The 57,671-nt window shown below is 40.8% G+C and carries 56 protein-coding genes (1 of these 56 only partly in view); 41 read left to right on the plus strand and 15 right to left on the minus strand.

Features of this window, described 5'->3' with window-relative positions:
- Positions 1-290, minus strand: the 5' portion of a protein-coding gene (gene mnmC / locus TY87_RS10910) for a bifunctional tRNA (5-methylaminomethyl-2-thiouridine)(34)-methyltransferase MnmC2/FAD-dependent 5-carboxymethylaminomethyl-2-thiouridine(34) oxidoreductase MnmC1 (RefSeq protein ID WP_100187101.1). It extends 1,735 nt beyond the left edge of the window; the window shows 290 of its 2,025 coding nt (coding positions 1-290); the start codon lies at positions 288-290; the stop codon falls past the left edge of the window.
- The gene (locus TY87_RS10915; RefSeq protein ID WP_100187102.1) at positions 280-831 is read right to left on the minus strand and encodes a peptidylprolyl isomerase; all 552 of its coding nucleotides are present in this window, start codon (positions 829-831) and stop codon (positions 280-282) included. The genes mnmC and TY87_RS10915 overlap by 11 nt, the downstream gene beginning before the upstream one ends.
- 91 nt (positions 832-922) lie before the next feature.
- On the opposite strand from TY87_RS10915, the gene TY87_RS10920 reads away from it, so the two are divergent.
- Positions 923-1,204: an Rdx family protein gene (locus TY87_RS10920; protein ID WP_072841292.1), complete on the plus strand. Its 282-nt coding sequence runs from the start codon at positions 923-925 to the stop codon at positions 1,202-1,204.
- 70 nt (positions 1,205-1,274) lie between these two features.
- Here TY87_RS10920 and TY87_RS10925 read toward each other — a convergent pair whose 3' ends face one another.
- Together TY87_RS10925 and TY87_RS10930 are read right to left on the minus strand one after the other, a co-directional pair.
- Positions 1,275-1,577: a YciI family protein gene (locus TY87_RS10925; RefSeq protein WP_100187103.1), complete on the minus strand. Its 303-nt coding sequence runs from the start codon at positions 1,575-1,577 to the stop codon at positions 1,275-1,277.
- 2 nt (positions 1,578-1,579) lie between these two features.
- Positions 1,580-2,116, minus strand: a complete 537-nt coding sequence (locus TY87_RS10930; protein WP_100187104.1) for a septation protein A — start codon at positions 2,114-2,116, stop codon at positions 1,580-1,582.
- 83 nt (positions 2,117-2,199) lie between these two features.
- Here TY87_RS10930 and TY87_RS10935 point away from each other — a divergent pair, with 83 nt between their 5' ends.
- The 6 genes from TY87_RS10935 to TY87_RS10960 all read left to right on the plus strand — a co-directional run bounded on the left by TY87_RS10935 (position 2,200) and on the right by TY87_RS10960 (position 7,551).
- Positions 2,200-3,051, plus strand: coding sequence for a PHP domain-containing protein (locus TY87_RS10935; protein ID WP_072841295.1), 852 nt, complete (start codon positions 2,200-2,202; stop codon positions 3,049-3,051).
- A 71-nt stretch (positions 3,052-3,122) separates the two neighbouring features.
- A complete protein-coding gene (locus tag TY87_RS10940) occupies positions 3,123-3,743 on the plus strand; it encodes an L-threonylcarbamoyladenylate synthase (RefSeq protein ID WP_072841296.1) in 621 nt (206 codons plus the stop codon).
- A gap of 115 nt (positions 3,744-3,858) precedes the next feature.
- Positions 3,859-4,761, plus strand: coding sequence for a 23S rRNA pseudouridine(2605) synthase RluB (gene rluB, locus TY87_RS10945; RefSeq protein WP_072841297.1), 903 nt, complete (start codon positions 3,859-3,861; stop codon positions 4,759-4,761).
- A gap of 29 nt (positions 4,762-4,790) precedes the next feature.
- The gene (locus TY87_RS10950; protein WP_100187105.1) at positions 4,791-5,246 is read left to right on the plus strand and encodes a DUF1499 domain-containing protein; all 456 of its coding nucleotides are present in this window, start codon (positions 4,791-4,793) and stop codon (positions 5,244-5,246) included.
- A 64-nt stretch (positions 5,247-5,310) separates the two neighbouring features.
- Positions 5,311-6,030 (plus strand): response regulator, encoded by a 720-nt coding sequence (locus tag TY87_RS10955; RefSeq protein WP_012071062.1) that lies wholly within the window; start codon positions 5,311-5,313, stop codon positions 6,028-6,030.
- A gap of 6 nt (positions 6,031-6,036) precedes the next feature.
- Positions 6,037-7,551 carry an ATP-binding protein gene (locus TY87_RS10960; RefSeq protein ID WP_072841298.1) on the plus strand — a complete coding sequence of 505 codons (1,515 nt, stop codon included), beginning with the start codon at positions 6,037-6,039 and terminating at the stop codon, positions 7,549-7,551.
- A gap of 227 nt (positions 7,552-7,778) precedes the next feature.
- Here the strand turns inward: TY87_RS10960 and TY87_RS10965 are convergent, their stop codons facing one another.
- Positions 7,779-8,705, minus strand: a complete 927-nt coding sequence (locus tag TY87_RS10965) for a LysR family transcriptional regulator (protein ID WP_249422120.1) — start codon at positions 8,703-8,705, stop codon at positions 7,779-7,781.
- An 88-nt stretch (positions 8,706-8,793) separates the two neighbouring features.
- Positions 8,794-9,699, minus strand: coding sequence for an ornithine carbamoyltransferase (gene argF / locus TY87_RS10970; RefSeq protein WP_100187106.1), 906 nt, complete (start codon positions 9,697-9,699; stop codon positions 8,794-8,796).
- Between the two features lie 242 nt (positions 9,700-9,941).
- Between argF and grxD the strand changes: the two genes are divergently transcribed.
- Together grxD and TY87_RS10980 are read left to right on the plus strand one after the other, a co-directional pair.
- Positions 9,942-10,274 carry a Grx4 family monothiol glutaredoxin gene (gene grxD / locus TY87_RS10975; protein ID WP_072841300.1) on the plus strand — a complete coding sequence of 111 codons (333 nt, stop codon included), beginning with the start codon at positions 9,942-9,944 and terminating at the stop codon, positions 10,272-10,274.
- 85 nt (positions 10,275-10,359) lie between these two features.
- Positions 10,360-10,983, plus strand: a complete 624-nt coding sequence (locus TY87_RS10980; RefSeq protein ID WP_072841301.1) for a peroxiredoxin — start codon at positions 10,360-10,362, stop codon at positions 10,981-10,983.
- Between the two features lie 142 nt (positions 10,984-11,125).
- Here the strand turns inward: TY87_RS10980 and gloA2 are convergent, their stop codons facing one another.
- From gloA2 to TY87_RS10995, 3 genes are all read right to left on the minus strand, one after another.
- Positions 11,126-11,515, minus strand: a complete 390-nt coding sequence (gloA2, locus tag TY87_RS10985) for an SMU1112c/YaeR family gloxylase I-like metalloprotein (protein ID WP_100187107.1) — start codon at positions 11,513-11,515, stop codon at positions 11,126-11,128.
- A 26-nt stretch (positions 11,516-11,541) separates the two neighbouring features.
- Positions 11,542-12,492 (minus strand): LysR family transcriptional regulator, encoded by a 951-nt coding sequence (locus TY87_RS10990; RefSeq protein ID WP_012071055.1) that lies wholly within the window; start codon positions 12,490-12,492, stop codon positions 11,542-11,544.
- Positions 12,493-12,606: 114 nt separating this feature from the next.
- On the minus strand, positions 12,607-13,494 hold the full coding sequence (locus TY87_RS10995; protein WP_100187108.1) for a LysR substrate-binding domain-containing protein: 888 nt from the start codon (positions 13,492-13,494) through the stop codon (positions 12,607-12,609).
- Between the two features lie 265 nt (positions 13,495-13,759).
- Here TY87_RS10995 and TY87_RS11000 point away from each other — a divergent pair, with 265 nt between their 5' ends.
- The 12 genes from TY87_RS11000 (at position 13,760) to TY87_RS11055 (ending at position 29,529) form a co-directional block, all read left to right on the plus strand.
- Positions 13,760-14,362, plus strand: coding sequence for a DUF6198 family protein (locus tag TY87_RS11000; RefSeq protein ID WP_100187109.1), 603 nt, complete (start codon positions 13,760-13,762; stop codon positions 14,360-14,362).
- A 359-nt stretch (positions 14,363-14,721) separates the two neighbouring features.
- On the plus strand, positions 14,722-16,506 hold the full coding sequence (locus TY87_RS11005) for a two-component system response regulator (RefSeq protein WP_100187110.1): 1,785 nt from the start codon (positions 14,722-14,724) through the stop codon (positions 16,504-16,506).
- A 79-nt stretch (positions 16,507-16,585) separates the two neighbouring features.
- Positions 16,586-19,294, plus strand: coding sequence for a hybrid sensor histidine kinase/response regulator (locus TY87_RS11010; RefSeq protein WP_100187111.1), 2,709 nt, complete (start codon positions 16,586-16,588; stop codon positions 19,292-19,294).
- A gap of 173 nt (positions 19,295-19,467) precedes the next feature.
- On the plus strand, positions 19,468-21,252 hold the full coding sequence (locus TY87_RS11015) for an ATP-binding protein (RefSeq protein WP_100187112.1): 1,785 nt from the start codon (positions 19,468-19,470) through the stop codon (positions 21,250-21,252).
- Positions 21,253-21,272: 20 nt separating this feature from the next.
- Positions 21,273-22,646 (plus strand): cobyrinic acid a,c-diamide synthase CobB, encoded by a 1,374-nt coding sequence (locus TY87_RS11020; RefSeq protein WP_100187113.1) that lies wholly within the window; start codon positions 21,273-21,275, stop codon positions 22,644-22,646.
- A 4-nt stretch (positions 22,647-22,650) separates the two neighbouring features.
- Complete coding sequence (locus TY87_RS11025) at positions 22,651-23,787, plus strand: cobalt-precorrin-5B (C(1))-methyltransferase (protein ID WP_100187114.1); 1,137 nt, start codon at positions 22,651-22,653, stop codon at positions 23,785-23,787.
- Positions 23,784-24,572: a precorrin-6A/cobalt-precorrin-6A reductase gene (locus TY87_RS11030; protein ID WP_100187115.1), complete on the plus strand. Its 789-nt coding sequence runs from the start codon at positions 23,784-23,786 to the stop codon at positions 24,570-24,572. Before TY87_RS11025 ends, TY87_RS11030 begins: the two co-directional genes overlap by 4 nt.
- Positions 24,569-25,222, plus strand: a complete 654-nt coding sequence (locus TY87_RS11035) for a precorrin-8X methylmutase (protein WP_100187116.1) — start codon at positions 24,569-24,571, stop codon at positions 25,220-25,222. Before TY87_RS11030 ends, TY87_RS11035 begins: the two co-directional genes overlap by 4 nt.
- Before the next feature lie 84 nt (positions 25,223-25,306).
- On the plus strand, positions 25,307-26,677 hold the full coding sequence (gene cbiE, locus TY87_RS11040) for a precorrin-6y C5,15-methyltransferase (decarboxylating) subunit CbiE (RefSeq protein WP_232617112.1): 1,371 nt from the start codon (positions 25,307-25,309) through the stop codon (positions 26,675-26,677).
- Positions 26,674-27,414 carry a precorrin-2 C(20)-methyltransferase gene (gene cobI, locus TY87_RS11045; protein WP_100187118.1) on the plus strand — a complete coding sequence of 247 codons (741 nt, stop codon included), beginning with the start codon at positions 26,674-26,676 and terminating at the stop codon, positions 27,412-27,414. Before cbiE ends, cobI begins: the two co-directional genes overlap by 4 nt.
- Positions 27,411-28,181: a cobalt-precorrin 5A hydrolase gene (locus tag TY87_RS11050; protein WP_100187119.1), complete on the plus strand. Its 771-nt coding sequence runs from the start codon at positions 27,411-27,413 to the stop codon at positions 28,179-28,181. Before cobI ends, TY87_RS11050 begins: the two co-directional genes overlap by 4 nt.
- A 265-nt stretch (positions 28,182-28,446) precedes the next feature.
- Positions 28,447-29,529, plus strand: a complete 1,083-nt coding sequence (locus TY87_RS11055) for a glycosyltransferase family 9 protein (protein WP_100187120.1) — start codon at positions 28,447-28,449, stop codon at positions 29,527-29,529.
- Positions 29,530-29,570: 41 nt separating this feature from the next.
- Here the strand turns inward: TY87_RS11055 and TY87_RS11060 are convergent, their stop codons facing one another.
- Positions 29,571-30,755, minus strand: coding sequence for a murein transglycosylase domain-containing protein (locus TY87_RS11060; RefSeq protein WP_100187121.1), 1,185 nt, complete (start codon positions 30,753-30,755; stop codon positions 29,571-29,573).
- Between the two features lie 411 nt (positions 30,756-31,166).
- On the opposite strand from TY87_RS11060, the gene TY87_RS22915 reads away from it, so the two are divergent.
- Positions 31,167-31,298, plus strand: a complete 132-nt coding sequence (locus TY87_RS22915; RefSeq protein WP_269777509.1) for a hypothetical protein — start codon at positions 31,167-31,169, stop codon at positions 31,296-31,298.
- 116 nt (positions 31,299-31,414) lie between these two features.
- Here TY87_RS22915 and TY87_RS11065 read toward each other — a convergent pair whose 3' ends face one another.
- Both TY87_RS11065 and TY87_RS11070 read right to left on the minus strand, forming a co-directional pair.
- Positions 31,415-32,998: an ankyrin repeat domain-containing protein gene (locus tag TY87_RS11065; protein WP_100187122.1), complete on the minus strand. Its 1,584-nt coding sequence runs from the start codon at positions 32,996-32,998 to the stop codon at positions 31,415-31,417.
- Between the two features lie 117 nt (positions 32,999-33,115).
- Entirely contained in the window at positions 33,116-35,302 is a 2,187-nt protein-coding gene (locus tag TY87_RS11070; RefSeq protein ID WP_100187123.1) for an OsmC domain/YcaO domain-containing protein, read from the minus strand.
- Between the two features lie 261 nt (positions 35,303-35,563).
- Here TY87_RS11070 and TY87_RS11075 point away from each other — a divergent pair, with 261 nt between their 5' ends.
- From TY87_RS11075 to TY87_RS11115, 9 genes are all read left to right on the plus strand, one after another.
- Positions 35,564-37,234: a sensor histidine kinase gene (locus TY87_RS11075; protein ID WP_100187124.1), complete on the plus strand. Its 1,671-nt coding sequence runs from the start codon at positions 35,564-35,566 to the stop codon at positions 37,232-37,234.
- A 39-nt stretch (positions 37,235-37,273) separates the two neighbouring features.
- On the plus strand, positions 37,274-38,008 hold the full coding sequence (gene btsR, locus TY87_RS11080) for a two-component system response regulator BtsR (RefSeq protein WP_012071015.1): 735 nt from the start codon (positions 37,274-37,276) through the stop codon (positions 38,006-38,008).
- A 168-nt stretch (positions 38,009-38,176) separates the two neighbouring features.
- Positions 38,177-39,676 (plus strand): carbon starvation CstA family protein, encoded by a 1,500-nt coding sequence (locus TY87_RS11085; RefSeq protein ID WP_100187187.1) that lies wholly within the window; start codon positions 38,177-38,179, stop codon positions 39,674-39,676.
- Positions 39,677-40,269: 593 nt separating this feature from the next.
- Positions 40,270-40,740 (plus strand): hypothetical protein, encoded by a 471-nt coding sequence (locus TY87_RS11090; protein ID WP_012071013.1) that lies wholly within the window; start codon positions 40,270-40,272, stop codon positions 40,738-40,740.
- Positions 40,741-40,785: 45 nt separating this feature from the next.
- The gene (locus TY87_RS11095) at positions 40,786-41,268 is read left to right on the plus strand and encodes a hypothetical protein (protein WP_012071012.1); all 483 of its coding nucleotides are present in this window, start codon (positions 40,786-40,788) and stop codon (positions 41,266-41,268) included.
- A 55-nt stretch (positions 41,269-41,323) separates the two neighbouring features.
- Positions 41,324-42,022, plus strand: a complete 699-nt coding sequence (locus TY87_RS11100) for a fimbrial biogenesis chaperone (protein ID WP_100187125.1) — start codon at positions 41,324-41,326, stop codon at positions 42,020-42,022.
- A gap of 77 nt (positions 42,023-42,099) precedes the next feature.
- Entirely contained in the window at positions 42,100-42,750 is a 651-nt protein-coding gene (locus TY87_RS11105; protein WP_100187188.1) for a fimbrial biogenesis chaperone, read from the plus strand.
- A gap of 106 nt (positions 42,751-42,856) precedes the next feature.
- Complete coding sequence (locus tag TY87_RS11110) at positions 42,857-45,166, plus strand: fimbria/pilus outer membrane usher protein (RefSeq protein WP_232617113.1); 2,310 nt, start codon at positions 42,857-42,859, stop codon at positions 45,164-45,166.
- Positions 45,156-46,007, plus strand: coding sequence for a hypothetical protein (locus TY87_RS11115; protein WP_100187127.1), 852 nt, complete (start codon positions 45,156-45,158; stop codon positions 46,005-46,007). The genes TY87_RS11110 and TY87_RS11115 overlap by 11 nt, the downstream gene beginning before the upstream one ends.
- On the opposite strand, the gene TY87_RS11120 is transcribed toward TY87_RS11115, so the two are convergent.
- Positions 45,997-46,587, minus strand: coding sequence for a LuxR C-terminal-related transcriptional regulator (locus TY87_RS11120; protein WP_100187128.1), 591 nt, complete (start codon positions 46,585-46,587; stop codon positions 45,997-45,999). The two genes, TY87_RS11115 and TY87_RS11120, sit on opposite strands and share 11 nt — an antisense overlap.
- A gap of 449 nt (positions 46,588-47,036) precedes the next feature.
- Here TY87_RS11120 and TY87_RS11125 point away from each other — a divergent pair, with 449 nt between their 5' ends.
- The 7 genes from TY87_RS11125 (at position 47,037) to TY87_RS11155 (ending at position 53,672) form a co-directional block, all read left to right on the plus strand.
- The gene (locus tag TY87_RS11125; protein ID WP_100187129.1) at positions 47,037-48,011 is read left to right on the plus strand and encodes a DnaJ C-terminal domain-containing protein; all 975 of its coding nucleotides are present in this window, start codon (positions 47,037-47,039) and stop codon (positions 48,009-48,011) included.
- A gap of 3 nt (positions 48,012-48,014) precedes the next feature.
- A complete protein-coding gene (locus tag TY87_RS11130; RefSeq protein ID WP_100187130.1) occupies positions 48,015-48,380 on the plus strand; it encodes a chaperone modulator CbpM in 366 nt (121 codons plus the stop codon).
- A gap of 146 nt (positions 48,381-48,526) precedes the next feature.
- On the plus strand, positions 48,527-50,197 hold the full coding sequence (locus tag TY87_RS11135) for a GGDEF domain-containing protein (protein WP_100187131.1): 1,671 nt from the start codon (positions 48,527-48,529) through the stop codon (positions 50,195-50,197).
- A 197-nt stretch (positions 50,198-50,394) separates the two neighbouring features.
- Positions 50,395-50,961 carry a hypothetical protein gene (locus TY87_RS11140; RefSeq protein ID WP_100187132.1) on the plus strand — a complete coding sequence of 189 codons (567 nt, stop codon included), beginning with the start codon at positions 50,395-50,397 and terminating at the stop codon, positions 50,959-50,961.
- 185 nt (positions 50,962-51,146) lie between these two features.
- The gene (locus TY87_RS11145) at positions 51,147-52,097 is read left to right on the plus strand and encodes a GGDEF domain-containing protein (RefSeq protein WP_157789892.1); all 951 of its coding nucleotides are present in this window, start codon (positions 51,147-51,149) and stop codon (positions 52,095-52,097) included.
- A 306-nt stretch (positions 52,098-52,403) separates the two neighbouring features.
- A complete protein-coding gene (locus TY87_RS11150) occupies positions 52,404-53,192 on the plus strand; it encodes a nucleoside-specific channel-forming Tsx family protein (RefSeq protein WP_100187134.1) in 789 nt (262 codons plus the stop codon).
- A 72-nt stretch (positions 53,193-53,264) separates the two neighbouring features.
- A complete protein-coding gene (locus tag TY87_RS11155; protein ID WP_157789893.1) occupies positions 53,265-53,672 on the plus strand; it encodes a LysR substrate-binding domain-containing protein in 408 nt (135 codons plus the stop codon).
- On the opposite strand, the gene zntR is transcribed toward TY87_RS11155, so the two are convergent.
- Positions 53,669-54,103, minus strand: coding sequence for a Zn(2+)-responsive transcriptional regulator (gene zntR / locus TY87_RS11160; protein ID WP_100187136.1), 435 nt, complete (start codon positions 54,101-54,103; stop codon positions 53,669-53,671). The two genes, TY87_RS11155 and zntR, sit on opposite strands and share 4 nt — an antisense overlap.
- 171 nt (positions 54,104-54,274) lie before the next feature.
- On the opposite strand from zntR, the gene TY87_RS11165 reads away from it, so the two are divergent.
- The 3 genes from TY87_RS11165 to trhA all read left to right on the plus strand — a co-directional run bounded on the left by TY87_RS11165 (position 54,275) and on the right by trhA (position 57,069).
- Entirely contained in the window at positions 54,275-55,039 is a 765-nt protein-coding gene (locus TY87_RS11165) for an undecaprenyl-diphosphate phosphatase (protein ID WP_072841042.1), read from the plus strand.
- A gap of 167 nt (positions 55,040-55,206) precedes the next feature.
- The gene (locus TY87_RS11170) at positions 55,207-56,301 is read left to right on the plus strand and encodes an amidohydrolase family protein (protein ID WP_100187137.1); all 1,095 of its coding nucleotides are present in this window, start codon (positions 55,207-55,209) and stop codon (positions 56,299-56,301) included.
- A 108-nt stretch (positions 56,302-56,409) separates the two neighbouring features.
- A complete protein-coding gene (gene trhA, locus TY87_RS11175; RefSeq protein ID WP_100187138.1) occupies positions 56,410-57,069 on the plus strand; it encodes a PAQR family membrane homeostasis protein TrhA in 660 nt (219 codons plus the stop codon).
- A 43-nt stretch (positions 57,070-57,112) separates the two neighbouring features.
- Here the strand turns inward: trhA and TY87_RS11180 are convergent, their stop codons facing one another.
- On the minus strand, positions 57,113-57,511 hold the full coding sequence (locus tag TY87_RS11180) for a helix-turn-helix domain-containing protein (protein ID WP_072841039.1): 399 nt from the start codon (positions 57,509-57,511) through the stop codon (positions 57,113-57,115).
- Positions 57,512-57,671 lie beyond the last annotated feature (160 nt).

The following is a 57,671-nucleotide window of genomic DNA, read 5'->3' on the forward strand; positions in this document are numbered from 1 at the left end:
TCGACCGAGATAAAGTGCAGCTGTTTATCGCTGGCGGCTTCGGTTAAAAAAGCCTGCCAAGCGCATAAAAAGTTTAATCCTGTGCCAAAGCCTGTTTCGGCAATCACAAAGGCGTTTTTTTGTAGTGACGCCCAACGTTCGCTTAGTTGGTTGTTTTTTAAAAAAACGTGACGTGTTTCTTCCAGCCCTGACTCTTTGTCAAAATAGACATCGTCAAACTGGTTGGAGTGAGGTGCGCCATCCTCACCCCAAGTTAAAGCAGGAGATTCTAATTGGTAACTAGTTAACACGCGTGATGCTCTCGATAATAACAGGTTCGGTCGGAACGTTTTGGTAAGGGCCAACCGTTGATGTTGGTACTGCAGAAATGGCGTCCACAATATCCATACCAGAAGTAACTTCACCAAAAACGGTATAGCCTGCAGCGCCACGAGTGTCATGATTCAAAAAGGCGTTATCGACTTGGTTGATAAAGAATTGTGATGTAGCACTGTTTGGATCTTGAGTCCGCGCCATGGCAAGAGTGCCACGGTTATTAGCTAGTCCATTATCACCTTCATAGGCAACGGCTTTATGGGTTGTCTTGCGCTCTAGGTCTTTGGTAAAACCACCGCCTTGTACCATGAAGCCGCGTATTACTCGGTGGAAAATAGTGCCGTTATAGAAGCCTTCATCGGCATAACGTAGAAAGTTGGCAACAGATTTAGGCGCAGCGTCATCATTTAGATCGACTCGGATTGTGCCTTGATTGGTTAAAATATCGACTTCTGTCGCATATGCTTGTGAACAAAGCGCGAACAGAGCCAAGCTGGTGATAAGATATTTACGCATAGTGCTACTTCCTTATTGAGTGTATGGGCAATAGTATTAGTTGTGTAGTGGCGTTCCAAGACGTCTTGTTAATTTATCGGAGAGAAAGCAAATGCGAACTGCTGCCGTAGAAATTGAATATTGTACCTTATGTCGCTGGATGTTGCGTGCGGCTTGGCTGTCTCAAGAGCTGTTGACAACATTTGATGATGATATAAAAAGCGTTACCTTGATACCAACGCAAGGCGGTATTTTTAAAGTTCGTGTGAATGGTCAGGAAATTTGGTGTCGTAAAGAAGAAGATGGCTTTCCTGAGGCTAAAGTATTAAAGCAGCGAATGAGAGATGTGATCGATCCTGAGCGAGATCTTGGGCACTCGGATGTTAAAAAATAATAAAATAGACTCCACAAAAAAATGCCGCTTCATATTGATAGCGGCATTTTATTAAGTCTTTTTCGTTCAATTAGTTCGGAAAAACTTGCTTAAAAGGTTTAACCGTTACGTTTTCGTAAACGCCAGCATCCACATAAGGATCTGCATCAGCCCAAGCTTTTGCTGCCTCAAGACTCGCAAATTCAGCAATTACAACACTGCCGCTAAACCCCGCGTCGCCTGGATTATTAGAATCAATCGCTGGATTTGGGCCAGCTAATACTAAACGGCCCTCATTTTGCAGTGTTTCTAAGCGAGCTAAGTGAGCAGGACGAGCTTGTTGGCGAGCGCCAAGGCTGTTAGCTACATCTTCACCGATAATAGAGTAAAGCATTGTTATTCCTTATTTTGTAAGTGCGATGATAAGTAAATGCCTTGTAATATTATAAATACAATGGTCATTCCTAATAAACCGAACAGTTTAAAATCTACCCATATTTCTTCACTATACGAGAACGCAACGTATAAGTTGGTGACACCAGAGATAATAAAAAATCCAATCCATGCCAAGTTTAAAGTACGCCATACTTTAAAAGGCAAATCTAATTTATCGCCCATCATACGTTGAATGATGTTTTTATCGCCGATGAATTGGCTGCCTAAAAATGCAATGGCAAACAAACCATTTACGATCGTTGGCTTCCATTTGATAAAATCACCGTCACCTAGCAGAACGGTAGCGCCGCCTAGCAACACGACTAATGCTAGAGAAACTAAGTGCATTTTTTCTATGGTTCTGTTCTTGAACCAAGTAAAACCGACCTGAATAATAGTCGCGGGAATTAAAATTGCGGTCGCAAGAATAATATTCCCTGTCATTTTATAAACAACAAAGAAGATAACAATAGGGAGAAAGTCGAACAGTATTTTCATATAAAAACCCAGTGAATGTATACTAAAATGTATGTATGCTGGTCTTATGATAACCACCATTCCTATTAAAGAACAGCCAATCTATGCCTGAAGCAGCAAGTTATCGAAAAGTCGATTTACATACTCACTCTACACGTTCGGATGGTCGTTTTTCGCCAACCGAGCTTGTGGATCTTGCGGTAGAGCAGGGCGTTTCTCTGTTTGCACTAACTGACCATGATACGCTCGATGGTATTGTCGAAGCCAGTCAGCGAGCTGTAGAGCATGGGCTTAGCTTTATTCATGGTGTTGAACTGTCGACGCAATGGGGCGGTGTTCCTTTGCATATGGTGGCGTTGAACTTCTCGTTAGACAACACAGCTTTGCTGTCTATTGTGAATAAAAATCAGGCTATACGTCTTGATCGAGCGCGACGTATAGCCGATCTATTGGTGAAGCAAGGTTTACCTGACTTGTTTGATGAAGCGGTTGCCCTAGCTGGCGAGAGTCAACTTGGTCGACCACATTTTGCGACTTTACTGGTAGAGAAAGGTTTTGTAAAAGACGCCAATAAGGCGTTTGATCGCTATTTAGGTAATAAAAAGCTAGGTCAGCTACGTGATGTTTGGCCAGAACTTGAGGATGTTTTAACAGCTCTTACTGGCCAAAATATGGAATTAGTTTTAGCTCATCCTAAGCGCTACCCTCTAACTGTAACTAAGTTAAAGCGTCTATTAGGCGATTTCAAAAAATGGGGTGGTACAGGAATAGAAGTAGTTTCGGGTAATGAGCGCCCTGACAGTGTTCGTTTGCTTGAACGCTTATCCAGAGAGTTTGACTTAAAAGCGTCGGTAGGAAGTGATTATCATGGACCGTTTGGTCCGTGGATGCAGGTGGGTAAATTTACGCAAATACACGAAAGTGAAGTAGATTTAGTATGGCAGACTTGGAAATAGCACGGCTTATTTTTAAGCTCCCTTGAATTGGTTACGAGTTATTATTTATATATTTTTTAGTGGAGAATAGGTTGAGTCAATTTTTTCAGATACACCCAGAAAACCCGCAAGCGCGTTTGGTAAAACAAGCGGCAGAAGTGATTCGTAACGGCGGTGTTATTGCGTATCCAACAGACTGTGGGTATTCGCTCGGTTGTCATTTGGGTGATAAAGATGCATTGGATCGAATTCGAGCAATTCGTCGTTTGGATGATAAACATAACTTTACCTTGGTGTGTCGAGATTTGTCTGAAATATCAACCTATGCGCGATTTGATAATCGCTTGTATCGTTTGTTGAAAAATAATACACCGGGTCCTTATACTTTTATTTTTAATGCGACATCGGAAGTTCCTAGGCGATTATTGCATCCGAAAAGAAAGACCATTGGTATTCGTGTTCCGAATAACAACATAGTGTCTGCTTTGTTAGAAGAATTGGGCGAACCTATTATGAGTGTTTCTCTTATTTTGCCTGGAGAGACAGATCCAATGACAGATCCATATGATATTCGCGATACTCTAGAACATGCGCTAGATTTAGTCATTGATGGCGGTTTTTGTGGGTTACAACCGACAACGGTCGTTAAAATGGATGCAGATAGTATTGAAGTGGTACGTGTTGGCGCAGGTGATCCTGCTCCCTTTCTGTAAAATCTTTAATATTCAGCTGTCAAGGCCCATGCTGTGTGGCTTATAATGCGAAAAATGGTTAATTAATATTACTAAAACTGGGTTGCTGAGAAGCATTCCCTCTAAGAGGTTCGTAATGGACGAGAAGTTACAAAAAGTATTAGCAAGAGCGGGTCAAGGTTCACGTCGTGAAATGGAAACTCGTATCCGTGAAGGTCGTGTATTAGTTAATGGCGAAGTTGCCACATTAGGTGACCGCGTTAGCGTAAAAGATACGATCACAATAGATGGTTACTCTATTATTGCGACTGAGGCTGGTGAAAACCGCCGTGTTATTATTTATAACAAACCAGAAGGCGAGGTCTGTACTCGTAAAGATCCTGAAGGTCGACCTACTGTGTTTGATAAACTGCCAAAATTGCGCGGAGAGCGTTGGATTGCTGTTGGCCGTTTGGATATCAATACGTCAGGTTTGCTGCTTTTTACCACTGATGGTGAATTAGCAAATCGATTGATGCATCCATCTACTGAGATAGATCGTGAATACCTTGTCCGCGTGATGGGTGAAGTCACTGATGAAAATCTAGCTGCGTTGAAAAAAGGCATAATTTTAGACGATGGTGTTGCCAAGTTTACGGACATCGTTGATGGCGGTGGTGAAGGCATTAACCGTTGGTTCTATGTTTGCTTGATGGAAGGGCGTAACCGTGAAGTTCGTCGTCTTTGGGAATCTCAAGGTGTAAAAGTTAACCGTTTGAAACGTGTTCGCTTCGGCCCTGTCTTCTTGCCTTCAAAAGCAAAAGTTGGACGTTGGGTAGAAATGGAAGAAACCGATGTTAATTCTTTGTGCGCCATGGTTGACCTTAAGTTATCAGAATTGACACCAAAAACCCAACAAGAGAAATTAGAATTAAAACGCCACAAAAACAAAGCAACAGCAGGCGGAGCGCGTCGTGCGCCACCTAAAGGTTTTGATTGGCAGAGCAATGACAAACCTGAGTTTAAACCTAAAAAGCCAGGTAAAAGATCGTTTCGTTAAGATGAAAATTGCTTAGGAGTTGTAGAGGCATGGTTCGCTGGATAATTGCATTGATTGTTGTCTTGTTCGTAGGTTTCTTTATATACGTCACTATAAGTAATAAATTGCCTGAAGGACTTGGTGTCACGGATGGCGGGCTGATGTCTTGTCCTTCGTCCCCGAACTGTGTGTCAACTCAAGCATCTCCGGAAGATTTGGAGCATTATGCAGAGCCTATAGTTTACACAGGTGACCGTATGAAGACTCAGTTGTCTATTGAGTCTTTTATACTAAGCAAAGGGAATGCTCATCTGGTTAGTAGCACACTAGGCTATGTTCACTTTGAAGTGAAAAGTGCTTTGATTGGCTATATTGATGATGTTGAGTTTTACCTACCAGAAGCGGACAGTGTTGTTCATGTCCGTTCAGCTTCTCGTGTTGGCTACTCTGATCTTGGTATTAACCGCGAGAGAGTTAGACAAATTCAAAGTCTTCTAGTAGATTGATTTTAAACGAATTGATTTTAAGTCACTAAAACTAAAAATGATAACAACTGGACGAGGATTGCCCATGAGCATAGATGACAACAGAACCATTTTGATTGTTGAAGACGATGAGCGTTTGGCGTTACTCACTCAAGAGTATTTGCAAAAAAATGGCTTTACTGTTGGGATCGAGCCTGATGGACGCAAAGCTATTTCCCGTATTGTTGAGGAACAGCCATCTTTGGTTATTCTAGATCTTATGTTGCCGGGCGCAGATGGTTTTACAGTGTGTAGAAGTGTTCGCAATGACTACAAAGGACCTATTCTGATGTTAACTGCTCGTAGTGACGATGTTGATCAGATATTAGGTTTAGAAATAGGTGCTGATGATTATGTATCTAAACCAGCTAAACCTAGAGTGTTGTTGGCTCGAGTTCAATCTTTGTTGCGTCGCAGTACACAAGATGTAGATTTGACGCTTGATCTTTCCAAGGAAGAGCAAAACTTGACTTTTGGGCCACTGACTATTGATAACTCTCGCCGTGAAGCTTGGTTACTTGAAGAAGAAATCGAACTAACGAGTGCCGAGTTTGATTTGTTATGGTTGCTGTCTAGTAATGCTGGTCGTATTTTAAGCCGAGAAGAAATTTTTGGTGAATTGCGTGGCATTGAATATGATGGTCAGGATCGCTCGGTTGATGTTAGAATCTCCCGTATACGTTCAAAAATAGGTGATGATCCAATTCATCCTCGCCGTATAAAGACTATTCGCAGTAAAGGCTACCTGTTCGTAAAAGAAGTATAGAATAGAATGCGAGCTGAAATGTGGCGGTTATATCGACACCTTATTTTTGGAGGTGTCGTTATTGTGGCGTGTTGTTACATCGTCATGGAGTTCACTCAAATTCGTTTTGGCGCATCAAGAGCTGAGCAATTGCTTTGTGTTGATGCTGAAATCAGCTCTGTCTTACTTCTTTCAGGTATTCAAAAAGATCTTCCCGATTCCCAATTTAGTTGGACCTCCCAATCCTCTAAACCGTTTTCAATCGCGGCTCTTTCTTCTCTTATTGCAGAAAAAAAATGGCTTAAATTACCTAATAATAGCTATCAGATTGCATTTGGAAAAACTAATCAGCCGGTTCTGATTGGACACGCTAATCAAGATCGTCCGCTTTTTAAAATAGAGTCATTGTTAGCACAGTTTTTGTTAGCAAATGATATTTCCTACTCAGACAAAGTTACCTTATTAAAAAGTATGTCTTGTCTTTCTATGAAGGAAATTTCTTCTAAGGTTTCTAGCCCATTAACTGCTGTAGCTCTAGTGAGCGGCGCTTATAGTGAATATGGCTTTGTCTGGAAAGATAAGGATACAAGTAATACCGTCTATTTGTCCGTTGTTCATGATGATAATGTGTCCTTGACTTTAATTGTGGTTATTGTGGTCGGTGTCGGTATTGCAATTATGCTGATGCTAATTTGGCGTGAACTTATCTCCTTGGACTTTAAGCGCAAAACATTCGAAAGTATTACTCGTCAAATTGCCCGTGGTCGAAGTGGTTTACCGAAAGGTATTCCTGACAGTAGTGGGACGCTAAAAGAGCTAGCGTATTCCTTTGACTCGATGTCTTCTCATATCCAACGATTGCTAAAAGTTCAACGTGAAATGATAAATGCTATTTCTCATGAGTTGCGAACGCCTATTGCCCGTTTACGATTTGGGTTGGAGGTGATGAAGGATGAGGTAGATGATAATGTTGCTAAAACGATTGAAGCGCTTGAGGGCGATGTTGAAGAACTGAATACACTGGTTGATGAGGTGCTAACCTACGGGAAGTTAGAAGCTGGTTCTTTGGCGCTGAATTTCAAAGAGATTTCTATTTCTCAACTGGTTGGCGATATTTTACAGCATAATCATTTATTACTTCAGCATCTCAGTGTCGAGGTAAATATCGATGAAACAGATTTGGTTTTAGCAGATGAGCACCATTTGAGTCGAGCGTTACAGAACCTTATTTTAAATGCCTCAAAATACGCAGCAGGTAAGATTGTTATTACTTTCTCTCATGATGAAGAGCGTTGGCAGTTAGATATTGAAGATGATGGGCCAGGTATTGCGTTTGAAGATAGAGATAAGGTCTTTATTCCTTTTCAGCGATTAGATAACAGTCGTACACGAGCTTCAGGTGGTTATGGACTAGGTTTGGCGATTGTTCAGCGTATTGCTTTTTGGCATGGTGGTGCTGTGTTGATTGATGCCAGTGAGTCTGGTGGCGCTAAATTTAGTTTGATTTGGTCGCGTAATCAGCATCAGAACTCTCTGTCCTGATGCTGTTACCTGTAACGATTACTGCGCTTGCCAATACTTTGTTAAAAATAGACTCGCTTATTCATGGATTTAGCAACATGGGCCCATTTATAACCCATAAACTCGGCTTTGGCTTCCTGCGTAGCCCTAATAACTACATCCATGTAGTTATCCGTTTTTTCGCCTATTTTTGCCTCGTCTAGTCTTCGCTCGTGAAATCGTTTGAAAGTTGGTTTTGAGTGATGTTTTTAAAGTTCAGGCGCTAGAATGCCTTTTAGATTTTTAAAGCAGGTTTTTGATGCGGTAGAAATCAAATCTTCCATGTAGGCGTTTTCACGCTGATCCTTTCTTATTGCCAAATAGAGCTTACACCAAACGCCTTCTTCGCCTAACGACTTGGTAATGACATATTGTCGGTTGGTGTATTCTGTTAATGCCCAATTTGGTAAGCAACAGACACCGCGACCGCTTGCTACCAACTGCATCATCATCAGCGTCAATTCACTATGACGAATTTTAGCTGGTGACACGTCCGCTGGGTTTAGGAAGTGTTTAAAAATATCCAAGCGTTCCGTTTCGACCGGATAGGTAATAAGTGTTTCTTTCGCAAAATCTTCCGGTGTTAGAAATTCTTTTTTTGCCAGAGCATGATGTCTGGATAAGGCGACCTGAGACTCATATTGAAACAATGGGATGTATTCAATATTTGGAATGTCTTGTGGATCGGATGTCACGACCAGATCCAAATCGCCACGAGCAAGAGCTGGTAATGGCATGAAACCAAAGGCTGTAGAAAGGTCGAGCTCGACATCCGGCCAATGTTCGCGGAAATGGTCAATGGTTGGCATCAGCCATTCGTAACAGCTGTGGCATTCAATGGCGATGTGCAGGCGTCCACTTTCCCCTTCAGCGAAGCGTTGAATGTCGCGCTGGGCCGAACGGAATGAAAGTAGCACATCATCTGCTAATTGTAATAAACGCAGTCCAGCGCTGGTAAAACGAACTGGTTTCGTTTTTCGAATGAAAAGTGGGCATCCTAGCTTTTCTTCAAGATCTTTAAGTTGGTGAGATAAAGCTGATTGTGTCAAGTGAACTCGTTCGGCCGCTTCGACTAAGCTGCCGGTTTCTCTGAGTGCGGTCAGTGTTTTTAAATGCCTAACTTCAATAATGCTCATAGTAATTCACGGTTGATGCGTCTTTTTAATGTTTGGGGGCAAAAAAAAGCTCGTAGGGAAGGGGATCCTTACGAGCCTTGATATTGTGTTAGTGGCAGAGCAAAAATTCAAGCAGTGCTTTTTGTGCGTGTAAGCGATTTTCTGCTTCATCCCAAACAACACAGTCTGGATGATCTATTACGTCAGCAGACACTTCTTCGCCTCGGTGAGCTGGCAGACAGTGCATGAATAAGGCATCATGATTAGCCTTAGCCATTAGTTCGGCATTCACTTGGAAGCCATCAAAGTCTTTTAGGCGCTGTTCCTGTTCGTCTTCTTGGCCCATTGAGGCAAATACGTCAGTGACGATTAGATCCGCGCCTTTGGCTGCTTCATGCGCATTGTGAAGCACAGTTACGCGATCAGCGTGTTCTGCAACCAAATCTGCATTGGGTTCATAGCCTACTGGGCAAGCAACGACTAATTGGAAGTCGAGCATAGCTGCTGCATTAATGTAGGAATTACACATGTTGTTGCCATCACCAACCCAGACGACTTTTTTGCCTTCGATAGATCCGCGGTGTTCTTGATATGTTTGCATATCAGCAAGCAGTTGGCATGGGTGATAGTCATCAGTCAAAGCGTTAATAACAGGGACAGATGAGTATTTGGCAAACGTTTCGACGGTTTTATGATCAAAGGTTCTGATCATTACGGCATCTACCATGCTTGAAATAACGCGTGCGCTGTCTTCAACTGGTTCGCCACGTCCCAATTGCGTATCTCGAGAGGAAAGAAACAATGCGTGTCCGCCAAATTGAGCCATACCCGCCTCAAAAGAAACTCGAGTTCGGGTCGATGACTTTTCAAATATCATCGCTAAAACTCGGTTTTTCAGCGGTTGAAATAGAGTGCCTTCGTGATGGATTTTCTTAAGCTCAGAAGCTCGTAGTAGTAACCGTTTTAACTCGTCAGAAGATAGATCCTTCAGAGTAAGAAAATGTCTAGGCGACACGCTAGGACTCCTTGTATGTCTTTGGAAAAAGGGAATCGACCAATTTAATACACTCAGGTAGGCGAGTAAAGGGCAATTAACAAGAGAAAGTAGAAAGGAAAGCATCTTTTTGGGGTTGTAAATACACCACGAGACCCAATAAACTGATGCAAGTTTAATGAATTTAATAGACTTGAATTTAGTAAGGGCATTAATAATTCGTTTGTCCTTACCAAAGACAGTTGCATAGCGAGGTTTTTAGCATGAGTAATACAATCGAAACAATTAAAGAGCAGATTAGCAGTAACGATATTTTGTTGTACATGAAAGGCAACCCTCGCGCTCCACAGTGCGGGTTTTCATCTCAGGCAGTGCAAGCACTAATGTCCTGCGGCGAGCGTTTTGCGTTTGTAAATATCCTAGATAATCCTGATATTCGTGCTGAGCTACCAAAGTTTGCTAACTGGCCAACATTCCCACAGCTTTGGGTTAAAGGCGAGTTAGTGGGTGGTTGCGATATTATCGTTGAAATGGCTGCTAACGGTGAACTACAGACTTTGATCAACGAAGCAGTCGGTTCTTCTTCTGAAGAATAAGTTTCGTGTCGGTTATGATGGTAAGCGACATTGTTGAGTTAAACATTAGCCTTTAAATATTAAGCAATAAAAGGAGACGTTAAAGATGTCTATTTTAGTTGGTAAAAAAGCCCCAGATTTTACAGTTCCAGCCGTATTGGCAGATGGCCAAATTGTTGATTCTTTCAACCTTGCTGAAACAATCAAAGGCAAATACGCAATCGTGTTCTTCTACCCGTTAGATTTCACATTCGTATGTCCTTCAGAAATCATTGCTATGTCTCACCGTATGGATAAATTCCGTGAAATGGGCGTAGAAGTCATTGGTGTTTCTATCGATTCTCATTTTACTCACAACGCTTGGCGTAATACTCCAGTTGAGCAAGGTGGTATCGGTGCTGTTGAATATACATTAGCAGCAGACATGGATCATGCAATCGCAAAAGCATACGGCATTGAGTCAGAAGGTGGTGATTCTTACTACCCAGCTGGTGTTGCTATGCGTGCGTCTTTTGTTATCGACCAAAAAGGTATTGTTCGTTCACAAGTTGTAAACGATGAGCCAATTGGCCGTAACATGGATGAATTGGTTCGTGTTGTTGATGCGCTTCAATTCTTCGAAGAGCATGGCCAAGTTTGTCCAGCTGGTTGGAACAAAGGCGACAAAGGCATGACAACTTCTCCAGAAGGTGTTGCGTCTTACCTTGCTGAAAACTCTAAATCTCTATAAGACTCTTTGTTTTATAGTAAGAGAAGAACAGAACGCCCACTGCTGTAAAGTAGTGGGCGTTTTTTTGACTTGAGTTATTGGCTTTAAGCGATGATTTTAAATGCCGGTTTATAAGTGCTGGCTTTAAATGCCGCTATTGGGGCTATAGCTCGTAAAGCTCAAGCGGTAAGTCGTCTGGATCGGCAAAGAAAGTAAAACGCTTGCCAGTCAGCTCATCCAATCGAATGTCTTCCGTGATCACACCTTGTTGATTTAGATGTTTAATACAGTCTTCTAAATTTTCTACTGCAAAGGCTAAGTGTCTTAAGCCTTGCGCCTCAGGCCGAGAAGGACGTGCTGGTGGTGATGGAAATGAGAAAAGCTCAATTTGTTGTTGGTCATTAATGGCAAGGTCTAATTTATAAGACTGACGTTCTTCTCTATAAGTCTCTTTTAGTATGCGAAAGCCAAGAATCTCACTATAAAATCGTTTTGAGACCAAATAGTCAGAGCAAATGATGGCGACGTGATGAACATGAGAAACGTTGAACATAGTTTTGTGTCTTCTGATGGCTCTTATTATTTAGCTTGTGCTTTTAGCTCATTTGCCACATCAATGACTTGTCTTCTGAACCAAATATGACTGGCATCATGATGTAGTAGCGGGCTCCAAATCATTTTTAGTTCAATTTCTGGAATATCGAATGGTGGATCAAGAATGACTAGATCAGGGTTCTTTTTATTAACCATAGCGACTTTTTTAGGAAGAGTGGCAATAAGATCTTGCTCAAGAGCCAAGTGCATCGCGGTGTGGTAACTTCTAGTAAACACCCGAATGCTGCGTTTATGATCAAGAGCTTGTAGTGCCTCATCAACCCAGCCTAATTTCTGTACGTCGTTTGGATCCATGCCGACACCCACACCAAAGCCTGTTTTACTCACCCAAATGTGCTGGGCTTGTAAGTATGCTTCAATATCAAAATGGTCTTTGACAGGATTTTTTGAGCTCATCATGCAGACAAAGGTATCAAACCAGACACTTTTTTGATGGAAGGACTGAGGTAATTCTTCAAAACGGTTAATGGCCATATCGATTTTGCCGGCCTCAACATCATGAAAGGTGACATCACTTGGCGTCATTATGTCGAGCGTAATGCCGGGTGCAAATTCCCGTAGACGGTTAAGTAGTCGCGGAATAACGGTTGAAGCGGCATAGTCACTCGCCATGATACGAAATACACGCGTACTAATACTTTCGTTAAAGTCTGCTTCTGGCTGCAGAGCTTCTTCTAGTTCTAATAGAACTTTGCGCACGATAGGTTGTAGGCGTAAGGCTTTCTCAGTTGGCTTCATGCCTTCACTAGTGCGGACTAGCAATGGGTCGCTTAACAAGTCTCTTAGACGCTTTAAGCCATTGCTCATCGCTGGCTGTGTGATGTTTAGCTGATTTGCAGAGCGCGTGACGTTGCATTCTCGCAGTAAGACATCGAGATAAATAAGAAGATTAAGATCTATTTTATTAATATTCATACTTTTTATGTGATTCGCATAATTTATATATTGTATGAATTTATTGTATTGACCTTTGCGTAAACTTCAACCGCAAATGCTAAATAATCTAGCAAAGGTCTAAAAATGTATATTTTATGTATTTGATAGGATTGGCGCTGTGCAGCAGAGATCGATAAAGCGCTGAGCGTTTTGGGTTAGCGCGGTGTTCTTTGGTGTGACAATTAATAGGTTTCGGTTTAGTTCTAATGGTGTTTGATAAAGACGTATTAGCCCAGCGTTGAGTTCTTGGGATATAGCCATACGAGACAAACAGCCAAGTCCCATTTGATGAATGACGGCTTGTTTCACCGCTTCCATGTGAGCAAGGGAAAGGACGACATTAAGCTGTGGAATTTGAGCCGCGGTGGCTTGTTCTAATATATTGCGAGTACCAGAGCCGGATTCGCGCATTACCCAGCTGGCCTCTTTTAAGTCTTCCCAAGATAAATTCTCAGGGCGTTCTTCTTCAGCGGAACCAAATACCACTAGTTCGTCTTTTAACCATACTTGGGTCATCAATTCTGCGTGTTGGCAGTAGCCTTCGATAAAACCGACTTCGGCTTTGCCTGTTAGTAATTGTTGAATCACGCTTTGTGTATTGCCAATGTCTAAGTTAAAACGAATGTTAGGGTGTTGACGTTTAAACAAAGACATCTGTTTAGGCAGTAGATAATTACCAACACTCACACTGGCAGCCAAATGCAACGAGCCGCTTAGCTCATCTTCGTTGCCCATGCTCTCGATTTGTTCTATTTGACTGAGAACTGCACGAGCTTGTGGGAGGAGGTGCCTTGCTTGTGGTGTTATTTGCAAACGTTTGCCGTGGCGGCGGAAAAGAGGCCGCCCTAAAAGAGCTTCTAGCTCTCTTAGTGCTTGGCTTGCAGCAGGTTGGCTGATGGAAACCATTTCTGCAGCAGCAGTAACGGATCCTGTGTGAACAACCGCTTCAAATATTTGTAATTGTCTAAGTGTGATTCTCATTTGGCTATTGTAGCCTTGTTTCTGTTTTGATGAGTAGTGCTATTCGCTTCCCTGTTGATAAATGATCCAAGAGACAAATAAAAGTCCATAAGCAATTGTATATTCTGAAGTTATGGTATGAAATGTGCTTCAGTTTTAACTGAGAAACTCAGTGCTGAATTTACTGAATTGAATGTGGTCTGTGTTATCCGCTTTCACAAGAAGCGATTTTTACAAACCTTTGTTATTAACCAAAAGTTAATACGACTCTTGTTAAGGACGTTTTATGAAAACCACTCATCGTTGGCTCTCTATTATTGAGGGTTGTCTGCTTGTTGCCTTAGGCTTGCATATTTTAAATTCCGCTGGGTTGCTTATTAGCGGCACTGCAGGCGCTGGAATGATTCTGTTGCGGGTTACTGATTTATCTTTTGGGCAGTTGTTTTTCTTGCTTAATATTCCTTTTTACATATTAGCTTGGTACACACTAGGGCGAGACTTTACCTTACGTACCTTTGCCAGTGTTAGTCTGTTGTCTTTGCTTTCTGAACTGATGAAACAATATGTTGTTCTATCGATGCATCCTCTTTTATCGGGTGCTCTAGGTGGCTTATTAGTTGGTTTTGGGCTAATTATCTTGTTCCGCCATAATGCTTCTTTAGGCGGGCTAAATATCTTATCTGTGTATTTAGAGCGGCGATTTGGTGTTCATGCGAGTAAAACAACGTTAGTTGCGGATATTGCGGTATTGATGGCGGCTGTGGTGTTTCTTGATTGGAGCCATTTAGCCTACTCGTTACTTGCGTTCTTATTATTAAGTTCAGTAGTTGGCCGTTATCATCGTCCACCAAAGTGGGCGCAAATAGTGATGGTAGATGCTAAAGTTTAAGGTATAAAGTCGATCTTTACTTTTATTTGACTCTTTTTTTAACAAGTCGTTTTATCAGCGTGTGTTAATGTGGACTTTCCTTGATCCACATTAGTGCATGCCTCGTATCTAATTTGTATATTTCCTATCATTCAGCGCTTTAATGAGTCTTCATTTGAGACCCTTGTACAATCTAGTTTTATTTTGTGCTTAGGATTATCTGCTAATTTTTATTCTAGGCTTTTTATAGATAACTTAGATGGATATTTTATAAGAAACAGAGGTAGTATTTAGGGGTATTACTTAATAATTGTTCAATCGTGGCGTTTTAATTACTTTATTTAAGTGATTGTTAAATCATAGAAAAGGCATAGCTAGGTATGAAGCAGTCCCCAACGGTGTTAATTGTCGATGATGTTCCAGAGAATTTACGCGTTTTAAAGGAAGTAATGGATGCATTGGATTGCCAAATTTCTGTAGCAAACTCCGGCGAACGAGCTCTGGAACTGCTAGATCGAACCCAGCCGTGTTTAATTTTGTTAGATGTCATGATGGGGGGAATTGACGGGTTCGAGACCTGTCGTCGAATTCGATGCCATCCGCATCATAAAGATGTGCCTATTATTTTTGTTACCGCGTTGGCTGATGATATAAGTCGAGGTTTTGAGGCTGGCGGCAATGATTACATCAGTAAGCCTATTCGAATTGAAGAAGTCCGTTCCAGAGTTCAACACCAGCTGGAAAAATTCCAATTGGTGAATGAGTTAAGAGAGCTTACCTCGTCACTAGAAGAGAAGGTTCGTGAGCGCACTGCCGTTCTGAATTTGGTAAATCGAAACCTTCGAAAAGAAGTGAACGAAAGACGCTATATGCAAGATCGACTGAACTATCTTGCACAGCATGATTTTGTCACTCAACTCTATAACCGTGATGCGCTAGACGAATACATTTCTAATCTTATTTCCGGAATTCAAGCCAAAACAGCCGAGCATATACCTTATTTTATTTTAATTGACGTGAATGAATTTCGTCTGATAAATGATTCATGCGGTTGTATTGCCGGTGATGAATTGTTGTATCAACTGGCCATTATGATGAGTGAACTTGCCGATCCTCAACGAGATTTTTGTGCTCGCTTAAGCGGTGATAAATTTGCCATTGTTATCAGTCAAGGCGGAGATGAGGCGGTCGAATCTTTTTTCCGCTTACTACAACAAGGTTTCAAGAACTTTGCATTTGTATGGGATGAGCGTCAGTTTCGAATGACTGTGACGCAAGTTGCTATTCCAATTACGCTTGATATGGTGTCTTTTGAACAAGTTGTTATGTTGGCTGACGAAATTTGTTATTCAAGTAAAAAGTCGGGCATTCATTCTCGAATTATCAAGAATGCCAAAGACCTTGCTTATGATGAGCATAGGGGGAATTTAAACTGGGGGCTGCGTATTATTGACGGCCTCGATAAAGATTTATTCGAAGTGCATTTTCAACAAGTGTGTTCATTGATTAACGATGAACCGAAAAAGAAAATAGAAATATTAGTTCGACTGAAAGACGAAGAAACGGGTGGTTTAATTTACCCCAATGATTTTATCCGAGCAGCTGAGCGTTTTGGTATCGTCTCCAAAATAGATCGCTGGGTGATTAGTAATACCATGCAGCAATTGGCAGAGCGTGCTGGTTTGTGGGACGAAATTGATCAGGTGGCGTTGAATGTGTCAGCGCTGTCGGTGCGACAGGCCAATTTTGCCGAATTTATTATTGAGCAGTTAAAGTGCTATCAATTAGATGGCAGTAAATTCTGCTTTGAAATCACAGAAACAGAAGCGCTTAATAACTTTGCTGATACACGTAGGTTTATGTCTTTACTTCACGAACATGGCTGTACCATTGCTTTAGATGATTTTGGTACGGGCTTCTCGTCCTTTGCGTATTTGATGGATTTGCCATTTGATTTAATTAAGATTGATGGCATGTTTATTAAAGACATGCACGTAAACGAAATTCACTACGGTATGGTCGACTCGATTGTGAAGTTGGCTAAGATGCTTAATAAACCTGTTGTGGCAGAGTTTGTCGAAAACCAAGCTATCGTGGATAAGTTAAAGCTTTTAGGTGTTGAGTGGGGGCAGGGATATTTTTTCCATAAGCCGGAAAAGCTTTAGCACAAGTTGTACTCGCGCGACTTGGTATCGGGCTTTTAAAGCCAATAAAGTTACTTCTGGTGTTTTTTAGGGATTTATCATGGATATAGAGTTTCCCATTTTACTCAAAGTGTTTGCTAGTTTATTTTGCCTAACCGCTTTTGTACTGGTTGCTTTGCAACTCGCTTTTCTTTTTCGTTTTAAGCTATTACAGCGCCGCTATTCGAGAGCGATTCTCGCTACTAACGCAGGCGTTTGGGAATGGTTTCCTGAAACGGGTCGTTTATATGCTTCTTCTGAATTCTTTATGCAACTTGGTTTTGAAGAACAAAAAACACCAAAGCGCCTAGAAGATTGGTTGGCGTTTTTATCATCAGAAGATCAAATAACTTTCAATACATGGAAAACTGCGTTACTCGAACAAGAAACACATCTCGCGCCTAAATCGATACGTTTACAGATTCAGAATCATCTTAATGAATGTTTTTGGATAGAGATGCGCGGTAGCGTTACTCGTAGAGATAGCCACCATCGTGTTTTGAGTGTAGCTGGGATTTTTGAAGAAATAGGCCATCTAGTTGAAACTGAAACCGCTTTGATCGTTGCGCGTGAAGAAGCGCGTCGCCGAGAACTTACCTTATCCTCCTTGTTAAATAACATTCCTGATATTGTCTGGTCAAAAGATGAGCAAGGAAATTACCTCGACTGTAACCAAGCTTTTTTAGACTTTAATCAACTCACTGCGCTAGAGATAAAAGGAAAAAGTGATTTAGATTTAAATTTGGATGGCAAAGGTGATTATTATCAAAGCAGAGGAGATTTAACCTTACAAACGGGCATTACTTCTCATGAGCAAAGTTGGGGCTACCCAAAAGATGGGGGCGAGCCGTGTTTATTTGAAATCCATCGAGTTCCAGTAATTGAACCTTCGATCAATTTTCGTGGCACTTTAGGAATTGCCCGAGATATTACTGAGCGTCATCTCCTGTTTAACCAGCTTAAGTTATTTAAAAGCTTTGCAGATAACTCTGCGCAAGGCTTTGCCATGGCTACTTTGGATGGCGATATTACGTATTTTAATAAAAAAATACGTTCACTTCTTGGTGTGGGTGAAGAGGCCAGTGATGCGTCTTTAGCCGAATATAATTATCTTGAATTTTATCCTGAAGTTAGCCAAAAGTTTCTGAAAGAAACAGTGATTCCTTATGTGAGAGAGCACGGTGTTTGGGAGGGTGAGTTGCAGGCCAAGAGCTTAGATGGTCATATCTTCGCAACCTACGAAACCTATTTTTTATTGCGTGATGAAAATGGCAAGGCAACCTCTGTTGGTGACATCATGAATGATATTACCGAGCAAAAACATGTGTCCATGGAGTTGGAGCAAGCAAAAGAAGCTGCAGAGCAAGCCAGCCAGGCAAAAAGCCATTTCTTAGCTAATATGAGTCATGAAATTCGTACGCCATTAAATGCGATTATTGGCTACGCACAGCTGATTAGTGAAGACAACCAATTAACTGGCGTTTCTAGAACGCGTTTTTTATCCATTGCGAGTGCTGGGCATCGTTTATTGGGATTGATTAACGACATTTTAGACATAGCCCGAATAGAGTCTGGACGGCTTGTGCTACACGAGCAAAAAGTTAATCTCTGTCGCGAAGTTAGTCAGATTAGTAAGCTCTTTCAAGGTCAAGCTCAGGAAAAAGGTCTAGAGCTTATTGTCGAGTGTGATATAGACGAGCGGCAGTTTGTCTGGATAGATCCCGTTAAATTCCAGCAAATAATTACCAACTTACTGGGTAATGCTGTGAAATTCACAGCTCAAGGTTACGTGAAAGCGGCCGTTCAGATTGTAGAGGATCGTATTCATATCAGCATCGAAGATACAGGTCCAGGAATAGAAGCCGAATTAATGGATCACCTGTTCACGCCGTTTATACAGGGGAAAGCGGGTGAGGCATCTGGCGGCACAGGGTTAGGTTTGTCTCTATCGACGACGTTGGTCAAACTGATGAACGGGACTTTGTCTGTTAAAAGTAGCGAGGGTGTCGGTACACAAATTGTAGTTGATTTACCATTGTCTAAAGTTGAAGACAGCGAAGCGACTGACTGTGATGAGCAAGACACACTGCTTAATATGAGACTTAATAACCCCATCAGAGTTTTGGTGGCGGAAGATGATGAATGGTCGCGAGATATTCTAGTGTCTTTGTTAGAAAAGGCTGGTTGTCAGATCATTGAAGCAGAAGACGGCGAGCAAGCTATAAAAGCCTTCAAAGCGAATCCGCCAGACTTGGTGATGACCGATATTCGAATGCCCAACAAAACCGGTATAGACTTATTAAAATTCATTCAACAAGAAGATCAGGAACAATTGATTCCTGTAATAGCGGTAACAGCATCGACATTGGTGCATGAACAGCAAGCTCTATTGGATGATGGTTTTTGGCAGGTCATCGCTAAGCCTTATCAAATAGAAGATATTTACAAAGCCTTAGTGGCACATCTTGATGTGAAATTTGTTCCTATCATTGAAACCACTGCGACACAAAAGGCTACTGATGAGCAATCTGAAGAAAGCGCTCACACAGTCGAGTTACCAGAGCTATTACCTGATTTAACACCAGAAGATTGGCAGCCATTGTTATTGGCTGCACAAAGTGGCGATGTGCAAACCACCGAAGAGGTATTTCAGGTATTACGTCAATCATTGCCTAAGCATCAGCAAAAAGCCCTTCAAGCGGCGATCAACCAATTTGATTTGGGATTGGTAGAAACATTGATTGATAAGTATCAGACAGAGAACGAATAACCCACATCGTTTCTTCACAGGCATGCGTTTTGTTCAAGCCATGCTTAAGGCTTTAGGTTTGACAGGAATCTGCTGCCTAGTTAAGGTCAAACAAGACAAATCATAGGGAAAACGCCTACAATAGACGGCTTATGATTTCCTTTTGAACTTAATGAACCGCAACAGGTAGCTCAATGACCCGTTTAGCCTCTAGTGACTTTCCTTTTACCGCAGTGGCGGGGCAAGAGCCGTTGAAGTTAGCGTTGATTTTGTGTGCGATTAATCCCCAAATTGGCGGTGTTTTGATAAGCGGTCCGCGTGGATCGGCAAAGTCTACCTTGGCTCGCGGTTTGTCTGGGGTGATGCCTGCTTTACAAGGTGAAGAGCCTGTTCCTTTTGCCACTTTACCTCTTGGCACCAGTGAAGATCGTTTGCTTGGCGCTCTCGATTTAGAGCAAGTTCTGCAAGACAAACACGTCGCGTTTAAGCCAGGTTTATTGAGCAAAGCTCACGGCGGTGTGTTGTATGTCGATGAAGTGAACTTACTTGCCGACCATTTAGTTGATCAACTTTTAGATGTTTCAGCCAGCGGTGTGAATCGTGTTGAGCGTGATGGTATTAGCCATGAACACGCGGCACGTTTCTTATTGGTTGGTACTATGAACCCAGACGAAGGTGAATTGCGTCCGCAGTTAAAAGACCGTTTTGGGTTAATGGTCGAATTAGTGAATCAATATAGCCTTGAAGAGCGAGTACAGATTGTCCGTCTGCGAGACGAATACGATCAAGATTCACAGGCCTTTTGTGATGCCTTTAAATACAAACAGCGTAATTTAAAAAACAGCATTCGTTTAGCAAGACAAGCCTTGGCACAAGTGCGCTGTTCTGATGAATTACGTTTAGAAGTGGCGACTCGCTGTCAGTTAGCAAATATTGATGGTGTGCGTGGCGACATTGTTTGGATTCGAGCTGCGATGACTCATGCTGCTTGGCGTGGCGCAAAAACCGTTGCTTTGGACGATATTCAAGCGGTGGAAGATTTGGTATTGGCACATAGACGTCAAGCTAAAACTCAGAACCAGTCACAGCCTCCAAGCCCACCACCGTCTCGTCGTCCTGATCATTCACGTTCGCCTTCACTAAATAAAGGTGATCAGCCACAAGATCAAGAAAGCTCTAAAGACAATCAGACAAATGAGCAAAATGGTTCAGGTGAGTGGGGAAGTATGGAGTCACAAGCACTTGCTAGTAGCGCGCCGATTCGTGTCGCCATTCATGACGAGTTGAACGAAAGAAATTCAACTCGCACTCGTATTGATGAGGTGACGCCGGGAAAGCGCAAAGGCAAGCAATTGGGCGGTTATCGTCCTGATGTTGCGTCATCTGTTGATCTTCAATCAGCGGATGGCATTGATTGGTTTCGCAGCATCGTTAGTCACCCACAAGAATGGCCGCCGAAAAACCTGACGCATAAGCCAGCCAAAACGGGTCAATCTGTTTTGCACTTGGTGTTGTTAGATACGTCGGCATCAACCTTGAGCCAAGGCGTTTTTGCTCAAGCCAAGGGGGTAATTTTAGACATTGCCAACCGTGCGTATTTAGCCCGAGAACAGATTGCGATTTTAGGTTTTGGGCAGGACGGTGTGTCGTCGATTTTGCCAAAAGTCCGTGCGCCAAAAGAAATCTCAGACTTACTTGATGATTTAGGTGCTGGTGGCGGTACGCCGTTTCGCGTTGCCATAGAAAACGCCAGTCAGTATTTGGCGCAACAACATAAGACAACCACTGGCTTGCACAGCCAAACTTACATATTGACCGATGGTCGCACCCAAGCTGATGTGTCCGATCTTGTTTTACAGGGCAACACTGTACTGATCGATACTGAAAACGCGCCGGTTAAGCGTGGCCGAGGTCAGGATATTGCCCAGCATTTGGGTGCACAATACGTTTTATTGAGCTCTCTTTTAGAGAACTTTTAGACACTTTTAGAGACTGCTTTATGACCACTTCCGTTGTTCATTGTCCTGCGTTATTTTTGACGGCGCCTGCGTCGAATCAGGGTAAAACCACCATTACTGCCGCCTTAGCACGTTATTTTACCAATCAAGGTAAAGCGGTTCGTGTCTTTAAAACGGGTCCAGATTACCTTGATCCACAAATTCTAGCGCAAGCATCCAAGCAGCCAGTTGAACAGCTGGATATCTGGATGGCAGGCGAAGATTATTGCCAAGATAAACTCTACCAAGCTGCTCAAGTGGCGGATTTGATCTTGGTAGAAGGCGCTATGGGCATGTTTGATGGTGAACCCTCCAGTGCTGATTTGGCAGCCCGATTTGGTATCCCCATGGCGATTGTTATGGATGTCAAAGGCATGGCACAAACCGCCGCCGCAGTAGCGACTGGCTTGGCGAACTTCCGTGATGATGTACAAGTGACAGGTTTAATTGCCAACCGATGTGGCAGCGAACGCCATGCGGAATTGATCCGCGATGCGCTACCAGCAAGTTTGCCTTTGCTTGCAACCTTAAAGCGTGATGAAGAGATTACCTTGCCAGAACGTCACTTGGGCTTGGTGCAAGCGGACGAAGTGAAAGATGAACTAGAAATTCGTTTCGAAGCCGCTGTTGAATGGCTCAAAGAAACCCAAGATACAGGCTTACTTGAATTACCTACAGCCGTGCCTTTTTACCCTACAAACCACGTAGACGCTGAACAAACCATTGAGCAAAGCTTACTGGGTAAAACTATTGCGGTTGCCAAAGACTCGGCGTTCAGCTTTATCTACGATGCTAATCTGATTGCGCTAAAAAACTTAGGCGCTAACGTGGTGTTTTTCTCACCATTGCATGATCAAGTTTTACCTGATGCCGATGCGCTTTGGTTACCGGGCGGTTATCCTGAATTACACACCAAAGCATTGTCAGAAAACACAACAATGCGCCAAGCGATCAAAGACTTTTTCCAAACCGGCAAAGGTATTTTGGCAGAATGCGGTGGCATGCTGTATAGCTTGGATGATTTAACCGATTTGGATAATCAGTGTTATCCAATGTTGGGAATTTTAGAAGGCCAAGGTGCAATGCGCGGCAAACGTGGCTGCCAAGGTATGCAAACGGCGGTGATTCCGCAAGGTGAAATTCGTGGTCATGCTCACCATCGATCTCGCAGTGCTAACACGCCTGAACCTGTCGGCTATGGTCGTCGTCAGCGACATCCTGCACCGGGCGAAGCGATTTATCAGCAGAAAGGTTTGACCGCCAGTTATTTGCATCTGTTTTTCCCTTCGAATCTAGACGTTACCGCGAAGATTTTTTTAGGCCAAGGCAGTTCGTCCTTCGATAAGGGGCGCTCTTCTTTGGACAAGGGACAATAGCGCAATGTGGCCAGAAAGTGCTGAATCGCCCGCGCCACTGCGTACTGGTTTAACCACTGGTACTTGCGCGACAGCCTGTTGCGTCGCCGCGGCACAAGCACTTTTTGCCCAAAAACAAGATTCAAACGTGAGTGTCACCTTACCCAAAGGCAAAGTGGTCCACCTACCGATTATCGAATACCAAGAAATAGACAACGGCATCAAAACCGCCACTATCAAAGACGCTGGGGACGACCCAGACGCGACTCATGGCGCGACGTTATTTGTTGAACTGAGATTGTCATCCGAGCAAGGCGTGCGTTTTCATGCGGCACAAGGTGTTGGCACTGTGACGCGAACCGGTTTGTTGCTTGATGTTGGCGAACCAGCAATCAACCCAGTGCCGCGTAAAATGATGACGGAGCATTTAGAAGGCTTTGCGCAGACCTACCAATATCTTGGTGGTTTCGATGTCTCTGTCGGCGTCATCAATGGCGAACAAATTGCACAAAAAACCATGAATCCGCGTTTGGGGATTTTGGGTGGTATATCGATTTTGGGTACCACTGGCATTGTGCGGCCTTTTTCTTGTGCTGCTTACATCGCATCTATTCATCAAGGTATCGATGTTGCTCGGGCGAATGGCTTGACCCACGTTGCCGCTACCACAGGCAACGCCAGTGAAGACGCGATAAAAAGCCATTATCAGCTTGATGATATGGCCTTGATCGAAATGGGTGACTTTGTTGGCGCTGTGTTAAAACACATAAAAAAAGTGGAATCCACCGCACCAGCTCAACTGACTAAATTAAGTATTTGCGGTGGCTTTGGTAAGATCAGCAAGTTAGCTCAGCATCACATGGATTTAAACAGCCGCGTGTCTGGTATCGACTTGGGGGCGTTGGCGCAACTGGCTGCAAGTTTAGGCGCAGATGCTGAGTTACAAGAGTGCATGACAAACGCCAACACCAGCGTGGAAGCCTTGTCGTTCGCCATGTCGGAAGGCTTGCCACTTGCTGATGCCATCTGTCAGCAAGCATTAGACTTTGCACGAAAATACATTCCAGCTCACATAGAATTAGAAGTCTGGGCGATTGACCGCAAAGGCCAATTTGTTGGCAAAGCGTTGGATTCAACTATGACAAAAAGGCACGAGCCATGAACATTTTATTATTAGGCGGTACTGCCGATGCACGTCACTTGGCTGACGCATTACACAAAGAGGGTTTAAGCATCATTTACAGCTTGGCGGGGTTGGTTCGCGTGCCCAAGGTTGATTGCCAATTGGTGGTAGGCGGATTTACCCAATTTGGTGGTTTGGTTCAGTATTTAAAAGATAACAAAATTGGCGCGATTTTGGATGTGACTCATCCTTATGCGCAAACCATGAGCAGCAAAGCTGTTATTGCAGCCAAAGACGTTGGCATTCCGTGCTGGCGTTTTCATCGTCCCGCTTGGCAACAAGAAGAGGACGACAACTGGCAGGATTACCAAGATGAAGCCGATTTGCTTGCTCAGCTTGATGGTTTTCGAGTGCCGTTATTAAGCGCAGGGCAAATGAGCGAAGCTTTGCTCAAACGTATTATGCAATTGCCGAGTATTGAACGCATTGTTTGGCGAACCGCGGTTGAACCCGAGTTTTCTCTGCCTGACAACATCGATTGGATAAAAGCCATTGGGCCATTTGCCTTAGAAGACGAGCGTCAATTATTAGTGGATCATGGCATCGATGTAATTGTTAGTAAAAATAGTGGTGGCTCGGCGACGTATTCAAAACTCGAAGCCGCGCGCGAATTATCGATTCCTGTTTTATTGCATGCCCGGCCAATCTTACCCGACGCCGAGCGTGAATTTAGTGACACAGAAGAATGCTTGCAAGCCTGTTTAGCAGCTTGGGGCAACGCTTCTATCCATATTAAGCATCAACAAAAAGACAGCCAACAGTGACTTCTTCAGACGACTATAAATACGAAAACAACCCTCAAGCCATTGAGAACGACAGCTTTCGCCAAATCCGTGAATTAACTGATTTGTCTAGCTTGAGTCAAGATCAGCAGCAAGTCGTTATGCGTGTGGTACACAGCCTTGGCTTGCCAGATGTGGCCGAGCAAGTGCGATTTAGTGCGAATGCAACCCAAGCGGGACGTGAAGCACTGGCGAATAACTGCGCGATTTTGTGCGACGTGGAAATGGTCAAGCAAGGCGTGACCAAACGCATGATAGCGCGAGAGCCCTTGTGCTTTTTGAATGATCCTCGCACGGCGGAATTGGCAAAAAGCAAAGGAGAAACCCGTTCTATGGCGGCGCTGAGTTTATGGCAAGAAGCACTGGCTGGCAGCGTGGTTTTAATCGGTAATGCGCCAACCGCCTTGTTTCGTTTATTGGAAATGATAGAACAAGGTGCCCCTAAACCCGCTTTGATTATTGGTATGCCGGTGGGCTTTGTCGGCGCGGCGGAATCGAAAGAGGCGCTGTGGGAAGCCCATGAGAAACTGGGTATTGAATGCATCACCTTGCTAGGGCGAATGGGGGGCAGCGCCGTGACATCGGCCAGCTGTAATGCTTTGTTGCGCTGTAATATTGGCGAGTATTATTAATGCATTCCATGAGCCTTGGTATCCGTTTTTTATTTTCGTTAATCCACCTAGCTTAATGTAATGGCATTGAATGGAAGTAGGTTTATGAAACACACACAAATGCCAATCCATGTTATCGGTCTGGGTGTTAATCAAGTGGCGCATTTGGATGAGGCGGCGCAAGCGGTTTTGGCGAGCTTGTCGGCGCATGATGTTGTGTTAGGTGCTCCGCGTCAGCATGACACCATCACACACTGTGCTCATCTGGCTCGTCGTGAAGATCTGCCCAAACTCAGCATGTTGAAAGAAGCCTTTGCCAATTGGCAATCCGAAGGGGCGAAGCAGGTGGTGGTGTTAGCTTCTGGCGATCCGCTGTATTACGGCATTGGCGCTTGGTTGATGCGTACTTTTTCGCTTGAAAATCTACGCTTTTATCCGAATGTTTCCAGTATTCAAGCGGCCTGTCATCGTCTTGGTCTGTCCTTGCAAGAGGTGCAAGCGGTGAGTTTGCACGGTCGTCCATTGGCTTCGTTACGTCGTTATTTGCAGTCGAATAAGACCTTGGTGTTGCTGACGGACCAATTCAGTCAACCCCAACACATTGCGCAAGAATGTGTGCAAGCAGGCCTTGATCAAAGTGAGATCACAGTGTGTGAGGCCTTGGGGTATGAACAAGAAAAAGTCCGTACTTTTAGTGCCAAGTCTTTATTAGATACAGAAATAGAATGGGATCCGCTTAATGTGGTTGTGTTGAAAATCAGCCAGCAACCTTCACGTTATCCAAGCTCTGTTGGTATTCCTGACACGTCTTTCGTTACCGACAAAGGCGATGGCAAAGGCATGATTACCAAGCGAGAAGTGCGTTTGGCGATTTTGTCTTACATGAACATCGAGCAAGGCGACATAGTTTGGGACATTGGTGCGGGTTGCGGTGGCGTGAGTGTGGAAATGGCGTATTGGCATCCGCGTAGTCAGATTATTGCCATTGAACATCATCCAGATAGATTAGCCTGTTTAACAGCTAACCAAGACCGTTTTGGCGTCATGCAGAATCTATCTATTGTCGCGGGCCGCGCGCCAGATGTGCTGGTGGATTTACTTGCAGGCAATTTGCTTGCTGGTAACAACGAACAACACGGCAAGCCTAATAAAGTTTTTATTGGTGGTAGTGATGGCGAATTAAATGCCTTGATGACGCAGGTTTGGGATCTATTGCCTGCTGGCGGCAGTTTAATGGTAAGCGCCGTTACTGAAGAAACAAAATACCAAGCGATGCAATTCGCGCAACAGCGTGATGACGCGCAAGACGCAGACGAACAAAGCTTACAAGTATCGATTGCCAAAGGCGAGCGATTAGCAGGGCAGCGGTTATTTCGACCCAATCTGCCTGTTACACTCCATCACTTTAAAAAGCATTCTGCAGAACACATGATCAAGATAGACAATAAGACAATTTATAAGGAAAGCGTACAATGAGTGCCTCGGAAACATCTCAAAAAACAGGCCGATTCATTGGTGTGGGCGTAGGTCCCGGTGATCCAGAATTGATCACCTTAAAAGCGTTACGTTTGATTCAGCGTGCTAGTGTGGTGAGTTACCTTGCCAACGACGAAGATGGTTCCCAAGCAAAAACCATCGCCAGCGAAGCCTTTGCTGGCGTGACTCATGCGCAGAACGAAATTGCTATTGTGATGCCGATGTCGACGGATCGTTCATTGGCAAATGAAGCCTACGACAATGGTGCAAAAGCCATTTCCGACGAATTATCACAAGGCAAAGACGTGGTTTTCTTGTGTGAAGGCGACCCGTTGTTTTTTGGTTCTTTCGCTTATTTATTAGAGCGTCTAGAAAGCGATTTCCAATGCCAAGTTGTGCCCGGTGTGTCGTCAATCAATGCTGCATCGTCTGCCTTGAATCATCCGTTAACCGTATTGAAAGAATCCTTCGCTGTGGTGAGTGGTCGTCATACTGCACAGCAAATAGATATGGCACTAGAGCAACATGATAGCGTGGTAATAATGAAAGCTGGGCGTGCGCGTCCGCGTATTCTCATGGCGCTGCGTAAAACTAATCGTATGCAAGACGCGAAATACCTTGAATACATTGGTCGTGAAAACGAACGCATTGTGCGCGATGTGTCGACCTTGGAAGACAAAGCTGGGCCGTATTTCTCCTTGTTCGTGGTGACCAAAAGTGAGCGAGGCACTCGGTGATACGCTTTATCGCGTTAACGCCAGCAGGCGAAAGTCTGGCTAAAAAGCTATTGTCTAAAGGTCAGCTGAATCATTGGCCCGATGCGATAGTCGACTACAAGCCAAAACCCTTTGCCGAGTTCGTGCAAATGGCGTTTAAAAACGGTGATTGGCTGGTGTTCATCTGCGCCACTGGCATCGTTATGCGAACCCTCGCACCAGTGATTCAAGACAAGTATCAAGACCCGCCAGTCTTGGTATTGGACGAAGAAGGTAAGTTCGTCATTCCGCTGTTATCGGGTCATGAAGGTGGTGCGAACGAGTGGGGCGCACAAGTGGCAAAATCCCTTGGTGCACAGCTGGTGATGACCACGGCGAAACCTTACCTGAATCCTATTTACTCCTTGGGAATGGGCTGTGAACGCAACTGTCCACTGGAATTCCTCGAAAGCCTCATGCTCGACGCCCTAGCGCAAAAAGGCTTAACCCCAAACGATATACACTCTCTAAACAGTATCGACATCAAGGCCGACGAGACCAACCTCATCGCCCTCGCGGCAAAATACCACTGGGATTTCAACACCTACAGTGCACAAGAACTCTCCCCAATGGAATCTCTTCTAAGTACTAAATCCGATTACATATTCAACACCGTCGGCGTTTACGGCGTCGCGGAATCCGCCGCGCTTTTAGCTATTCAAAATAAAACTGGCACAGAACCAGAACTTATATTGAATAAAATCAAAAACGCCAAAGCGACATGTGCGGTGGCGAGAGGGTTTCATTAGAAATAGTTTAAACGCTAGTGTTCATGAGTCTCTAATAAGTACACTTGAAGGTTTGTTTTTCCATATTTGAAAGTTATTTATTAGCATTTTTACGGTTTGGTTGCGGCTTCATAGTTAATTTTTATTTCAAATCTGGTATTGTTCACCCTTGATTAGTTTTTGAATCATTATCAGCTTTAGAAGATTCTGATTTCATATAGATTAAGGCTTAGTTTAGAAAAAGCTTTGATAGTGTCTACAAGTTTTTATTTTTAGGTAAAGTAATATGTTGAATAAGTTGAAATTAGTAACTCGATATTTAAGGGATGAATCTAGAAGGTTAAAAATACTTTATTTCACAGTGCTTTTTTCTAGAAAAAGAAAGAAAAATAAAAGTAATATAGATCTATCTTCTGTTAAAAAAGTAGCATTACTCCGCTATGATGGAAAGTTAGGTGATGCCATCATGATGTGTAGTCTTATTGATATAATAGAAAAAAATAGCCCTGATATTGAACTGACATTATTCTCTTCCAGTACTTTAGTTAATGAATGGGTTAAAAAGATAAGTGAAAAAGTTAAGATAATAGAGTGTGAACATAAAAAAAAGTTATCGCCAGAATTCTTTAATAAATTTTCAAATTACTTTGATGTAGCCGTTGAGTTAAAACATAGTCTTGACCTTAAAGATATAAAGATACTACGCAGCCTTAATCCAAAAATTAATATTGGATATGCTAAGAGTTCTATGTTTGATATAGTAATACCTGAAGGGTTTAAGAGCAGTAAAGATCGACAAATTAAAGCTGCATCAATTATCTTAGGTAAAGATGTAGTTTCTACAAGGATTCCACCTCCTAAAATAGATAAAGACTTTGATTTTATAAAATTCGAAAGAAAGACTATTGCTTTCAATTTATTTGGTGCAAATAAATATAGATCATTTTCATTTGATTCTGCTGTGAAGCTTATTAATAACTGGTTGGCTGAATGGCCTGATGAAAAAATAATATTAATACCCGTTCCTGGGAAAATGGAGTTTTTAGCTAAATTGGAATCGATATTTTCTAATAAAAATGTTTTTCTTCCGAAGCAGGACCCAAGCTTGGATCTTAGTCTTTTTATTCTTTCGAAATGTGACCTCTGCTTTACACCAGACACGTCCGTTGTTCATATGGCATCTGCATTAAATACGCCAACCTTAGCCATATATCATGACAATATTGCAAATTATGAAGGCTGGAAACCGTTGTCAGATAACAGTAGAACTGTATTTTATAAAGAGATGGCGAATGAAGTTGATAGGGGGTACGTATCTGACTTCGATTGGCATCAATTAGTGTTGGCAAAAAATGATATGAAAATCTAATCTAATTCCATATTTAAGATCGTTGAAGAGTCTTACTACTATTACTCATAGTTTTTCTTAGCTTTGGTGACTTTCTCTAGGTAATTTTGAGATTCCGTTCTCGGGTGGTCGTATCTTAGTTTCTTATACACATTGCTGGTGGATGTTTGGTTTATTTTGTTCATTGCGCGTGTTCGGTCAGTATCAAATGTTTTTAATACATTACCAGTACCACCGTTGTAAGCAGAAATCATTGAGTATTCTTGGCTGACTTTGTTGCTGATTTTTACGAGATAGCGCGTCTGTAAAATATGTAAGTAAGCGCTGCCGATATCAATGTTATTTTCTGGAGAGAAAAGTACTTCTTTGCTTGGCTCGCCAGATTTTTTCTTCACTAGGTTATAAACGTCTCGACCTGCGGTGGCTGGTACCACTTGCATTAAACCATAAGCGTTCGCTGGGCTGACGGCGTAAGGGTTAAAAGAGCTTTCGGTTTCGATAATGCCGTAGATCAGGGCTGGAGATAAGTTGTAGCGTTTAGCAGCGGCGATTACATATTGGCTGTATTTTTCTTGGCGTAGGTGTTCGTGCTGAGCAACAAGATTGAATTCAACTGCATAGACTGTTTTGCCGTTCGAGTTGGATTTTTTTAGTTTATTAGTTACAAGATAATCTGAGTAACGTTGTGCACGCCAACGATATTGCACTAGCTTGCCATCATGGTCCATAACTTGTGGATACAAAAAGGGGACACCTTCTGTATCTGGTACGTCGCTAGAGAAAATATCGGTTTTGGTTGGATCGGCAGTTGTGAGTAGTGTGGTTGTTACGGCTTGTTTTAAGGTGTCGAGAGGCGAATTCGTGGTTAGCGTTTCGACACGCACTGTGCCTTTTTCAAAGTCTACAATGGTTCTTGCTTGGTAGTCGTTGGTGTATTTTACGTACTTTTTCTTCTCGGGCAGTTCGCTATTACCTTTGCCCCATTTTTTATTAACTTGTTGGTCAAGCTCTGCATATAGTGCTTTAATCGCTTTAATATCTGCTCTTACTAAGTCTCTAGTGACTTTTGCTTGTTTGGCGATGGCTTTTACATCGTCAAGATCATCTGCTTCTTTTATCTGTTTTGATAACAGCTTTACCGAATCTGCTGAGTCGAAAGATAACGGAATGGATTCGCAGCCACTTAATGTTAGTAATAAAATACCAATTGATACAAGGGAAGATTGGCGCACGATACTATGAAACATTCAGTTGTTACTCATATAAATAAACGATATTGAAGAACGACAGTCTTGCCGCTAAAGCATTTTAGCCTAAAAAGCTAGAGTCAAAATTATATCAGAATCATCTCTCTGGGTGGAAAACTAGTAAATACTAGATTTATTATATGATACGAATAAAAAAGCGAACCCCGAAGGCTTAATGCTATTCACTTATGGGTTAAATTTAATAGGATAGTCTCATAAAGTTCGATTAAGCTTTCTTGATCAAGTTTTTATGTTTATTCAATAGTCACTTCTCTACCTTGATGAGCTTCATTCATTCTCATATCACTCGACTTTCACCTAGAATATTTCTTTTGAATAGGTTGAGTTTGGACTAAATTTTTCTTCAAAAGTTAGTATCAGATGGTGGTGTTTACATGAAGGTCAAGCTCTTTGGCTAGTATTAGGTACAGCTTTTTTCGGGATGAAGCAATCAAAGATGTGGCTGGGTATTCGGCTTTCATCGTGTTGAGTTCTACTTGGGTGACGGTTCTATATCGTAAAATCACTCACCGTGAAGAGTAGGCAAGAGACCAAGCGAAAGTAGAGCCTTCTTAATATTTTACAGATTCAGGAACTGTATCAATTGATATTGTTCCTGAATCTTTATGGCTTACTTTTTCCCTTTCCCCCTGTTCGATCTATTCTTGTAAGCAGTTGACAGAGCCGCAGGCTTGATCACAGGCAGCATGCACTTGTTCGAATCGTTGGTAGTCGTTGCAAGAGTACGCTTTAGCAAAGTCTATCATCGCGGTGCGGCACTGTTGAGTTTTGTAGCGTAGGGGGATGTCGTTGCTTACGCCTGAAGGGCAGCTGACTCGATAGGTTTCTGTTTGGAAATTGGCTGCCGGTTTGAGTGAGGTTGAGGTGTTATTTTGTGCGGCGGTATTCGCTTGAGTCTGCTGGCGTTGTTGTGCTTGCTGAAGGCCGCCAGCACGTCCGTCAGTCATTATATCGGCAATACCACCACCGACAATGTCCACCACTGAGCTTGAGTCAACGCCAGTATTGCTGGCAGCTGCGCCGACAGCGGTCAGTCCGGTGATGGCAATCACTTTACCAAAGATATTGCCTGAATCGTTTTGTTCTTGTTGTTTTGCTTGAGCGTTTTGTTGTTCTATTTGACGACGGCGTTGGTTGTCTAAATCGACGATTTGCTGTTGGGTGCGTTCCATTAACCCCGTAACTTGTAATGGTGTTTGTGCCTTGCTAGTGAGTGCTTGAGGATTGGCGCCGTTTGCAATCAGAAAGTTGACTAACTCTGGGTTGCCGTAGGTTTGGTTGAGGTGAATATGGTAGGTGTGTAAAGGGGTCCAGCCAGTGATAGGGTTATCATTTCGTATACTATAACTGAAGGTTGCGGTGCTGTTGACATTCGCGCCTGCATCAATGAGCACTTTCGCCATTTCAATGGCACGTTTTCGGCTGCTGTCATCTGGTGTGTAGGTTGGTAAAAAGTAGAGAGGCGTAGCGTCCAATAAATAGCTGTAAAATGGTGCTCCTCCGGATAGGTCGTAATAACGGCGATTCGCAGGTGTGCTATAGCGGCTATTAGGATCGATCCCTTGCGCCAATAACCATAACATCATTTGTGGCTTTCCTTGGCTGGCAAGTGAAATAATTAGGGGAGGGATGTCAGCGTTCAAGTCAGCCTGCAAATTCCCACCCATAGCCAATAAATGCTCAGCCAGTTTAGGACTTTCACCGTAGATTGTGGCCACTTTTAAAGCGATGTTCAGTGTTGTTGGATTGTAATCTGCGCCAGCGGCCATCAAGCGTTCAAACGATGTCATGTCACGCACCAACATGGTGGGGGTGAGTTGAGCCCGATTATCAATCGCTGATCCTATAGGGGGCAATGGCATTACAGCGTAAGCAGCAAATAAGGGTGATGGTTTGGTGAAGTCGTTTTGTGGATAGCTGACAAACAGACGATTCGATATTGGTTGGTTAGGTTGAAATCCTTTTGATAGCGCAGCGTCTAGTAAGGCGGGTCGTTGATCCCAGAGACCAATGATACCACCTAAGGTGATTTGCTCTGAGTTGCTTGTGGTATTGATGAGCTTTACGGCTTGAGCGTCTGTGGCGTCTTTAAACGGCTCACCCAGTTGATAGAGAGCGACGTACTGGCGAGTTTGGGCATCCAGTCCTGACATAGAGCAGCCAGATATGGATAGCAAAACAAATAGCAGCATTACCGTACTATTTATAAGACTATAGACCATATGGAGCCCCTCAGTTTTTAAACAAAATCATAAACCAGAGAGGCTATAAATTCCAGTTAACGGTTGGCTTGAGCGAAAGGGTATTGGCTTCCAATATGCCCTTTCGATTGGTTGAGGCTATTTAGCTGCGTTGGCTTTACGTGCTTGATGCAGTTTTTTGTAGCTTTCAATGAGGCGTAAATGCGGTTCGATGCCTTCAAGCTGCATACTGGTTTTAGTGAGGCCATAAAAACGTACATCGCCTGAGACAGAACCGACAACGTTTTCAATAACGTCTTTGCCAAACATACGGCTGAAGTTATGGATAAAGTCGTCAAGCTCTAATTCTTCGTCTAGCGTTACTTCTAGTACACAGTTCATGGCTTGATAGAATAGACCGCGTTTGGCTGTGTTGTCGTTGAACTGTAGGAATTCACCGACTAGTTCTAACGCCTCTTCGTGAGCACCAAGGGCCAAATAGATTAGGATTTTCAGTTCCATGATGGTCAGCTGACCCCAGACGGTATTTTCATCAAATACGATACCAATCAAAGTAGGAATGTCTGTGTAGTTATCTAGCTGGCTGTCTTCTAAACGATTCACTAGGTTGGTCAGTTGCTTATCGCTCAAAGAATGTAGGTTCAAGATATCTTCACGATAATCCAAAGCCTTGTTTGTGTTGTCCCACACCAAGTCTTCCACTGGATACACTTCGGAATAATCTGGTACCAAAATACGACAAGCCGATGCACCTAAATCAGTTAATTCAGCCACATACACTTCTTTGCCTAACTCTTCCAAGATGCCGAACATAGCGTTGGCTTCTTCTTCATTGGTGCCAGAAAAATCCCACTCGCAGAAATCATAATCGTGCTTATCGCTGAAGAAGCGCCAAGAAATGACACCGGTTGAGTCAATAAAATGTTCAACGAAGTTTTCTGGCTCTGTGACCGCCATGCTATTAAACGTAGGTTTTGGTACATCGTTCAAACCTTCAAAGCTACGACCTTGCATCAGCTCGGTTAAGCTACGTTCTAACGCCACTTCAAGACTTGGATGCGCACCAAAAGAAGCAAACACACCGCCAGTTTTCGGATTCATTAGAGTGACGTTCATCACTGGGAATTGACCGCCAAGAGAGGCGTCTTTCACTACGATAGGAAAACCTTGTTCTTCTAATACCTTGATGCCAGCAAGGATGCTTGGGTATTTCTCCAACACTTCCATTGGCACATCTGGCAAGACAATTTCGTCTTCGATTATTTGGCGTTTAACGGCGCGTTCTAGAATTTCCGACAAACATTGCACTTGTGCTTCTTGTTGATTATTGCCTGCGCTCATGCCGTTGCTTAGGAACAAGTTTTCGATGAGGTTTGACGGGAAGTAAACCGTTTCGCCATCGGATTTGCGTGTATAAGGAATCGTACAAATGCCGCGGGCTTTATTACCTGAGTTGGTGTCGATCAAGTGCGAGCCAAACAACTCATTATCTGGGTTATAAATCTCTAGGCAGTAATCATCCAAGATGCCTTCTGGTAAGGAATCGTCCTCTGTTAATGCAAACCATTTTTCATTGGGGTAATGCACGAACTCGCTGTTGGCGATTTCAGTGCCAAAGAATTGGTCATTGTAAAAAAAGTTGTTGTTTAAGCGCTCGATAAACTCACCAAGAGCAGAACACAGTGCGCTTTCCTTGGATGCACCTTTGCCGTTGGTAAAACACATAGGCGACGCCGCGTCACGAATATGCAAAGACCAAACGTTAGGCACTATGTTGCGCCATGAGGAAATCTCAATCTTCATGCCAAGATCAGCTAGCATGGCTGTCATGTTGGCAATGGTTTGCTCTAGTGGTAAGTCTTTACCAAGAATCACTGTGCTCGTCGCGCCATCAGGTTGGCCCATCAACATGGCGTTAGCGTCTGCGTCTAGGTTTTCAACGGTTTCAATTTTGAATTCTGGGCCAGTTTGTACCACTTTCTTTACGGTGCAACGATCAATAGAACGCAAGATGCCTTCGCGATCTTTGTCCGAAATGTCGTCTGGTAATTCGACTTGAATTTGAAAAATCTGGTTGTAGCGATCTTCTGGATCGACAATGTTGTTCTGCGACAAACGGATGTTGTCCGTTGAGATATCACGAGCCTTGCAGTAGACCTTCACAAAATACGCCGCACACAAAGCCGAAGACGCTAGAAAGTAATCAAATGGACTTGGTGCAGAACCATCGCCTTTGTAGCGGATCGGTTGATCGGTGATAACGGTAAAATCGTCAAACTTGGCTTCAAGTCTTAGATTGTCGAGAAAATTAACTTTGATTTCCATTGAATAGGGTTTCCACTTTAGATGCGAGTTGCTCTACCAAAACCTTTCATCGGCTGGGGTGAGTCATTAGCGGGAATTATCGGTGATAGAGGGGGGCAGAGTAAAATCAAATCGGTTTTTTAAAGGACTAAATCTCAAAAGATAGAGAATTTGTTATGCATTGTTGGCTTTGTCGCAGACTCTTTTCTTGTTCCGATAGGGGGAGACGGGTAAATTGAGTCTCTATTTTCTTGATGTCTTCGTTTTTAAAAGTATCGTTTTATGCATTTAATTCTTTCGTTGTTGCAGCAGATGAGTGTGTATCTTGTCTTGGCTTACATGTTGAGTAAGACTCCGATTTTTCTACCTTTGCTGAATGTTTCCTCGCAGCGATCTCATAAATTTAGTTGTTACGTCTTATTTTCATTGTTCTGCATTATGGGGACATACTTTGGGCTAGCTATTAATGATGCTATTGCTAATACACGTGCGATTGGAGCTGTGATCGGTGGCTTACTTGGTGGCCCTGTTGTTGGTTTTGCTGTTGGCTTAACGGGTGGTATGCACCGTTACAGTTTGGGCGGTTTTACCGATGTTGCTTGTGCAATTTCTACCACCGCAGAGGGGGTAATTGGTGGCTTAATGCATCTGTATTTTGTGCGAAAAGATAAATCTGATCAGTTATTTAACCCTTTGGTTGTTCTCGCGGTGACTTTTGTGGCGGAAGTTAGTCAGATGCTTATTATTGTTGCCGTTGCTAAACCGTTTGATCAAGCCTATGCGTTAGTGTCTGAGATCGCTATGCCAATGATAATTGCCAACTGCATTGGTGCCGCGTTGTTTGTTAGTATTCTTCAAGATAAGAAAACTATTTTTGAGCGCTATTCTGCGGTTTTTTCACAACGGGCTTTAACGATTGCGGAACGTAGCGTTGGGTTATGGAGTTCTGGCTTTGATGCGAGCAGTGCTGAAAAAATTGCACGTATTATTTATGAAGAAACCAATGTTGGTGCGGTAGCGGTAACAGATAACGAAAAAACGTTGGCGTTTATCGGCATTGGAGAAGACCACCATAAGCCCAATACTCCCATTTCTTCTAAATATACCTTACAAGCCATGGAAGAGAATCGGGTAGTGTATTTAGGTGGTAGTGAGTCGCCATATCGATGTTCTATTTCAGACAGCTGTAAACTTGGTTCGGTTCTTGTTATTCCCTTGCGGGCTGGTAAAAAAGTTGTCGGTACCATTAAGCTCTATGAACCAAAGCGCAAGCTGTTGTCCAATATTAATCGCTCTATGGGAGAGGGCATCGGGCAATTATTATCGAGCCAAATTTTATATGGTGACTTTCAGCAGCAGCAAACACTGTTAACTCAAGCAGAAATCAAGTTGTTGCAAGCGCAAGTCAATCCTCACTTTTTATTTAATGCGCTGAATACCATTAGTGCGGTTATTCGTCGAGACCCTAATAAGGCGCGGGAACTCATTCAGCATCTTTCGCATTTCTTTAGGAGCAATCTTAAACAAAATATCGAGACAGTAATGTTTAAAGATGAGCTTGCCCATGTGAATGCATATCTGACAATTGAGAAAGCGCGTTTCACCGATCGACTTGAGGTAGAAATTGATATTCATGATGAATTACTGAATAGAATGTTGCCTAGTTTTACACTGCAACCTCTTGTTGAAAATGCAATCAAACATGGCATTAGCACCCTATTAGAAGGCGGACGAATTCGAATATATAGTCAACGAAATGCATTAGGTTATGACATATTTGTTGAGGACAATGCCGGGCGATTTGTACCAATACCTGCTGATGATACCGGCTTAGGTATGGATATTGTGGCTAAGCGTCTTACGCATTATTTTGGTGATGCGGCGGAATTGAAAACAGAGTGTGATGAAGGGCAATGGACAAGAATGCGTTTTCTAATTCCAGTCATCGAGTAGATATCGGATATAACCAATAACAGTCGAGAAAATATAGTTATGTTAACGGCAATCGTAATAGATGATGAGCTTTTTGCACGAGAAGAGCTGACCGAATTACTTCAGGAATCGGGAGAAGTAGAGGTTATTGCTCAAGCTAGTAATGCTATCGAAGGGCTTAAGCTTATTAATACTCTAAAGCCGGAAGTCGTCTTTTTGGACATTCAAATGCCGCAGCTTAGTGGTATTGAGCTTATCGGTATGCTTGACCCTGAAACCATGCCTCATGTGGTTTTTGTTACGGCCTTTGACCAATACGCTGTTCAGGCGTTTGAAGATAATGCGTTTGACTACTTGCTTAAACCAGTGGATCCCAAGCGCCTTCATAAAAGCCTTAATAGGCTGTTAAAAGTTAGGCATAATCTAGAAGCCCCCCATACTCAGGCACAAATTGATGCTCTAATGCCAACGCAGCTTCAGCAAGTGCCTTGTATTGGACATAATCGAATCATGATTATTCCTCTACACGATATCGAAATGGCTTACAGTGATCTTTCTGGTGTTCATGTTAAAACGGCGCAACAGACGGCAAGCAGCCAGCTTACCTTGAAAACATTAGAAGAAAAGACCGAATTACTGCGTTGTCACCGCCAATATCTTATCAATGCCAAGGCGATAAAAGAGATTCAATTGCTCGATAATGGGCTTGCTGAAGTGGTTACTCTCAGTGGAAGTATCGCGCCAGTTAGCCGTCGTTATTTGAAGCTATTGAAGCAAATGCTTGGTATCTACTAGAGGCGTGACCATAACCATTTACTCATCGTGAATACCGTTCAATTCTCCCTATGACCTCTTAACTTGATATTTTGCCACTGAGTGAAAGCTCAGATGCTTGTTTTTGGAAGTGCATTTATCTTCGTGACCACACTTATAAAAACAATCATTGAATGGGAAAATAATAATATGATGATGTTTCTTTTCTGTGTAGCTGCGCTTATTGCGGGTTACTTCATTTACGGTACTTTTGTCGAGAAAGTATTCGGTATCAAAGAAAATCGTACTACGCCTGCTTTTTCTAAGCGTGACGGTGTGGATTACGTGCCAATGTCTAAGAAAAAAATCTACTTAGTACAGCTATTGAACATTGCTGGTGTAGGACCAATTTTTGGCCCTATCATGGGGGCTTTATATGGTCCTGCAGCAATGCTCTGGATTGTTTTAGGTTGTATCTTTGCCGGCGCTGTTCATGATTATTTCTCAGGAATGCTTTCTATTCGTAATGGTGGTGCTTCTGTCCCATCTATTACTGGTCGTTATTTGGGGAAAGGTGCAAAACATTTTATGAATGTGTTTGCAATTGTGCTGTTACTGCTTGTTGGTGTGGTATTTGTATCCGCTCCAGCCAGCATGATTACTAATTTAGTGAATGAACAAACAAGCACTACGGTTTCTATGGGAGCTATGGTCGCGATCATTTTCGCTTATTATATTTTAGCCACGATTGTACCGATCGATAAAATTATAGGCCGTTTTTATCCTTTCTTTGGTGCGCTATTGATTTTCATGTCTGTTGGTTTGATCGGGGCGATTGGGCTCTCTTCTGGACATTCTATTTTAGCGGATTATCAGTTTAGCGATATGTTCACTAACATGAATCCAAACAATTTACCTCTTTGGCCTGCGTTGTTTATTACTATTGCTTGCGGTGCTGTGTCTGGTTTTCATGCCACTCAATCACCATTAATGGCACGCTGTTTAGAGAATGAAAGAAACGGACGCTTCGTCTTCTTTGGTGCCATGATAGGTGAAGGTGTGATTGCTTTAATTTGGTGTGCGATTGCCTTGTCATTTTTTGGTTCTATGGGATCTTTGGGTGACGCTGTTGCTGACGGCGGTCCTGGCAATGTGGTGTACACATCGTCCTTTGGTTTACTTGGGACTTTTGGCGGTATCATTGCTTTCTTAGGCGTAGTTATTTTGCCAATCACTTCTGGTGATACAGCATTTCGTTCTAGTCGTTTGATTTTGGCTGAATACTTCAATATGGAACAAAAAACACTGAAAAGTCGTTTGTTGATGGCTATGCCTTTATTCATAGTTGGTGGCGTGTTGACTCAAGTCGATTTTGCAGTGATTTGGCGTTATTTCGGTTTTGCTAATCAAATGACTGCTGTGATGATGTTGTGGACGGCTTCTGCATACTTATTACGTTTCAATAAATTGCATTGGATTTCGACTATTCCTGCGATGTTTATGACGGCGGTATGTACAACATTTATCCTGAATAACAGTACATTAGGCTTTGGTTTGCCAATGCAACTATCAACTATCATTGGCATCGTTGTGATGTTATTAGTGACTGGTTATGTGATCAAAATCTCGAAAGGGAAAGGTGACCCCGAGTTAGACCAGATTGAAGAAGACAAGTTAAACATCAAGCCAACAAAAGCAAAAATAGTGTAGAAAACACTTTTTCTATTCAGATAAAAAAAGGTTAATTGGGGAAACTCAATTAGCCTTTTTTTATGCCTGCATTTTTTCATCGTCGACACAATACGGATACAAGTCTGAATAAGATAGAAGAATTGAGCTGTATTGATCATAAAATAGTTTCTAGTGTTGTTCTTTTCTACATGAGTGGCTTTCCATTTTTTATTCATGGCTATTGAGGCACAGCTAGGTAGAGACTAACTGTCAGTGTTTTGTCATAAGATCTTAAGAAATATTTACCTTAAGTTATTTTTTAGTAATGTTTAATTATTTTTTAGAAGCAGTTAATCCTTTTTGTGAGATTTTGTTTATCAGGTGTTTACTTCTGTAATAAAAAGTAAATTTTTTGTAAGTCGTTAGATTTAATAGGAATTTTATTGTTTTTAGATGGTGAAGTTTATTTTTAAAATCGCAAATTAGATTGAGTGTTTACTTAAAATGTATGCGTCTTCAAAGCGGATAAACGAATGAATGCAACCTTGATAAGCAAATAGAAACTAACTAAACGGTTTTTTTTATCTAGGATCTTGGTTGTGTTAGCGAGATAACCCAAGGAAAAAGAAAAGATGATAAAACGAGTTGGGTACTTATTATTTGCTTGTACGTTTGACGCTTTTTGTAGCAGTGACGTTAACTTGACTTTGGTCGGTTATATTCCTTCGAAGTGTGAATTCACCGCATTAAATAATAATCTAACAATATCATCTAAAGGTTACGCTAGTACCGAATTGGTGATTGATTGTAATTCACCTATGCGAGTATCAATGCAGTCCGAAAATGGTGGCTTAAGTTACCAGCATAGTACTCAAATAAATAGCTATAACGTTACTTGGTCTATTGAAAATTTGGGAAAAAGTGAAACTTATTCTTCTCATCTTCTTAAAACGACACAGTATATAAACGTTGGAGATATTTTATTTAAAAGCATGGCAAAGTTACAACTTGAACTGGTTGAGCCATTAACTTATGCGGGAGATTATCAGGATGTAATTCGCATAGAAATGACTCCATCTGCTGTTTCTGGTGGAGTTTGGTAGACATTAATTTTTAAATCTAATCCACATTATTGAAGGAATATTACAATGAAAAAGTTAATCGTATTATCAGCAATTGCAACTTTGTCATCTGGCGCAGTGTTAGCAGGCAATCTTGATGTGGGCGGTTCAGTCCCTTCAGTTTGTGAAGTAGCTACCTCAGCTACGTCAGTGCATTTCTCTCAACTAACACAAGGTGCGACGTTTCAGCTTCCAATTACTAGTTTGAAATGCAATGACTACGATGGAGCAACGGTTACTCTCACATCGTCTGAAGGTCATATGCAAACTGTCGATGGCCAAGATGGTACTGGTGTTGGTTACACTGCGCAGTTTAAAGCAGGTCCATATGACTTCACTTTGAATGCAACTACTGGTGTGAATGATTTGAAAGAATCACAAAGTAAAAATGGCTCAGCAGCTTTGGCGGCAGGTTATAACTCAGGTAACATTTTTATGACTGTTACCCAGACTCCAACCTTCGCTGGTAATTATACAGATCAACTAATGTTATCAATCACAGCTAACTAAGAAAAAACAAAAAAAGGCAGTATATTACTGCCTTTTTTTAATTAGGAAAAAGATTATGCGATATATTATATTTTTTCTTTTTATTTTTAGTTCTCTTCCTATATTCGCTTTTCAGGTACAGCCTATGGTATCTGAAATACAACCTACAGGAAGTCAGTCTCAGCAAACTATACGTGTTTTGAATAATTCAGATAAATCTTTAACAGTAGAGATATTTGCACTAGATTTATTAGTGAATAAAAATGGAAAAGAAGAACTTCGTCCAAATGATGATGATTTTTTGATTATACCTTTGACAACTATTATTCCACCAGGAAAGACTCAGTCTGTAATTATAAGGTACATAGGGGAGCCAGTTTTATCAGAGTCTAAGTCTTATCGAATTGCGATCAACCAAGTTACCGTTGACCTTGGTGAAATAGATGGATCAGGTATAGGTATGGCGCTTAGCTTTAAAACATTACTTAATGTTGTCCCAAATAATGCCAAATCTAATTTAGTAATAAAAAATAAAGAGCAAGTAGATAAAGAAACATGGAGTGTATTCTTAGAAAATAAAGGTAATAAATTTATTCGTCTTTCTCAGGCGAAATGGATAGTTAAAAATAAAGGTCAAGTTTATAAGTTGGAGGGGCAAGATTTAAGTCGAGCATTAGATGGGAAGTTTTTGTTACCAAATTCTAGTCGTAAGGTATTTATAAAAATTCCTTCGAAATTTAATGCGAAAAAAAGTGATCTGGAAGTGATCTTATAATGTGTAATTTTATAAAGGTTTTTCTATTTATATCTTTATCCATGATATCACCCATTTATGCTATAGAAGTTGCTCCAATGGTAATTACATTTTCACCATTTGAAACATCACAAATTCCTTCTAGCACAATATACAACGATCTTTCTAGAGATGTGGCATTTGAAATTCAAGTTTATGAAGTTAGATTTGACCCTTTAGGTCTATCAGAGCCGAGTCTCATACCTTTGGAAGATTCTCCTTTATGGGTTTTTCCTCCGCTATTATATTTGAAATCAGGTAAAAATCAGCGGATTCAATTTCGTTGGTTGGGCGAGGCTGTGCCGAAAACTGATAAAACATATCAAGTCAGTTTGATCGAGCAGTCGGTGAAAAATGAACCAGAAGAAAAGCAATCAAAGCTAACTGTTTTACTCAATATTAATCTCATTGTGCATATTGATCAATTACAGATGCTTCCAAACCTGAATATTGAAAATATTACTTTAGATCAGGACTCTATAGTAGCAAAAGTCGTTAATAATGGTGATGGAGCCTCTCGGTTAAGTGATTATGATATGTCAATATTTTATAATGGAGTGAAAAGAGAGATGTATTATAAAGATCAATTAAAATCACAAGGGTATGATGTTTTTTTTCCTCCTTTAAGCTCAGCTTTTATTAGGGTTCCTCTTGATTTTTTTGTTGCTAATTCAAATTCAAAAAAATTGCATATAGAGTTATTTAAATAAAATGCGACATTTGATTTTTGTGTGTTTTTTAGTACTTATTACGTTGCCAGCGCACTCAAAAATCAATCCAACAAAACGTAATATTGAATTAAGTGTGGAGGCTGAGATGAATAAAAATGCGATCGGAAAATTAACACTAACTGTCACGCCAGAAGATAGTCTACTACTACATTGGAATGAGGTTGAAGCAATTTTTGAACGTTTTTTGTATTCTGAAAGTCTCGTAGAAATCTCTAAAAATGTTCAGAATCAATTGATTTCTACAAAAGAACTTGAAATCTATGGATTAGCCTTTGTTTTTGATTTGAGTGATTTTAGTCTAGAAATTTCTGTTCCGTCTAACTTAATAAAACCACAATTTTTAAGTCTTAAGTTAAATGCAAGACCACTTGATCCGTTACATGAATCTAATTTTAGTGGCTATATGAATGTGTATTCAAGCTATTTTTATCAAGATGGCTTCTCTTCTACTGGAAATAATGAACAGTCAGCCATTCGTACCGAAATGGTTGTGAATATCAAAAAATGGGTTTTAGAAAATGAAGCTGAATATGATTCTGAAAAAAGTGAAAATGGTCCAATTTTTAAAAGACTAGGTACTCGCTTAGTCCATGATATTCCTGACAGTGGGCTGAGAGTAACACTAGGGGATAAAAATACAACAGGTAGCTATTTTCAATCCTCATCGAGCATTTTTGGTGTCGCCTTATCTCATAATTATTCTCTTGTTTCAGATGATGTTGTTCGTCCAAGTGCTTCAAGGAGTTTTACTTTAGATAATCCATCATCAGTTGAGGTTATTTTAGATGATCAAGTAATACAACGGTTGAATTTAGATTCTGGAATATACCTTCTAGATGATATTCCAATTAAGGAAGGTAATAACAATATTATTTTAAGAATTACGGATAATGTAGGCAAGGTTAGTATCATTAACTTTGATGTGACCACAGGACTAAATTTATTTGCTGAGGATGATTTGAAATATGAACTTTTTTTTGGCGTCCCTTCAGAAGTAAGCGAAGAAAAAAAATATAACTATGACGATCCTCTTATAAGTGGCTATCTTGATTATGGAATCACGACTGCATGGACCGCTGGTATGAATGCTCAAGCTGATGAATACGTACAACAAGTTGGATTTAAAAATATTGTAGCGACAAAGATTGGTCAGTTTGCATTTGAAAATTCGTGGAGTATTAGTGATGAGCTAAATGGTAGTACTTATCGAATTGTATTTAACACTTTTACCGATCCCAGCATTGAGCATAGAAGTTTTAGTGTGGGTTATGAACATTCTAGTCAGGATTATTTGTCATTAGGTTATAGGCCTGACCAAAACAACGATTTTCACCGGCGAGAACATATTTTTCAAGCAAATTATAGTTATTTTAATACCCCTAATTTTCAAACTTATTTATTTGTTAATGCTTCTACAACATATGGAGAAGAAGGTGTTGATAAAACGATAGGTGCTAGCTTTTCCCACGATTTTGATAATGGTCAATGGCGATATAATTTTGGCGGACAATGGGAGGAAAATAGTGGCAAAGAGGGTTGGCGGGCAAAACTCTCTTTATTATATAAATTCTCAAATACTCAAAGTGCAAGACTTTCTCAACAATCTGGCGGAAAAAAAACACGTCTAGAATTCACGCAAGACAGTAATCGTCGTTATGTGGATTCATTCAATTACCGAGTTGGAGCGGAAAAAAATGATCAAGATGAAGCCGAATTTGATCTGTATGCACAATATAATGCGAATCGTTTTTTAACTAGTGTTGATCACACTAGTTCCTATCAGGAACTTAATTCGCAATCAGCCGACTATCAAACTCGCTTTAGTTTTTCTTCTAGCATTGCTTTTGCCGGAGGCGATTGGGCGGTAGGCAAACCTATATATGATAGCTTTGCTTTAGTTAAAGCCCACTCAAGCCTAGAAGGTAAAAAAATTACTTTAGGAAAATACGATAATCAGTATCGAGCAAGTAATGAAGATTTTTCCACCATATTGCTAAATGATATTAATTCATATAGCCGTTCAACAGTAAGTGTTGATGTGAATGATTTAGCTCCAGGGTACGATATTGGATCTGGTGTTATTTCTTTTTATCCATCCTACCGAAGTGGACATCAAGCCGTAATAGGTACGGAAGCGAATATTTCTGTTATTGCAACGTTGCTTGATGAGCAAGATGTACCATTAGCGTTACAAGTTGGAACAGCTGTTTGTACTACAGATAGTAAAAAAACAGAGATAGATTTTTTTACCAATAAAAAAGGAAAATTTGCATTGACTGGTCTTATGCCCTGTCAGTATGAAATCACCTTAAATAACGATAGACAGTCTAAATTTTTTATCAATGTTAAAGAAAATGAGCAGTTACAAAGGAAAGGGGTAATTCATGTGCATTAATAAGATAAGACTCATTTTTAGCTTTATAATTTTTCTTATGTTACCTCAATATGTTATTGCTCAATGTGATGCAAAGATTGGAGAAATAAGACATATATATGATGACTTTGAAAGTTATTACTCATCAAAACCGAGTCCGGCAAGAAAAGAATTGCGCATAAATTTAGTTAATGATAATAACTGTAATGCTTATATGATACTAACAACAGAAAATCAATATCAATTAAAAGGACAATTTCAGTCTATTAATTACCATATTAAAAATAATAGTCAGAGCTTAATTTTTCCATCAAGAGCTCGCTTTATATTTATTGATTCTGTAGCAGATATTAATTTGTTTATTCCTGTTGGTACAATAGTTAAAGCTGGAGTATACACAGATAATTTAATTATAAAATTGTTTGATGAGAATGATGCTTTACTAGATGAAAAATATTTTGAAATTCAGGAAGATATAATTGCCCGTGCGAGTATGTCAATTCTTGGCTATAATTCACATAGCAGTAATGTCTATTTGGGAGAATTAATACCAAGAAAAGAATATAGCATGTTGCCTAGTTTTAAGGTTATAACGAATACGGATGTTAAATTGACAGTTCTTTCGGAGAATAGAGGTGAGTTAAGGCACAATGTTTATAAAACTAGATATACTGTTGGCTATCTTATTAATTTAGATGGGGAATGGGTGGATTTGAAACAAAATTATAGCAGGGTTTTTTCTTATAACAAAAGAAATGATTTCTTTATAAGTTTGAAAATGCAGTTAGATGACTTCAAAAATCAAGCTGCAGGTGAATATACAGATATTCTTAGATTTCAGATAAGTCCTCTTAACTATTGATTTTATTAAAATTCGATTTACACCAAAGCCTAGCTTGCTGCTTATTTTTAACTTCAATTTTTTGATAGATTTTATGTAAATGAACACGCACGGTTGCTTCACTTATAAATAGGCTATCAGCAATGGCGGTATATTCTAAACCAGAGTATAATAATTTTAATACTTTTATTTCTTTTCTAGTTAAATTATTTGTTCGTAATGTGGTGTGTTGCTCTTCTTCAAGCATTTGTCGAGTCCAGCAATCAGTTATTGGTCTTGGAAACCACAATTCACCTTGTTCGATTGCTTTAAAACCTTGTTCGAAAAGAGTTTTATCTGCATATTCAAAAAATATACCTTTCAAGTTTGGCCATGATTTTAAATCAGAAAAATCTGCATTCTTAGGTACATCAAAAATAACAAGCCCCTGCTGTCCATTTTTCTGCATGAACTGACTTAAAAGTTCATGGTTGGTAATTACATTTAATGTTTTATAATTCACAAGTAATAAATTGTAATCGACAGCTTCATAGAGTAGAGGACTTTGCTTTTTATGATCTAAGTAGTTGATTTTTTTATTGATTTCTATTTCAACATCCATAATCTCTACCTTTATGGTATTTTAAATACTTATTTAATATATTCTTAATCTTTTAATATTTCAATAATTAATTTAATTAATATTTCCTCATTTTAAATTAATGATAGCTATTAAATTTATAATTTTTATTGATTTCAATTTTTAGCAATAAGATGGTTTTATTTAAGATTTATATTTTTGATGTAAATTTAAAAATGAAACGTTGTTTTGTAATTTTATTTATCTTATTTTTCTATAAGTATTATCAGTTTTTTGGTTTGTAGTTCTCATTTATATGTTATGGATTTTTTCTTTTCCTTATATTTTTACTTCGCATATCTAGATTTATATCAATTTTTTTTGAAATTTAAGCCGCTATTGCTGTTAAAGAGTCTATGATGATAGAAGACAAAAATACATTTAACGAACGAGCTTGTAAGCGAGGTCGATTACGATGGAAGTGAAGCTGCATGGAATTTAAAGATTATTATAAGATTCTGGGTGTCGCTGAAAATGCCGATGCTTCTGCGATAAAAGCAAGTTATCGAAAACTTGCTAGAAAATATCATCCCGATGTCAGTAAAGAAGCTAATGCTGAGCAGAAATTCAAAGAGGTAGGCGAAGCCTATACCGTTTTAAAGGATCCAGAAAAGCGTGCTGAATACGATATGTTGCGTAAGCAAGGTTCTCGTCGAGCTGATGGTGGTTTCCAGCCACCACCTGATTGGCAATCAACTCATGCAGGCCAAAGATCCCATAATCAAAGTAGTAACGCAGATTTTAGTGACTTTTTCGATTCTATTTTTGGAGCGAGTGGCGGAGGCGGAGGGTTTCGTCAAGCGGATGATTTCCAGCGCTCGAACAATCAACGAGGCCGCGATATACATCATAAAATTGCTTTATTTTTGGAGGAAGCACATCTTGGTTGTCAACGACAATTATCTTTGCGAGTTTCCGAGCCAGACCAAAACGGTTTTATAAGGCAGCGAGATAAAACTTTAAATGTAAAGATCCCTGCAGGTGTTATCCAGGGACAGCATATTCGTTTGTCGGGGCAAGGCGAAGCGGGCATTGGCGACGGAAAAGCAGGGGACTTATTACTTGAAATTGAATTCGCGCCGCATCCTTACTTTGCGGTTGATGGCAAAAATATTTTACTTACTTTGCCTATTACTTGTTGGGAAGCTGCTTTGGGGGCTAATGTGGAAGCCCCGACACTTAGCGGTAAAGTGAAATTAAAAATTCCTAAAGGGGCGTCCAGTGGTAATAAACTCCGTATAAAAGGCAAGGGGTTGGTTGGTAAAGCTGGTGACGTCACTGGTGATCAGGTTGTGACCTTACAAGTGAGTTTACCAAAAGTACACAGCAATAAAGCAGAAGCGCTTTATCAACAATTATCTGAGTGTGAGTCGGAGTTTAACCCACGCCACGTATTCGAGAGGTAGAGGATGTCTAAATCAGAGATAGTGGTCATTGAATCTCAACATGAGCATGTGTTATTTACTCTAGAAGAGGTCTGTGAACGATGTGATATTCACGTAGACATCATAATTGAAATGATCGAATACGGTATCGTGGAACCAGTTGAACCAGTTGAACCAGTTGAAACAGTTGAACCAGTTGAACCAATTGAGCAATCAACGGAATCTATTTGGTATTTTAATAGCCATGCATTAGTTCGATTGCAGCGGGCGCAACGTCTGATGAATGGGTTGGAATTAAACCTATCAGGTGTGGCTTTAAGCCTTGAGTTGATGGATGAAATTGAAGAGTTGCAACAACGGATCGTCATACTTAGCCGTCAATTGCCATAGAATTACGTTTTGCTGTATGCATTAGCAATTGTTTTGAATGCTTAGGGATGGTTTTAATTATGCGTATAAAGTGAAAGTAGGGACTGTTACTATAATAGTGAAATATGCTGTTTACTTTTCACTATTATAAATAGGCCTACCAAATCATGTTAAGAGGTTTCGATACTTTTAGAAAACGCATTACTCTATTATCTGGCGGTTTGTTGCTTTCTCTAAGTTTGGTGCTGATTACCTCTTTCTATCAACTGACTTCTAGTCGACTTGCAACAGCCAGCGGTGAATCTCTGGTAAATCTTAGTCAATCTATTTCAAATATGTTGTCGGCTAATTTAATGGAGCGTGAACGTGAGGTTGTCCTGCTTAGTAAGCGTACTTCCTTATATGAAACTCAAGACTTAAGCGGATTGCAGTACGCTATTGATCAAATTAAAAGCTCCTACAAGGATTATGCTTGGATTGGTTTTGCTAATGTTGATGGAGTGGTTTTAGCGTCAAGTAATGGAGTATTGAAAGAGGCAGATGTCAGTCAGCGACCTTGGTTCATTAGTGGTCGATCAGGTCCTTTTATTGGTAATGTGCATAAAGCGTTATTGCTTGAAAACTTGCTGCCTAAGACTAAGGATGGCTCGCCAATTCGTTTTGTCGATTTTGCCGCTCCTGTAATAGGTGAAAGTGGTGAGTTGAAAGGCGTAGTCGCGACTCATGCAGATTGGGCTTGGGTTAAAGAGGTTTTGTTATCTTCTTTGACCGATGCTTCGAAACGAAAAAATATCGATATCTTTATTATCGATAATGAGCACAGAGTTTTATATCCAGACTATCATTTTCCTAATGATATTGAAGTACCAAAAACACTGCCTAAAGATGGCCAATTTAAATCGTTGCTTTGGCAGGATGACAAAGAATACCTAACCAGTTTAGTTTCGGTACGTTCTCCTGAATCAACAGATCTTGCTTGGCAAATCGTTGTACGTCAGCCATTGTCTATTGCTATGTCAGCAGTAAATGAAGTTCATAAGTTGTTACTTTTTTTTGGTGTGTTTGCGACATTGCTTTGTATGCTGCTTGCCTATCAATTTGCGGGCACATTAAGTCGTCCATTGGAGCGATTAGCGCTGACAGCAAAGAGTATTCAACAGGGAGATAGAAAGGTAACTTTTCAATCGGATAGTAAGTTGATAGAAGTGGCAAGCTTAAGTCGTTCTTTGCAGGAAATGATGTCTTCTTTATTGATGAGAGAGCAGTCTTTGATGCAGATGAATGTCATGCTAGAGACAAAAGTAAAAAATAGAACGGCAGAGTTAGAAGCCAGTAATCGGTCTCTAGAAGCGATTGCTCGTAAAGATCCACTAACACACATCTATAATCGTTTGGCTTTAGATGAGGCGTTGCATAAAGAGTATCGCCAAGCACAAGAGTCAAAATGTCCTTTTGCAGTGATTATGACAGATGCTGACCATTTCAAAAGAGTAAATGATTCTTTCGGTCACACTGTGGGAGATTTGGTGCTGCAAAAAATCGCAAAATTGCTTACCGTGCAAGTTGGAGACAAAGGTATTGTCGCTCGATTTGGCGGTGAGGAATTTACTGTGTTGTTACCAAATATGAATGCTGACGAAGCAAAAAACATAGCCGAAATGATTCGCGAAGCACTTGAAAAAGAAGAGATGAGCGAAGGACTTTATGTTACGGCGAGTTTTGGTGTCGCCATGTATAAAATAGATGATAGTCATTATGAGCAAGTGCTTAACCGTGCCGACGCCGCTCTCTACAAAGCTAAAGAGCAAGGTCGAAATCGTGTAGTTGTTGGTGCTTAACAGAGTTGTCTTTATACAAGTTCCAGAGGTCTTATTGCTATATCGGAATGCTCCTCGCTAGTTGCATTAGATACTCATGCTTTAAAAACCTAGACAAAAAATTACGATACGAAACAGGATAAGGATGAAAAAAACAGTACTATATACATTCGTTCAATGACATCGTCATCAAGTGATGCAAACTCAGAAGGGGATTTATGAAATTTTTTTTGAGTTGTGTCTTGTTCAAAACAAAAGCCTATAAAGTCATCAACTTCTGTTCTATTCGGCAATTTTTGATACTGGTATTGTCTTCGTTTTTAACCATCCCAGCTTATTCAGTAGAAGTCCATTCTAGTGATTTTCCCCCATCTTCTGATATATCGCCTGTGCTTACTTTAGGAATGCCTGGCCAAGAAGTCTTGATCTCTATGGCAGATATAGAGTCATTGCCTATGTTTGAAACTTCTGAAATGGTTCATTTTGATGGTCCTCAAGGACGCTTTAGTGGTGTTTGGCTGATTGATTTGTTGAAACAATACGGCTTAAACGATGCGCCAAGGCTGCGCTTTATTGCTATAGATGGCTACGAAGTGTTTATTACAAAAGAAAATAGGGATCGAAAACAGTATCTAATGGTGACACGTTTAAATGGTTTGCCTATTTCTCCTAATAATTTAGGTCCCTTGTTGTTAATTATTCCATCTGATGTTGGCCTTGCTTCACACCTTACGGAAAGTAAGAACTACTGGATTTGGGCACTCAACGAAATATTAATCCAATGATGACAACCAGCATTAAGCAAATACAAGTCAGAATCTGGCTAGTTTTTATTCTATTTTTAAGCCTTTGTATTTGGGCTGTATCTTATTTTCAACAGCAATCTAGGCAGTTGCTTGGTTCGAATTTTACGGCTCTGGCTATTGATATCACTCAGGCTCAAGAAGATGTTCATCTTTTGAAGAGCTCTTTGTACTATTTAGAAACAGATAGCCCATTTTTTGATGTGAAAGGGTTAAAAAAAGTCATATTACGAATCCAATATCGATCTCCTCTAATCGATAGAAAGATACGTGACAGTACAATTGAGGACTTTGTTTATGCCGATAGTATAGGAGTGCTAAGCGAAGTTAATATGATTTTGCCAACAGTAAATCAACAGATTGTGTTATTCGAACAAGACAAAAGTACAAAAAACATACTAGTAAAGCAACTTACACAATTAGAGTTGGATCTGGCTCTGACCTATGATGGGTTACACTATATGATTCAAACTGCTTCCGATGTGGAGCGTCGTCTAAAGACTGAGCTTACGTTTTTAATTTGGGGGTTGATTGCCACAATACTGGTGGTTGTTTCGGCCCTTTTGTTTGCGTTGATTCGTCTTTATCAACACAAAGAAATCCTGATCATACAAAATAATAGAGACCATTTGACACAATTACCTAATCGACGTTTTATTACTGAAAAGGCGCAAACGGCTCTGCTTAATAGACCAAAAAAAATTGGCTTTGCTATTTTAGATTTAGATTTTTTCAAAAAAATAAACGATTTGTATGGCCACCCAGCGGGCGATGAAGTGCTTAAAGTGATCGCCAATATACTTGAACACTCTATTTCTGCTCCTAGTTTTGTCGCTCGACTTGGCGGAGAGGAATTCTGCATACTGTTTTTAGATAAGACACAAAATGAAGCGATAAAAATTTGTGAGGAAATCCGCCAAACAGTTGAGCAAACTAAGATCAAGGTGAACAATAGTGCTTTGATTCACATCACACTCAGTACAGGTCTTTACCACCATGAAGGAGAGCGACAAACTACCTTCAGTCAAATCTACCAATATGCAGATCAAGCTCTTTATCTTGCTAAAAAACAAGGTCGTAATAAGCTCGTACTTCACGATAATAATCTTGAATTTTGATTTTTCTGGTCCAGCGAGAAAAATCAAAGCTTTAGAATGTTGCACTAAAACTGCGCATTGAAATGTATAAAATATTTATAATTTTCGATATTTAGGTCTTAGGGGCTGTCTTCTATACTATTTTTTAATATTCCATTTTGGTGCAATAAAAGCTCAACTTTTCCCATTTTTGTGCAATTTAAATTTATATTTAACAATATTTAAATTGAATTGCGTCACCTTTAAAAAACTGTAATATGCATAATTCTGACCATTAGGTCATATTTTATTCACATTGAAAACACAGTATTGATTGAGGGGAAACGGATGAGTAAAACACTTTTAGGTCTTTCTACTTTGCTTCTTGCTAGCACAGGATTTGCTGCAGATTATTCAGATGATATTCATAAAAATGATTATTCTTGGCGACAATTCAATTTGATGTACGCATTTGACGAGCTACCAGGCGAATCAAATCATGATTATCTTGAAATGGAATTTGGCGGTCGTTCAGGTGTTGTTGATCTATATGGGTACCTTGATATATTCAATGTGACCTCAACCGATAGTAATGATAAATCTGACGATGACAAGATGTTCCTCAAGTTAGCGCCTCGTTTTTCATTAGATGGTATGACTGGAAAAGATCTGTCGTTTGGTGCAGTACAAGAACTTTATGTATCAACTCTGTTTAGTTTAGATGGAGGTAAAAATGGTACAAATAATTCCTTTATAGGTCTAGGTGCGGACGTCGATATGCCTTGGTTTGGTAAAGTAGGTATGAACTTATATGCTTTATATGATCAAAGTTTTGGTAGTCGAAATGGTTGGAATGGCTATCAGTTTTCGGCAAACTGGTTTAAACCTATTATGAACTTTGATGGTGGTTCATTTTTAGCGTATCAAGGTTATGTGGATTATCAGTTTGGTATGGATAGTGATTATGTAACCGCTACTGATGGTGGAGCGACGTTTCAAGGTTTGTATTGGCATTCTAAGCAGTATGCATTGGGTTATGGTTTGAAAATTTATAAAGATGTTTATGGTATTAAAGATTCATCTGGATTTAAATCTTCAGGCTTCTCTCATTACATCTCTGCTACTTACAAGTTCTAAAAAGTAAAACGTTTCTTCTTAATAACCAACGATCATGAGTTTTGATCGTTGGTTTTTAAACGTCTCGATTGTTTGAGTGTACAACGTGCAGCCTTCGGCTTACTGATGAAGGTAAAGCTTTTTTGCTGTATTGTCTTGAGCTCAGACAATGGACCAATAAATGATTGGCAATTCAAATATGGTGAAGAAGTAGAGAGCGTTAAAGTTTCTATGGAACATACTAAAGTAGCAAATGACAGCGCTGTGGCTCGCCAAAGGGGAATTGACGGTCATGGAATTACTTTAAAATCTATTTGGGATGTGGCGGCGGATCTTCAAGAAAAGCGTCTCCAAATTGTATTGCCAGAATGGATATCTGCTGAGTTCTCTGTTCATGCTTTGTATCATCGTAATCGCTATATGCCAGCGAGAGTCCGAGTGTCTCTTGATTTTTTACTTAAGCGCTTTGATGAAGAATCGCGGCGTTTGTTCTTGGTCTAATCGTGATTATGCTCATGTCGAACATCGTCTGTATTAGATTCTAGTGCTTCGAGTATGGTGCAATGTTCGGCACTTTCTTCTCCGCCGCAGCAGGCATCAGATAAGCGTTTGAGTGAAGTTTGAAAGCGCGTAAGTTCTGCAAGTTTTCTTTCCACATCTGCAAGTTTGGTGTCGACAAGAATTTTTACATCAGCACAAGCGTTATCAGCTTTGTTTACTTCAATAGAAAGCAGTTCACGGATTTCTGCAAGGGTGAATCCGACCCCTTTTGCGCGCAGAATAAATTGCAGAATTTCTTTGTCTTTTTCTGTGTAAAGGCGGTAGCCAGATTCAGATCGACTTGAAGGGCTGAGTAGGGCGTTTTTTTCATAAAATCGTAATGTGTCATTGTTTATGTCACATGCTTTAGCGAGTTCTCCAATGCGATACATATATTGCTCCTATTTATTTCCTCCTAGTATAAACCTTAGACTTAGATCCTAGGTCAAGATTTCTTATTGATCATTTTTTATTTTTCTTTCACCTAAGATGCTTTATATTGCTGGCGCAGTTTTTTATGCATTTGATTTTATTGTGTTGTAAATAGTGGAAGGTAGGTTTTAATGGATGTACTACATAGTGTCATTCTCGGATTGGTAGAGGGAGCGACAGAGTTTTTACCTATCTCTTCAACAGGGCATCTGATTGTTGTCAGTCAATGGTTGGGAATGGAGCAGACGGAAGGCAATAAAGCGTTTGAAGTGATTATTCAGCTGGCTGCGATTTTAGCGGTTGTCGCGAATTATAAAGAGCGTTTTACATTTAAACATTTCCGTTTGTGGTGCCAAGTATTTGTAGCTTTTTTACCTGTCGCTATGGTTGGTTTTTTGTTTCGTCACCAAATAAAAGCCATGTTTTCGGTTTCTGTGGTGGCGACCATGTTTATTGTTGGTGGTGTGATTTTCCTGATGACAGAGAGATGGATCAAACATAAATCACCTAGTGTCGATAACTTGGACAACTTAAATTTCAAGCAAGCTCTGTGGATTGGTATTGCGCAAGTATTTGCGCTTATTCCTGGTACTAGCCGCGCAGGTTCAACCATTGTTGGTGCTTTGTTTGTAGGCTTAAGCCGAAAAGCGAGTGCTGAGTTTTCTTTCTTATTGGCGTTGCCTGTGATGATGGCAGCTTCTGGTTATGATTTGCTTTCAAACTACAAAGAATTTGCCGGCGAGCAATGGATGCCCTTGGTGATCGGCTTTGTGGTGGCTTTTCTAAGTGCTTTTGTTGTTATGAAGCTGTTTATGGCGTTTTTGGAAAAATTCACCTTTGTAGCTTTTGGCTGGTATCGTATTTTGTTTGGCGGGCTTTTGTTGTTTCTCGCTTAGTTAAGACCTTTTTAAGGAGTGAAATCTTGCAAAGGTCTCTTAATCTATACAAGAGCGTACATTGAAACATGATTTACATTGAATAGTGGTTTACACATAGAAAGGGATGTTTTGTAATGTCTCTTGCTGTCTGCCATTTATCATGTATTTAATAGGGAATGTTTGTCATGCGTTGTTGTTTTCCTTTCGCCATTTTGGCTTCTTTATTAGCGGCTGGTTGTGCTTCTTCTGATAACACGCCAGCAAATCGCTCTTTGGATTCCTTTAAAGGCACATCTGCCTGTTATGACAGAGAGACAGAGCCTTACACCTCTGTTGTGGATACGCATTTACATTACCGACCTTTTGATGGTCGGGCGATTCCTTTTAACGAGGTAAATGAGTACTTGTCTCGCACCACGGTGCGTTTTGCCAATGTATATGGCATTGGGCAGATGTTACCTGCGAATTCTTCTTGTTCTAATTACCTAAAATGCCCTGGAACACCAGTTTCTCCGACGACTCGTAATGATTTCGTTAATGCTGCAAACATGCTGGAATACAAACCTGACGACCTTCATCTTACTTTATCGATGACCTTCACTGATTTATCTAATCCAGAGCCGACTATTGAGCTAATGAAGCTTTATGAAAAGGAATACCCTGGTATGTTCCATTGGATGGGGGAAGTTAATTTGGTGAAACAAGCCCAATTTAATAATCGTCATAAGCCAGCAACGCCGAAAGATATTACTAAGTGGGCTGGTTTTATGGCGGAGTTAAGAGCCAGAGATTACCCAATTACGATTCATTCAGATATCGGAAACGATGCATCACCTACCTTGTATTTGCCTTTAATGGAGCAAGCATTAGCACTTTACCCTGAGAATAAAATAGTCTGGGCGCACATGGGCTTGTCTTATGAGCAAAAATCTATGAAGGCATCTGAGCATATTACTATCTTGTCTCGTTTGTTAGATCAGTATCCCAATTTAATGCTGGATATTTCATGGCGAATTTTGGAGGACTATTACTTTAGTAAATCTGCTTATCGTCCTCAATATGTTGCTTTCATAAATCAATATTCGGATCGAATTTTGCCAGGATCTGACTTTGTTGCCTTTCGAGATAATAGCTTTAAGGTATATCAGCAGGAGCTGGAAGTAACGAGTCGAATACATCAATATCTAGATGACAACGCTTTTCGTAATATTGCCTTGGGGGAAAATTACTTTAAGTTATTAAATCTCGATTATCAGGCACCACAGATATGTAGCAAGTAGTGATATTTGATATGTTCTTGCAGTTTGCATAGTTTATTCGCTGTCTTTCATTGTTAAATCGATCCACTTGTTCCATGCTTTTAAAAGTGCATTTAGGAGGATTTGAGTATGGGGAAGTATATTTCGACTGTGTCTAATCGAGGGCAGTCATTAGGTGAGGAAGTGGCAAATAGCATCAGTCATGGCTTGGGGCTGGTGGCTGCTATTGTCGGTACCCCATTCCTTATTCTGAGTGCAATCGACTACGCTGATGTGAGTTTTGTTGTTGGGGTAAGTATTTTCTCCGGCACTATGATTTTGCTGTATTTGGCATCTACGCTTTATCATGCGATGCCAAGAGGCAAAGCCAAATACGTTTTTCGGGTGATTGACCATTCTGCTGTGTACTTATTGATCGCTGGGACTTATACACCTTTTATGTTGGGGGTTTTGGAAGGCGCATGGGGATGGTCTTTGCTTGCAGCTGTTTGGACGTTAGCACTTATTGGTGTTGGTCTTAAGGCATTTGGTAAAGCTTCCCATCCAGCTATATCTACTACACTTTATGTGGTGTTGGGTTGGCTTATTCTTATCGTAATTAAACCGCTTGTTTCCTTGATGGAGCCTAATGGTTTGCTGCTGTTGGTGTTGGGAGGTGTTCTTTACACGCTTGGAGTGGTGTTTTTTGTGATTGATTCGCGTCTGCGCTATGGGCATTTTGTTTGGCATTTATTTGTTGTAGGTGGGACGGTTTGTCACTATTTTGCAATTTTTTATTATGGAGCTTAGTAATAGAAAGTTGAGTTACTGCTCTTTTGATTTTCTTAAATATTCATTGGCCTAGTTTTGTTTGCCATCTATGCAGTGTTTTTAACTGCTCTAATAACAAAGATTTATTGTCTGGTGTCAGCTCGCTGAATAGTTTTAGAGCCACTTGTGTATCGTGGTTGAGCAGCAATTGGTTAATGTTCTCTTCTTTTTTTTCGTCATTCCCTTCTTGTTCTAAAAAATCCGAAATATTAGTTATTGGCTGTTCGCTGGCTGCATAGAGCACAGATGGCTTGGTATTGAGTGCTTTAGCTAGTTTTTGAAGTACTTTTTGGGACGGTTGCCTTAAGCCTTTTTCAATGCGTGAAACATTACTGGTAGCCATATCAGCCTCCAGTGCAATTTGTTCTTGTGTCATCTTACGTTGAATACGCAAAATTTTAATAACGTGGCCAATGTTCATGGCAAGATTATCTGTTTAATTTTGCCTATGTGGCAAAACCTGTGAGGCAATTCACTTGACACTATTTGCCATATAGGCAATATTGACGAACCTTTGTGTCTAAAAGACAAATAATTGATGGTGATCTGTGTTAATCGAAGCATGCAGTAGAAGGATTTTT

Source organism: Marinomonas sp. BSi20584, assembly GCF_002792415.1.
In the GTDB taxonomy this organism is placed as follows: domain Bacteria; phylum Pseudomonadota; class Gammaproteobacteria; order Pseudomonadales; family Marinomonadaceae; genus Marinomonas; species Marinomonas polaris.

Excerpts from the sequence above, each read along its gene's own strand:
- TY87_RS10915 (WP_100187102.1), bottom strand. The coding sequence starts at position 831 with ATGCGTAAATATCTTATCACCAGCTTGGCTCTGTTCGCGCTTTGTTCA.
- TY87_RS10920 (WP_072841292.1), top strand. The coding sequence starts at position 923 with ATGCGAACTGCTGCCGTAGAAATTGAATATTGTACCTTATGTCGCTGG.
- TY87_RS10925 (WP_100187103.1), bottom strand. The coding sequence starts at position 1,577 with ATGCTTTACTCTATTATCGGTGAAGATGTAGCTAACAGCCTTGGCGCT.
- TY87_RS10930 (WP_100187104.1), bottom strand. The coding sequence starts at position 2,116 with ATGAAAATACTGTTCGACTTTCTCCCTATTGTTATCTTCTTTGTTGTT.
- TY87_RS10935 (WP_072841295.1), top strand. The coding sequence starts at position 2,200 with ATGCCTGAAGCAGCAAGTTATCGAAAAGTCGATTTACATACTCACTCT.
- rluB (WP_072841297.1), top strand. The coding sequence starts at position 3,859 with ATGGACGAGAAGTTACAAAAAGTATTAGCAAGAGCGGGTCAAGGTTCA.
- TY87_RS10950 (WP_100187105.1), top strand. The coding sequence starts at position 4,791 with ATGGTTCGCTGGATAATTGCATTGATTGTTGTCTTGTTCGTAGGTTTC.
- TY87_RS10955 (WP_012071062.1), top strand. The coding sequence starts at position 5,311 with ATGAGCATAGATGACAACAGAACCATTTTGATTGTTGAAGACGATGAG.
- TY87_RS10960 (WP_072841298.1), top strand. The coding sequence starts at position 6,037 with ATGCGAGCTGAAATGTGGCGGTTATATCGACACCTTATTTTTGGAGGT.
- TY87_RS10965 (WP_249422120.1), bottom strand. The coding sequence starts at position 8,705 with ATGAGCATTATTGAAGTTAGGCATTTAAAAACACTGACCGCACTCAGA.
- grxD (WP_072841300.1), top strand. The coding sequence starts at position 9,942 with ATGAGTAATACAATCGAAACAATTAAAGAGCAGATTAGCAGTAACGAT.
- TY87_RS10980 (WP_072841301.1), top strand. The coding sequence starts at position 10,360 with ATGTCTATTTTAGTTGGTAAAAAAGCCCCAGATTTTACAGTTCCAGCC.
- gloA2 (WP_100187107.1), bottom strand. The coding sequence starts at position 11,515 with ATGTTCAACGTTTCTCATGTTCATCACGTCGCCATCATTTGCTCTGAC.
- TY87_RS10990 (WP_012071055.1), bottom strand. The coding sequence starts at position 12,492 with ATGAATATTAATAAAATAGATCTTAATCTTCTTATTTATCTCGATGTC.
- TY87_RS10995 (WP_100187108.1), bottom strand. The coding sequence starts at position 13,494 with ATGAGAATCACACTTAGACAATTACAAATATTTGAAGCGGTTGTTCAC.
- TY87_RS11000 (WP_100187109.1), top strand. The coding sequence starts at position 13,760 with ATGAAAACCACTCATCGTTGGCTCTCTATTATTGAGGGTTGTCTGCTT.
- TY87_RS11005 (WP_100187110.1), top strand. The coding sequence starts at position 14,722 with ATGAAGCAGTCCCCAACGGTGTTAATTGTCGATGATGTTCCAGAGAAT.
- TY87_RS11010 (WP_100187111.1), top strand. The coding sequence starts at position 16,586 with ATGGATATAGAGTTTCCCATTTTACTCAAAGTGTTTGCTAGTTTATTT.
- TY87_RS11015 (WP_100187112.1), top strand. The coding sequence starts at position 19,468 with ATGACCCGTTTAGCCTCTAGTGACTTTCCTTTTACCGCAGTGGCGGGG.
- TY87_RS11020 (WP_100187113.1), top strand. The coding sequence starts at position 21,273 with ATGACCACTTCCGTTGTTCATTGTCCTGCGTTATTTTTGACGGCGCCT.
- TY87_RS11025 (WP_100187114.1), top strand. The coding sequence starts at position 22,651 with ATGTGGCCAGAAAGTGCTGAATCGCCCGCGCCACTGCGTACTGGTTTA.
- TY87_RS11030 (WP_100187115.1), top strand. The coding sequence starts at position 23,784 with ATGAACATTTTATTATTAGGCGGTACTGCCGATGCACGTCACTTGGCT.
- cbiE (WP_232617112.1), top strand. The coding sequence starts at position 25,307 with ATGAAACACACACAAATGCCAATCCATGTTATCGGTCTGGGTGTTAAT.
- cobI (WP_100187118.1), top strand. The coding sequence starts at position 26,674 with ATGAGTGCCTCGGAAACATCTCAAAAAACAGGCCGATTCATTGGTGTG.
- TY87_RS11055 (WP_100187120.1), top strand. The coding sequence starts at position 28,447 with ATGTTGAATAAGTTGAAATTAGTAACTCGATATTTAAGGGATGAATCT.
- TY87_RS11060 (WP_100187121.1), bottom strand. The coding sequence starts at position 30,755 with ATGTTTCATAGTATCGTGCGCCAATCTTCCCTTGTATCAATTGGTATT.
- TY87_RS11065 (WP_100187122.1), bottom strand. The coding sequence starts at position 32,998 with ATGGTCTATAGTCTTATAAATAGTACGGTAATGCTGCTATTTGTTTTG.
- TY87_RS11070 (WP_100187123.1), bottom strand. The coding sequence starts at position 35,302 with ATGGAAATCAAAGTTAATTTTCTCGACAATCTAAGACTTGAAGCCAAG.
- TY87_RS11075 (WP_100187124.1), top strand. The coding sequence starts at position 35,564 with ATGCATTTAATTCTTTCGTTGTTGCAGCAGATGAGTGTGTATCTTGTC.
- btsR (WP_012071015.1), top strand. The coding sequence starts at position 37,274 with ATGTTAACGGCAATCGTAATAGATGATGAGCTTTTTGCACGAGAAGAG.
- TY87_RS11085 (WP_100187187.1), top strand. The coding sequence starts at position 38,177 with ATGATGATGTTTCTTTTCTGTGTAGCTGCGCTTATTGCGGGTTACTTC.
- TY87_RS11090 (WP_012071013.1), top strand. The coding sequence starts at position 40,270 with ATGATAAAACGAGTTGGGTACTTATTATTTGCTTGTACGTTTGACGCT.
- TY87_RS11095 (WP_012071012.1), top strand. The coding sequence starts at position 40,786 with ATGAAAAAGTTAATCGTATTATCAGCAATTGCAACTTTGTCATCTGGC.
- TY87_RS11100 (WP_100187125.1), top strand. The coding sequence starts at position 41,324 with ATGCGATATATTATATTTTTTCTTTTTATTTTTAGTTCTCTTCCTATA.
- TY87_RS11105 (WP_100187188.1), top strand. The coding sequence starts at position 42,100 with ATGGTAATTACATTTTCACCATTTGAAACATCACAAATTCCTTCTAGC.
- TY87_RS11110 (WP_232617113.1), top strand. The coding sequence starts at position 42,857 with ATGAATAAAAATGCGATCGGAAAATTAACACTAACTGTCACGCCAGAA.
- TY87_RS11115 (WP_100187127.1), top strand. The coding sequence starts at position 45,156 with ATGTGCATTAATAAGATAAGACTCATTTTTAGCTTTATAATTTTTCTT.
- TY87_RS11120 (WP_100187128.1), bottom strand. The coding sequence starts at position 46,587 with ATGGATGTTGAAATAGAAATCAATAAAAAAATCAACTACTTAGATCAT.
- TY87_RS11125 (WP_100187129.1), top strand. The coding sequence starts at position 47,037 with ATGGAATTTAAAGATTATTATAAGATTCTGGGTGTCGCTGAAAATGCC.
- TY87_RS11130 (WP_100187130.1), top strand. The coding sequence starts at position 48,015 with ATGTCTAAATCAGAGATAGTGGTCATTGAATCTCAACATGAGCATGTG.
- TY87_RS11135 (WP_100187131.1), top strand. The coding sequence starts at position 48,527 with ATGTTAAGAGGTTTCGATACTTTTAGAAAACGCATTACTCTATTATCT.
- TY87_RS11140 (WP_100187132.1), top strand. The coding sequence starts at position 50,395 with ATGAAATTTTTTTTGAGTTGTGTCTTGTTCAAAACAAAAGCCTATAAA.
- TY87_RS11150 (WP_100187134.1), top strand. The coding sequence starts at position 52,404 with ATGAGTAAAACACTTTTAGGTCTTTCTACTTTGCTTCTTGCTAGCACA.
- zntR (WP_100187136.1), bottom strand. The coding sequence starts at position 54,103 with ATGTATCGCATTGGAGAACTCGCTAAAGCATGTGACATAAACAATGAC.
- TY87_RS11165 (WP_072841042.1), top strand. The coding sequence starts at position 54,275 with ATGGATGTACTACATAGTGTCATTCTCGGATTGGTAGAGGGAGCGACA.
- TY87_RS11170 (WP_100187137.1), top strand. The coding sequence starts at position 55,207 with ATGCGTTGTTGTTTTCCTTTCGCCATTTTGGCTTCTTTATTAGCGGCT.
- trhA (WP_100187138.1), top strand. The coding sequence starts at position 56,410 with ATGGGGAAGTATATTTCGACTGTGTCTAATCGAGGGCAGTCATTAGGT.
- TY87_RS11180 (WP_072841039.1), bottom strand. The coding sequence starts at position 57,511 with ATGAACATTGGCCACGTTATTAAAATTTTGCGTATTCAACGTAAGATG.